Annotated in this window: 49 protein-coding genes (2 of these 49 cut by a window edge); 24 read left to right on the plus strand and 25 right to left on the minus strand. The window is 52.5% G+C overall.

What is annotated here, in order from left to right; all coding sequences use genetic code 11:
- On the plus strand, positions 1–780 hold the 3' portion of the coding sequence (locus ACMGDE_RS01525) for a cation:proton antiporter (RefSeq protein WP_436830984.1). The gene continues 465 nt to the left of window position 1, outside the view; 780 of the gene's 1,245 nt are visible here — the last part of the coding sequence; its start codon lies off the left edge, out of view; the stop codon is at positions 778–780.
- A 78-nt stretch (positions 781–858) separates the two neighbouring features.
- A complete protein-coding gene (locus ACMGDE_RS01530) occupies positions 859–1,473 on the plus strand; it encodes a hypothetical protein (protein ID WP_436830985.1) in 615 nt (204 codons plus the stop codon).
- A 3-nt stretch (positions 1,474–1,476) separates the two neighbouring features.
- Here ACMGDE_RS01530 and ACMGDE_RS01535 read toward each other — a convergent pair whose 3' ends face one another.
- Positions 1,477–1,797: an iron-sulfur cluster assembly protein gene (locus ACMGDE_RS01535; RefSeq protein ID WP_436830986.1), complete on the minus strand. Its 321-nt coding sequence runs from the start codon at positions 1,795–1,797 to the stop codon at positions 1,477–1,479.
- 159 nt (positions 1,798–1,956) lie between these two features.
- Here ACMGDE_RS01535 and ACMGDE_RS01540 point away from each other — a divergent pair, with 159 nt between their 5' ends.
- The 9 genes from ACMGDE_RS01540 (at position 1,957) to ACMGDE_RS01580 (ending at position 18,443) form a co-directional block, all read left to right on the plus strand.
- Entirely contained in the window at positions 1,957–3,435 is a 1,479-nt protein-coding gene (locus ACMGDE_RS01540; RefSeq protein WP_436830987.1) for an NAD(P)H-hydrate dehydratase, read from the plus strand.
- 13 nt (positions 3,436–3,448) lie between these two features.
- Positions 3,449–4,618: an acyltransferase family protein gene (locus ACMGDE_RS01545; protein WP_436830988.1), complete on the plus strand. Its 1,170-nt coding sequence runs from the start codon at positions 3,449–3,451 to the stop codon at positions 4,616–4,618.
- A gap of 168 nt (positions 4,619–4,786) precedes the next feature.
- A complete protein-coding gene (locus ACMGDE_RS01550; RefSeq protein ID WP_436830989.1) occupies positions 4,787–7,768 on the plus strand; it encodes a SusC/RagA family TonB-linked outer membrane protein in 2,982 nt (993 codons plus the stop codon).
- A 31-nt stretch (positions 7,769–7,799) separates the two neighbouring features.
- On the plus strand, positions 7,800–9,485 hold the full coding sequence (locus ACMGDE_RS01555) for a RagB/SusD family nutrient uptake outer membrane protein (RefSeq protein ID WP_436830990.1): 1,686 nt from the start codon (positions 7,800–7,802) through the stop codon (positions 9,483–9,485).
- A gap of 237 nt (positions 9,486–9,722) precedes the next feature.
- Positions 9,723–10,325, plus strand: a complete 603-nt coding sequence (locus ACMGDE_RS01560) for an RNA polymerase sigma factor (RefSeq protein WP_436830991.1) — start codon at positions 9,723–9,725, stop codon at positions 10,323–10,325.
- Positions 10,326–10,409: 84 nt separating this feature from the next.
- Entirely contained in the window at positions 10,410–11,546 is a 1,137-nt protein-coding gene (locus ACMGDE_RS01565; RefSeq protein ID WP_436830992.1) for a FecR family protein, read from the plus strand.
- A gap of 180 nt (positions 11,547–11,726) precedes the next feature.
- Positions 11,727–15,098: a TonB-dependent receptor gene (locus ACMGDE_RS01570; RefSeq protein WP_436830993.1), complete on the plus strand. Its 3,372-nt coding sequence runs from the start codon at positions 11,727–11,729 to the stop codon at positions 15,096–15,098.
- 24 nt (positions 15,099–15,122) lie between these two features.
- Positions 15,123–16,904 (plus strand): RagB/SusD family nutrient uptake outer membrane protein, encoded by a 1,782-nt coding sequence (locus ACMGDE_RS01575; protein ID WP_436830994.1) that lies wholly within the window; start codon positions 15,123–15,125, stop codon positions 16,902–16,904.
- Between the two features lie 36 nt (positions 16,905–16,940).
- Complete coding sequence (locus ACMGDE_RS01580; RefSeq protein ID WP_436830995.1) at positions 16,941–18,443, plus strand: alpha-L-fucosidase; 1,503 nt, start codon at positions 16,941–16,943, stop codon at positions 18,441–18,443.
- A gap of 74 nt (positions 18,444–18,517) precedes the next feature.
- On the opposite strand, the gene ACMGDE_RS01585 is transcribed toward ACMGDE_RS01580, so the two are convergent.
- From ACMGDE_RS01585 to porW, 5 genes are all read right to left on the minus strand, one after another.
- Positions 18,518–19,318, minus strand: a complete 801-nt coding sequence (locus tag ACMGDE_RS01585; protein ID WP_436830996.1) for a DUF4382 domain-containing protein — start codon at positions 19,316–19,318, stop codon at positions 18,518–18,520.
- A gap of 14 nt (positions 19,319–19,332) precedes the next feature.
- Positions 19,333–19,530 (minus strand): quinol oxidase subunit 4, encoded by a 198-nt coding sequence (locus ACMGDE_RS01590; RefSeq protein WP_436830997.1) that lies wholly within the window; start codon positions 19,528–19,530, stop codon positions 19,333–19,335.
- 117 nt (positions 19,531–19,647) lie between these two features.
- Complete coding sequence (gene uvrC, locus ACMGDE_RS01595) at positions 19,648–21,447, minus strand: excinuclease ABC subunit UvrC (protein ID WP_436830998.1); 1,800 nt, start codon at positions 21,445–21,447, stop codon at positions 19,648–19,650.
- A 6-nt stretch (positions 21,448–21,453) separates the two neighbouring features.
- Complete coding sequence (locus tag ACMGDE_RS01600) at positions 21,454–23,700, minus strand: transglycosylase domain-containing protein (RefSeq protein ID WP_436830999.1); 2,247 nt, start codon at positions 23,698–23,700, stop codon at positions 21,454–21,456.
- Between the two features lie 15 nt (positions 23,701–23,715).
- Entirely contained in the window at positions 23,716–26,580 is a 2,865-nt protein-coding gene (gene porW, locus ACMGDE_RS01605) for a type IX secretion system periplasmic lipoprotein PorW/SprE (RefSeq protein WP_436831000.1), read from the minus strand.
- Positions 26,581–26,671: 91 nt separating this feature from the next.
- Between porW and ACMGDE_RS01610 the strand changes: the two genes are divergently transcribed.
- Genes ACMGDE_RS01610 through ACMGDE_RS01620 form a run of 3 tightly spaced genes read left to right on the plus strand, consistent with a single transcriptional unit; the run spans position 26,672 to position 28,249 of the window.
- On the plus strand, positions 26,672–27,574 hold the full coding sequence (locus ACMGDE_RS01610) for a M23 family metallopeptidase (RefSeq protein ID WP_436831001.1): 903 nt from the start codon (positions 26,672–26,674) through the stop codon (positions 27,572–27,574).
- Between the two features lie 47 nt (positions 27,575–27,621).
- Entirely contained in the window at positions 27,622–28,053 is a 432-nt protein-coding gene (locus ACMGDE_RS01615; protein ID WP_436831002.1) for a bactofilin family protein, read from the plus strand.
- Positions 28,025–28,249: an AtpZ/AtpI family protein gene (locus ACMGDE_RS01620; RefSeq protein WP_436831003.1), complete on the plus strand. Its 225-nt coding sequence runs from the start codon at positions 28,025–28,027 to the stop codon at positions 28,247–28,249. The genes ACMGDE_RS01615 and ACMGDE_RS01620 overlap by 29 nt, the downstream gene beginning before the upstream one ends.
- Before the next feature lie 19 nt (positions 28,250–28,268).
- Here ACMGDE_RS01620 and ACMGDE_RS01625 read toward each other — a convergent pair whose 3' ends face one another.
- From ACMGDE_RS01625 to ACMGDE_RS01645, 5 genes are all read right to left on the minus strand, one after another.
- Positions 28,269–28,646, minus strand: coding sequence for a DUF2784 domain-containing protein (locus ACMGDE_RS01625; RefSeq protein WP_436831004.1), 378 nt, complete (start codon positions 28,644–28,646; stop codon positions 28,269–28,271).
- Between the two features lie 317 nt (positions 28,647–28,963).
- On the minus strand, positions 28,964–29,914 hold the full coding sequence (locus tag ACMGDE_RS01630) for a DUF5777 family beta-barrel protein (RefSeq protein ID WP_436831005.1): 951 nt from the start codon (positions 29,912–29,914) through the stop codon (positions 28,964–28,966).
- An 11-nt stretch (positions 29,915–29,925) separates the two neighbouring features.
- On the minus strand, positions 29,926–30,468 hold the full coding sequence (locus tag ACMGDE_RS01635) for a YceI family protein (RefSeq protein ID WP_436831006.1): 543 nt from the start codon (positions 30,466–30,468) through the stop codon (positions 29,926–29,928).
- Entirely contained in the window at positions 30,465–30,824 is a 360-nt protein-coding gene (locus tag ACMGDE_RS01640) for a c-type cytochrome (protein WP_436831007.1), read from the minus strand. Before ACMGDE_RS01640 ends, ACMGDE_RS01635 begins: the two co-directional genes overlap by 4 nt.
- A 51-nt stretch (positions 30,825–30,875) precedes the next feature.
- Positions 30,876–31,742 carry a COG4315 family predicted lipoprotein gene (locus ACMGDE_RS01645; protein WP_436831008.1) on the minus strand — a complete coding sequence of 289 codons (867 nt, stop codon included), beginning with the start codon at positions 31,740–31,742 and terminating at the stop codon, positions 30,876–30,878.
- 121 nt (positions 31,743–31,863) lie between these two features.
- Here ACMGDE_RS01645 and ACMGDE_RS01650 point away from each other — a divergent pair, with 121 nt between their 5' ends.
- Both ACMGDE_RS01650 and ACMGDE_RS01655 read left to right on the plus strand, forming a co-directional pair.
- Positions 31,864–32,481 carry an RNA polymerase sigma factor gene (locus ACMGDE_RS01650; protein WP_436831009.1) on the plus strand — a complete coding sequence of 206 codons (618 nt, stop codon included), beginning with the start codon at positions 31,864–31,866 and terminating at the stop codon, positions 32,479–32,481.
- A complete protein-coding gene (locus tag ACMGDE_RS01655; RefSeq protein WP_436831010.1) occupies positions 32,471–33,664 on the plus strand; it encodes a porin family protein in 1,194 nt (397 codons plus the stop codon). The genes ACMGDE_RS01650 and ACMGDE_RS01655 overlap by 11 nt, the downstream gene beginning before the upstream one ends.
- Before the next feature lie 5 nt (positions 33,665–33,669).
- On the opposite strand, the gene ACMGDE_RS01660 is transcribed toward ACMGDE_RS01655, so the two are convergent.
- Positions 33,670–36,093 carry a S9 family peptidase gene (locus tag ACMGDE_RS01660; RefSeq protein WP_436831011.1) on the minus strand — a complete coding sequence of 808 codons (2,424 nt, stop codon included), beginning with the start codon at positions 36,091–36,093 and terminating at the stop codon, positions 33,670–33,672.
- 93 nt (positions 36,094–36,186) lie between these two features.
- Positions 36,187–36,666: a 2-C-methyl-D-erythritol 2,4-cyclodiphosphate synthase gene (gene ispF / locus ACMGDE_RS01665; protein WP_436831012.1), complete on the minus strand. Its 480-nt coding sequence runs from the start codon at positions 36,664–36,666 to the stop codon at positions 36,187–36,189.
- Between the two features lie 188 nt (positions 36,667–36,854).
- Between ispF and ACMGDE_RS01670 the strand changes: the two genes are divergently transcribed.
- On the plus strand, positions 36,855–38,414 hold the full coding sequence (locus tag ACMGDE_RS01670; RefSeq protein ID WP_436831013.1) for an SUMF1/EgtB/PvdO family nonheme iron enzyme: 1,560 nt from the start codon (positions 36,855–36,857) through the stop codon (positions 38,412–38,414).
- Between the two features lie 189 nt (positions 38,415–38,603).
- Here the strand turns inward: ACMGDE_RS01670 and ACMGDE_RS01675 are convergent, their stop codons facing one another.
- Positions 38,604–40,073: a DUF4270 family protein gene (locus tag ACMGDE_RS01675; protein WP_436831014.1), complete on the minus strand. Its 1,470-nt coding sequence runs from the start codon at positions 40,071–40,073 to the stop codon at positions 38,604–38,606.
- A gap of 26 nt (positions 40,074–40,099) precedes the next feature.
- Positions 40,100–40,930 carry a glycogen/starch synthase gene (locus tag ACMGDE_RS01680; protein WP_436831015.1) on the minus strand — a complete coding sequence of 277 codons (831 nt, stop codon included), beginning with the start codon at positions 40,928–40,930 and terminating at the stop codon, positions 40,100–40,102.
- A 294-nt stretch (positions 40,931–41,224) separates the two neighbouring features.
- Between ACMGDE_RS01680 and ACMGDE_RS01685 the strand changes: the two genes are divergently transcribed.
- Together ACMGDE_RS01685 and panC are read left to right on the plus strand one after the other, a co-directional pair.
- Positions 41,225–41,431, plus strand: coding sequence for a hypothetical protein (locus ACMGDE_RS01685; protein WP_436831016.1), 207 nt, complete (start codon positions 41,225–41,227; stop codon positions 41,429–41,431).
- Positions 41,432–41,598: 167 nt separating this feature from the next.
- Positions 41,599–42,435: a pantoate--beta-alanine ligase gene (gene panC / locus ACMGDE_RS01690; protein ID WP_436831017.1), complete on the plus strand. Its 837-nt coding sequence runs from the start codon at positions 41,599–41,601 to the stop codon at positions 42,433–42,435.
- 10 nt (positions 42,436–42,445) lie between these two features.
- Here panC and ACMGDE_RS01695 read toward each other — a convergent pair whose 3' ends face one another.
- The gene (locus ACMGDE_RS01695; RefSeq protein WP_436831018.1) at positions 42,446–43,729 is read right to left on the minus strand and encodes a TlpA family protein disulfide reductase; all 1,284 of its coding nucleotides are present in this window, start codon (positions 43,727–43,729) and stop codon (positions 42,446–42,448) included.
- 1,135 nt (positions 43,730–44,864) lie between these two features.
- Between ACMGDE_RS01695 and panD the strand changes: the two genes are divergently transcribed.
- The 5 genes from panD (at position 44,865) to ACMGDE_RS01720 (ending at position 49,281) form a co-directional block, all read left to right on the plus strand.
- On the plus strand, positions 44,865–45,212 hold the full coding sequence (gene panD / locus ACMGDE_RS01700) for an aspartate 1-decarboxylase (RefSeq protein WP_436831019.1): 348 nt from the start codon (positions 44,865–44,867) through the stop codon (positions 45,210–45,212).
- Positions 45,213–45,355: 143 nt separating this feature from the next.
- Entirely contained in the window at positions 45,356–45,718 is a 363-nt protein-coding gene (locus ACMGDE_RS01705; RefSeq protein WP_436831020.1) for a DUF8478 family putative metalloprotein, read from the plus strand.
- A 136-nt stretch (positions 45,719–45,854) separates the two neighbouring features.
- Positions 45,855–48,155: a TonB-dependent receptor gene (locus ACMGDE_RS01710; protein WP_436831021.1), complete on the plus strand. Its 2,301-nt coding sequence runs from the start codon at positions 45,855–45,857 to the stop codon at positions 48,153–48,155.
- Between the two features lie 25 nt (positions 48,156–48,180).
- Positions 48,181–48,666 (plus strand): thioredoxin family protein, encoded by a 486-nt coding sequence (locus ACMGDE_RS01715; RefSeq protein WP_436831022.1) that lies wholly within the window; start codon positions 48,181–48,183, stop codon positions 48,664–48,666.
- Positions 48,667–48,708: 42 nt separating this feature from the next.
- Positions 48,709–49,281: a CAP domain-containing protein gene (locus tag ACMGDE_RS01720; RefSeq protein ID WP_436831023.1), complete on the plus strand. Its 573-nt coding sequence runs from the start codon at positions 48,709–48,711 to the stop codon at positions 49,279–49,281.
- A gap of 11 nt (positions 49,282–49,292) precedes the next feature.
- Here ACMGDE_RS01720 and ACMGDE_RS01725 read toward each other — a convergent pair whose 3' ends face one another.
- The 9 genes from ACMGDE_RS01725 to ACMGDE_RS01765 all read right to left on the minus strand — a co-directional run.
- Positions 49,293–50,573: a hypothetical protein gene (locus tag ACMGDE_RS01725; RefSeq protein ID WP_436831024.1), complete on the minus strand. Its 1,281-nt coding sequence runs from the start codon at positions 50,571–50,573 to the stop codon at positions 49,293–49,295.
- Positions 50,573–51,232, minus strand: coding sequence for a response regulator (locus ACMGDE_RS01730; RefSeq protein ID WP_436831025.1), 660 nt, complete (start codon positions 51,230–51,232; stop codon positions 50,573–50,575). The genes ACMGDE_RS01725 and ACMGDE_RS01730 overlap by 1 nt, the downstream gene beginning before the upstream one ends.
- Before the next feature lie 4 nt (positions 51,233–51,236).
- A complete protein-coding gene (locus ACMGDE_RS01735) occupies positions 51,237–53,039 on the minus strand; it encodes a sensor histidine kinase (protein WP_436831026.1) in 1,803 nt (600 codons plus the stop codon).
- Positions 53,036–53,605, minus strand: a complete 570-nt coding sequence (gene mobA / locus ACMGDE_RS01740; protein ID WP_436831027.1) for a molybdenum cofactor guanylyltransferase — start codon at positions 53,603–53,605, stop codon at positions 53,036–53,038. Before mobA ends, ACMGDE_RS01735 begins: the two co-directional genes overlap by 4 nt.
- A gap of 2 nt (positions 53,606–53,607) precedes the next feature.
- The gene (gene moaCB, locus ACMGDE_RS01745) at positions 53,608–54,525 is read right to left on the minus strand and encodes a bifunctional molybdenum cofactor biosynthesis protein MoaC/MoaB (RefSeq protein ID WP_436831028.1); all 918 of its coding nucleotides are present in this window, start codon (positions 54,523–54,525) and stop codon (positions 53,608–53,610) included.
- Between the two features lie 3 nt (positions 54,526–54,528).
- The gene (locus tag ACMGDE_RS01750; protein WP_436831029.1) at positions 54,529–54,969 is read right to left on the minus strand and encodes a molybdenum cofactor biosynthesis protein MoaE; all 441 of its coding nucleotides are present in this window, start codon (positions 54,967–54,969) and stop codon (positions 54,529–54,531) included.
- A 113-nt stretch (positions 54,970–55,082) separates the two neighbouring features.
- On the minus strand, positions 55,083–56,264 hold the full coding sequence (locus ACMGDE_RS01755; RefSeq protein WP_436831030.1) for a molybdopterin molybdotransferase MoeA: 1,182 nt from the start codon (positions 56,262–56,264) through the stop codon (positions 55,083–55,085).
- A 3-nt stretch (positions 56,265–56,267) separates the two neighbouring features.
- A complete protein-coding gene (locus ACMGDE_RS01760; protein ID WP_436831031.1) occupies positions 56,268–56,543 on the minus strand; it encodes an Rdx family protein in 276 nt (91 codons plus the stop codon).
- A gap of 419 nt (positions 56,544–56,962) precedes the next feature.
- On the minus strand, positions 56,963–57,671 hold the 3' portion of the coding sequence (locus tag ACMGDE_RS01765; RefSeq protein ID WP_436831032.1) for a rubredoxin. 782 nt of this gene lie beyond the right edge of the window; the window shows 709 of its 1,491 coding nt (coding positions 783–1,491); its start codon lies off the right edge, out of view — the gene reads right to left on this strand; its stop codon occupies positions 56,963–56,965.

Consider the following 57,671-nt stretch of genomic DNA (forward strand, 5'->3'; position numbering starts at 1 on the left):
ATCATGGGCATGATCATGTTTGACGACCTGTTTATTGCCATGCATATTTCGTTTCTGTCGGGTCTGATATTGACCGGCAGCAGCTCGTTCTGGACAGTGGCGGGCACTTCGCTGCTCGCATTGGGATTCATTCTGGCCTTCCTCATTTTGGGCCGGAAGCTCGTTCCCGCCATCGACAAAGTGCTTCAAGATAAGTCCTCCGAATTATTCATCCTCGTCGTATTCGCCCTCCTGTTTATCGTTGCCGGCTTTTCCGAAACCATCCATGTTGCCGAAGCCATCGGTGCGTTGATGGCCGGGTTGGTACTAGCGGACTCCCAATACATCAGGCGTATCGAGCAGCTCGTGTTGCCTTTCAAGGACTTTTTTGGCGCCATGTTTTTCTTTAGTTTCGGGCTTTCCATCGATCCCCTTTCGCTGGGCGGTGCGTTCGTCTGGGCAGCTATCGCTGCGGTGGTCACCATCATCGGCAATGTCGCCTCGGGTTATTTTGCATCGCGCTTTGCCGGATTGAAAAAACGAAATGCCGTGGATATCGGCTTTACCCTCGCGGCCAGGGGAGAGTTTTCCATTATCATGGCCAACATCGGCAAAGCGGGCAGTCTATTGCCCGTTATCCAATCATTCGTGGTCGTATATGTATTGATCCTGTCCATCGTGGCTCCGCTCCTAACCAAGGAATCGCGCAACATCTGGAATATGATATTCGGAAAGGATAAGATCGAAAAGAAACCCATAAAAACGCTCAGCGACCTGGAACGTCAGCAAGAGCAATCTTAAAGGGTGCCTTTTGTGAAACAAAGGATACGACCAGGTGTTATTTGAGTAGCCATTATATTCACCATAAAAACGACGATGATGAATCGCTCTATCCTTGCGCTACTGTGCGCGATTACCCTGATTTCCGCTTGTAACCGCGCTCATCAAGCCGATGCGGAAAAAAGAGGTGCGAGAGACCTGTTTCCCATCACCAAAGACCCCGAAAAACCCACTTCCATCGTGCTCCGGCTACTGGACATGAAGGAAAGCGGCGCGTCTGTCTCCTACGTCGCGAAGGGCATCTATCAAGAGGACACGGTAGGCTTTGTGATTGAGATCGATAAGATCATTCCCGCGGGCATCAATTCCGATGGATCGGTGAACGAGGAAATCGGATTTAAAAAAGGGACCATCAAATTTATAAAATCAGGTGTAGCGAGTGACCGGTTCGTATCGGCCTTGGGCGAACTCTGGCAGGTGGATGGCGTAGACAGCATGAAGACACAACCCGTCGAACCCTTGGTGTTTTCGTCGAATAACGACGCTGTCGACTATAGCAAACCGGCAACCGGCAACTTCAAGCTCTTCTTTGGCGAAGACGCACCCGTTCCTGGTGAACTGTTTTTCACCTTGGATAGCTATAAACGGATCATTGAATTTCGGGAGAAAGGTGCGCAATATCGATCTCAGATCGTCCACGCCTTTGCAGAATAACGATTACATAAAACCCAGTTCCAGCCGGGCCACTTCGCTCATCATGCTTTTATCCCATGGCGGGTCGAATGTGAGTTCGACCAATGCTTGGCCCACGCCTTCCACCTCCCCGACCTTACGCTGCACCTCGTCGATGATATCGCCCGCGACGGGGCATCCGGGCGCGGTGAGCGTCATCACTACCTTAGCCGTACCCCCTTCTTTGGTAATCAACTCATAGACCAGCCCCAACTCGAGGATATTTACCGGTATCTCAGGGTCGAATACCGTCTCCAGTACCTCCTTGATGGCGGGTGCAAGCTTCAATGGGTCATTGATAATCATGGTTTTTCTCCGATTCTTCTTACAAAGGTACTGCTTTGCGGCTGCAATGTCAAGGATGGGAGTGTGCCGGAGCCAAGCCGTCATGCGAGAAGCCTACTGGAATCTCTTTACAGTGTATTTCAAAAAAATAATTACCTTTAATTATACAAACCAAAAATAATGAATCTGATTACCTCCGCACAAATACGGGATGCCGATAACCACACGATCGAGACGGAGCCCATCGCCTCCATCGACCTGATGGAACGGGCGTCGGAGGCGTTTGTAGCCCGCTTCATTGCGTTATATCCAGATCCCAATGCCAGCATATTGGTCTGCTGCGGCACGGGCAACAATGGCGGCGACGGACTGGCCATCGCGCGCCTCCTGCAAACCCACCGTTACGATGCCATCGCTGTGTGGGTAGCACGGTTTGGGGGGCATGAAAGCAATGATTTTGCGGCGAACCTTGCCCGCTTATATAACACGCCTATCCCGATCACCGAGTTTTTTCCGGGCGATGAACTGCCAGACATCCATCAGGCCATCGTCATAGACGCCCTGTTGGGTTCGGGGTTAAGCAAGCCCTTGGAAGAAGATTGGTTACGACTGGCCCAGCACATCAACGAAGCGTCAAGCACAACGGTAGCGGTAGATATCCCTACCGGCCTTCGGGCAGACGGTATTATGCCCGAAACGGAATATGTGATTCACGTACACGACGTGGTGTCATTCCAACGGCCCAAACTCAGCTTTTTCTTCCCCGAGTCGGCCAAGGCCATTGATCGATTCCACGTGGTCGACATCGGGCTCGACGAGTCATATATCGAACACCTGCCCAGCGACTTCCGATTGGTCGGCGTTGCGGATATCCAACGGATCTACCGCAAACGGAAACCGTTCAGCCATAAGGGCACCTATGGCCATGCGCTGCTCATCGCTGGCAATATCCGTACCATGGGCGCTGCGCTCCTGAGCTGCGGTGCAAGCCTATACAGCGGGGCCGGCCTTACCTCGGCCTGCATCCCCCGGGAAGGACTTGAGGCGCTGAATATGCGCTACCCCGAAGTGATGTATTGCCCGCGGGAGGAACTGCCAAACGCATGGGAAAAGTTTGATGCTGTGGGCATCGGACCGGGCCTTGGCGACGCCAGCGATATCCTGCTCCGTGTATTGGACTACGCAATAAAACCGCTGGTGTTGGATGCGGATGCCCTCACGTTTCTCGCTGATCATCAATCCAGTATCAAAAAACTGCCCCAACAAAGTATCCTGACGCCCCACATGAAAGAATTTGACCGCCTGTTTGGTACGCATAGCACGTGGTGGGACCGCCTGCGTACCGCACGGGAACAGGCTAATGTGCATCACCTTATCATCGTACTGAAAAACCAATATACCTTCATCGTGATGCCCGATGGCCAGGTGCTGATCAATCCCACCGGCAACCCGGCCATGGCCAGCGGCGGTATGGGCGACGTGCTGACGGGCATGCTGACTTCCTTGCTAGCACAGGGTTACCCCGCGCAGGAAGCCGCGGTGCTGGCCTGTTACCTGCACGGCGCTGCCGGGGACCAGCTGTTTGCGGAGGGGATGGCGGTAGTGCCCGCAGGAAGGCTGATCGAACGAATACCTGAAGTAATCGCTACCTTATTATAAACAAGAATCTACTATGCAACGAATTGTCTCCGTTGATGTGTACAGGGGTTTGGTCATGCTGCTCATGATGGCAGAAGTGCTCAACCTCGCAGCTGTTTCTTCGGCACTGCCGACCAATGGGCTTTGGCAGTGCCTCGCCTTCCATCAAAGCCATGTACCCTGGACCGGGCTCAGCCTGCACGACATGATCCAACCCTCGTTCACCTTCCTTGTCGGTGTAGTACTCCCCTATTCCATCGCCGGCCGCCGGACCAGAGGCGCCAGCACGTCCGGCTTGCTGCTACATACGGCCAAGCGGTCGCTCATTCTCATCCTGCTGGGCATCTTCCTCCGATCCATTCATGCCGAGCAGACCAATTTTACCTTTGAAGATACCCTTACCCAGATTGGCTTGGGCTACACGTTCCTTGTATTGTTGGCATTATGCAGCCGCAGGACACAACTTGCGGCGCTCGTGTTTGTCTTAATTGGGTACTGGCTCGCCTTTGCGTTATATCCACTGCCCGGCGCGGACATTGACTATACCGCTGTGGGTGTGCCGAGCGACTGGACACATCATTTCCAGGGGTTTGCTGCCCATTGGAACAAAAACAGCAACCTGGCCTGGGCTTTTGACCGGTGGTTTTTGAACCTCTTTCCGCGCGAAAGCCCTTTTCTGTTCAACGGAGGCGGCTACGCCACCCTCAGCTTCATCCCTACCCTGGCGACCATGATATTGGGGTTATTCGCCGGAAATGTCCTCCGAAACTCCTCCAATGTACGTGTGATACTGACAAGCCTGTTGAAGTGGGGCGGCATACTGCTAGTATTGGGCATTGTATTCCATGTTTTGGGCGTAAACCCAGTGGTAAAACGCATCTGGACACCGGCATGGGTCTTGGTCAGTGGCGGACTGTGTTTTGGTGCGCTGGCGTTCTTTTACTGGCTGATTGATGTGAAAGGCGTGCACCGATGGGCGTTCCCGCTGACGGTCATCGGCATGAACTCCATCGCCGCCTATGTCATCGCCGATGGGGGCGTGAAAACATTCATCGGCCGGTCCCTATACATCCATTTGGGACCAACGTATGATCAATTCATGGGCACGGCATACAGCACGCTGGTCTCTGGAATATTGATCTTATTGCTTGAATGGCTCATCCTGTATTGGATGTATCGGCAGAAGGTTTTTATAAAAATATAACAAGCCTAACAAGTACTGCGCTATCGGGCCGTCGTGTAAACCATATGCCCGTTAATTATTTTATGCTAGATTTGGAAGTGTCCTACTTAAATCTCTAATATTGCCCCACCAAAAATAAATTTATAAGTGTCGAAGTAACTTATTATTTACAACTAAAAACAAACACAAATGCAAAACACACGGACATTTCCGAGGGGACGCTACGTCCTCCATCGAGCGTATAGGATGTACTATTCCTTGATCGCGCTTTGCTGCCTGTTGGTGTTCCCACCCTATGCGGAGGCAGCTCTGCCAATTTCCCATCAACAAACCGTCACCGGACGCATCAGCACCGCCGATAATACGCCTTTAGCTGGGGTAAGTGTAGTGGAAAAAGGGACTCAAAACACGACGGTGACCAATGATGATGGCCAATTTACACTTACCGTGGCTAATGTTCCCGCCACCTTAGTATTTACCTACATTGGTTATGCCAGCCAGGAAATCCAGGCCACGTCCGGCACACCACTATCGGTGACCCTACAGGCAGACCTCGCTAGTTTGGATGAGGTGGTCGTGGTGGGTTATGGTACGGTTGACAAACGTGACCTGACCACCGCTGTCACCACGATGCGGCCCAAAGATCTGATTCAGGGTAGTGTGTCGCCGTTGATGGCCATCCAAGGCAAAGTGCCGGGGCTCACTGTCGCTTCATCCAATGGCACTGATCCCAATGCCAATATCAGCGTTCAATTGCGTGGCATCAATTCCGTCAATGCGTCCCAAGGTCCGCTGATTGTCATCGATGGTGTGCCCGGGGGCAGTATGAGTACTGTGGTACGCGAAGATATCGAGTCGATCAACGTATTACGCGACGCTTCCGCCGCCGCCATCTATGGTACCCGTGCTTCTGGTGGCGTAATCTTGATCACCACCAAACGTGCGCGCGCTGGATCGGCCAATATCACCTATACCACAGAGGGATTTGTGGAGTCGGTACGCCGACGGCCAGAAGTGCTTTCTCCCGAAGAATACCTAGCACACGATCGCGGTGACGATCTAGGTCATCGCACCGATTGGTACAACGAAGTAACCAATGACAATGCCTTTAGCCATCGGCATGTGATTAATGCCAGTGGTGGAACTGAAAATGCGCAAGTATATGCGACGTTTAACTACCGTGATGCAACTGGAATCGCAATCGGATCAAAACGGAAAGAATACGGCGGACGGATCAATAGTTCATTCAAGCTATTGAACGGATTGGCTGAATTGACCAATAATATAAGTTATAATCACCGGAATTCGGATCTTACCGACAATGGCATCTTCAACATGGCATTAGTTTTAAACCCGACAGAAACACCTTATGACGCTTCCGATCCAACTGGCTACAATGTATGGACCGGCGGGTATGATTACTGGAATCCCGTAGCAGAAGTGATGTTACGGAAAAATCAAAATGAATACAGGAACTTGCTAGCCAATTCGACGTTGAAGGTAAACTTGACCGAAGACTTCAATACATCCGTCATGGTGGGTATCAATAACAGTTCCGAACATCCCACATTTTACCGCTCCTCTCAGCATCGGATCTCTAGGTTGGACAATGTAGACGGCTATGCTAGCCAAGAATATAAACGATGGAATGATCGCACCTTTGAATGGACAGCTAATTATAGTAAACAATTGGTCGATCACAATATCAATGCCGTCGTTGGATACAGCTACCAGGATTTCAACGGACAGGGCTTCAATGCGAACAACTCCGACTTTCCGGTAGATGGATTGGAAGAACACAGCATGGGCAACGGTACCTTCCTCCCCGATGGCCGGGCAGGGATGGGTTCGTGGAAAAACCCTTCGGTAAAGTTGGCAGCATTTTTTGGGCGATTGAACTATAGCTTTATGGATCGTTACCTCCTCACCGCAACTATCCGAAGAGAAGGGTCATCTAAATTTGCGCCGGAAAACCGTTGGGGGACATTCCCCGGTGTATCGCTTGGCTGGCGGGTTTCCGAAGAAGCATTCCTAAAAAACAGTCCTATCCTTAACGATTTAAAAATTAGGGGGGGATATGGCGAAACCGGCAATGAGGGATTCGGCTCGGAAGTAGCCTTCCGCATGTATAGTCCCGATACTTGGTGGCTCGCCAACGATCAGTGGATCCGTACATTCGGCGTACGGCATAATCAAAATGCCGATATCAAATGGGAAGTAAAAAAGGAATTTAACGTAGGATTTGATTTCGGGCTATTTAATAGTAGGCTTTCTGGCTGGTTTGATTACTACGTCCGCAAGGTTGATGACATGATCTACAGCATCAACGTATCCCAACCTCCCGCCATCCACGATCAGACCACGATGAACGTCGGCAATATGGAAAACCGCGGATTTGAAGGTGAGGTTACCGGAGTTATTGTCGACAATGAGAATTGGGAGTATTCGACGACCCTGGCTTTCTCCCACAACAAAAGTGTGCTTAAATCCCTGTGGGGCAACACCACATTCCAAGACCGTAAGGGTTTCCCGGCTCCGGGTTCACCGGGCAATGCCGTACGGTTGTACCCTGGAGAGGAAATCGGTCAGTTTTTCCTATGGCGCCACGCCGGATTTACCGAAGAGGGCAATTGGATGTTGTATGATGCAGAAGGTAATGCATTTGATGTCACTCAGCAAACCAAAACTTTGGCAGACAAGGCGTTTGTGGGCAATGCCATACCACGCGCGATTCTTTCTTGGAACCATTCGGTACGTTACAAGCAATTTGACGCCGGTGTATACATGCGGAGCTGGCTGGGGTATGACGTGTTCAATATGATCAATATGTATTACAGTGTGCCGAACGTGGCTGGCCAGAATGTGCTAAAAAAAGCATATGAAGACCACGCCAATGTCATCGGCGAAAAAGAACTTAGTGACTATTGGCTGGAAAAAGGCAACTTCGTGAAAGTAGATGCCATTAGCGTCGGATACACATTACCGCAGCGATGGTTAAATCCGCTAAAGAGCGTACGAGTTTATGCTACCGGGCGCGACTTACTCGTGTTTACAAAATATTCGGGTCTCGATCCTGAAGTGAACATCAACGGCCTCGACCCCGGTTTTGAAGAACGCGACGCCTACCCGAAGACACGCACATTTATGTTTGGCGTGCAGGTCAATTTCTAATCGATGCATTAACAGTAAATGAATGAATATTATGAAAACCAAAAAAATAAATATAGCGCTGTTGCTCATCTCCATGGTCTGCGCCACAAGCTGTACAAAATTGGAGCAGGAGTGGTACGATCAAGTGGTGCCAGAAACCTTCTTCAAAAGCGAAAAAGACATAATGGCGGCCTTATACCGACCATTTACACACGGACGCTGGTACCTAGGTGGAGATCGGTGGAAATTGCAGGAATATTCAGCTGACCAATTTGCCATCACTACTAAGGGAAGGCACTGGTATAATGGGGGGGAAAATGAACGGTATCACTACCACCGTTGGACCCCGGATGATAACTGGATATGGGAATCATGGCGAGGCACCCTGATGGGCGTAGCACTTGCACTCGACACTAAACAGGATTTGGAAAACGTTGATTATGAAGCGTTGGCACTCACCCAAGCGGACAAAGATGAACACCTCAATCAGTTGAATACACTTATCGCGTTCTTTTACATGCGAGGTCTTGACTACTTTGGCGGCATGCCTGTTTTTGAATCGTTGGATATTGAAGCGCCACCCCGGAATACGGATCAGGAGACATTCGATCATATCGAGCGTCTGTTGCTGGAGGCCATTGACAAATTGCCTGCAAAAGAAGCGGGACAACAAGAAGAAGGAGCGATGAAAAAAGCGGCGGCGGCAGCCATGCTGGCCCAACTGTATTTTAATGCCGAAGCCTATATTGGCCAAGACCGTTTTGCAGATGCCGCGACTATATGCGAAGCTATCATCAACCAGGAATATGGGGCATACAGCCTCGACCCTACTTGGTATGGGCCTCATTCGTTCAACAACGATTCCTCGCCGGAGATTATCTGGTCCATCCCTTCCGAGTTCAATTACCTGCAATACGATTGGTTCTACGCCGATTTTTACCACTACAATACGGCCCGATATTTTGATCTGGATGGGGGAGCTAATAATGGCGCACACCTGACACCCTCGTTGAAGCCCGATGGCACATCTTATGCCAGTGATTTCAAGTTGGGAAGGCCTTACGGAAAATTCCACGATGAAGATCTGCGCAAAAAACCCTATCGGTATTTAGGCGGCGGTCAGTATGAAGGTATGTTCATCGTCGGCGAACATCGTACCCCAACGGGCGAGCCGATAGTAGGCGGTGAGGAATATAATGGCCAGCTACTGGTCTTTGTAGACCAAGTGGCGCGTTTCAGTGAAGTCGGCCCGGGTGAAGAATATGCCTCCGTGGCTGAATTGCCTTCCAAAATGTCGGAAGGGGAAGAAAACACAGGAGTACGCCTGGTGAAAGTGCCCATGCCAAACAATGCGGAGATACGCCTGCGTTGGGGAGCTGATAATCCGGTGATCCGCCTCGCAGAGATCTATTACATGCTAGCCGAATGCAGGCTGCGAGCGGGAGATGCCGCAGGGGCCGCAACCCTCATCAATCAAGTAAGGGCCCGTAACTTCGAGAATGCCGATCCGGATCCTGTTACGGCTGCCAACCTCGATGAATACCGGATGCTGGACGAATGGGGAATTGAATTTCTGGGTGAAGGTCGCAGACGTACCGACCTGATACGTTGGAATAAATTTACGACAGATAGCTGGTGGGATCATGAGCCTTCAGACGACCACTTCAAACGGTTCCCAATTCCAACGCGGGCCATATCGGGCAACAACAACCTGGAGCAGAATCCTGGTTATGAATAGATAGCGCTAAAAACAAGAAAGGCGCTCCTGAATCGGGCGCCTTTCTTGTTAATGTCCGTTTTGCGTCGGTATCTACACAATCGTTTGCGCAAATTACACAACCGTTTGCGTTGCGGAATAAGTTGCAAAGCCGACGTGCTTTGGTTATCATTGGCCAGTACGCAACCCAATTATAAGCCATCCAACAAATTACGCTTAACAAATAAGGAGGGCCTAGTAGCGACGAAATGGTAAGACATGGAAAAGGACAAGCCGGAAGACCGCATGTTATGGCACCAAATTCAAAATGGAAGTGTGGCTGCGTTTACCCAATTGGTCAACAGGTATAGCAATCCGCTGTACGGATACGGTATGCGTTTTTCACCTGACGAAGAGCTCGTGAGGGATTGCATACAGGACGTTTTTCTGACCTTATGGAACCGAAAGGAACACCTGAGCGAGGTGTCCAATGCCAAGTTCTACTTGATGAAGGCGCTGCGGCAAAAAATCATTCGCGAACTGCCCAAATGGCAACGGACGGCTTCTCTGAATAACATACCAATAGAGGAACTTTCTTTTGCCGTCGATTTCGAGGAAGAGGCCACGCTGCCGGGAGCCATCCGCGATAAAGTAAAATCCTACTTAGACCAGCTTTCGCCCCGTCAGAAAGAACTCTTGTACCTACGGTTCTATGAAAACCTGAAACAAGATAAAATCGCCGAGTTGATGGGAATCAGTCGGCAATCCAGCTATAATTTGCAGCACAATGCGCTGCTTGCCCTCCGAAAATTAATTGATTACGATTCAATCGTAGCTTTAATTAGCCTCAGCTGCTTCTTTTTAGTCGCATTCTTTATTTAAAGTTAATATTTTTTTGCTTTTTCTTATGTGCTATGGGTAGATTTTGAATTTACTTGCCTCTATATTGAAAAACATAGAGCAGAAGTGAAAAAATACGCATCTTACCAAATTGATGACTTTCTTAAAGACGATTTCTTTGTCGATTGGGTATTGACACCTACTCCGGCATCTGAAAATCACTGGAACGAGGTATTCTATAGTTTCCCGACCGTCATTCCAGCCGCAGAAGAAGCAAAAAAAATCCTCCTTGCCGTACACATCAAGCCCAGTAACCAAATACCGAGCCGCCTGCAAGAAGCCATCGTCGCTCATGTCACAGCCCAACTCGATGATGCTCCGGAATCGCCAAGACGGAAAAAGTGGTTGTTCCAATACCACTGGTGGTGGATGACCGCAGCCTGTTTGGTGCTTGGGATCGTATGGTTCACGGATGTGGGTAATCACCTAACGATGGCTGAAAGTTCTGGCTTGGTATACCGGCAAGTGGGCAATAATACCAGCCAGCAAAAAATCGCCAACACCTCGGATAAACCGCTACTGCTGCTCTTGCCTGACAATTCAACTGTGGTGCTCGACCCCAAGTCACATATCATTTACAACGCCTATACGTTTGCGGCAAACCGGCAAGTTTTCCTCGATGGAGAAGCCTTTTTCGAAGTACAGGCACAGGAAAACAAGCCCTTTTTCGTTAAAACCAATCACCTCATTGCCCGAGTGGTGGGCACCAGCTTCCGCGTACGGGCATCTGATGAACCGACGGAATGCCGGGTCATCGTGAGCACGGGGTTGGTAGAGGTGCAAAAAGTAGGTGCCGCCGAACCGGAATTGACAAGATCTTTCGATCACATAAACGCCCCGTTGCCGGTCGCGGCTAACGAGGAAGCCCTGTTCGATGCATCGCAAAACCGCCTTATGCGTGAAACCCTATCCCAAGAGACGGATCTATCCAAAGAAGCGGTTGGCGAACTGTTCAATTTCCGGTCGACCCCATTGAAAACCGTACTGGCCACGCTTGGCCAACGGTACCGGGTGACCATCACCATCCAGGATGCAGTCCTGACCGAACGCACCATTACCGCCTCGCTAAGCGACCTCCACCTGTACGAAAAGCTCGACCTCATCAGCAAGGCCGCAGAAGCAAATTACCAAATCGTAGACGGGAAAATCCTGTTCTATGCGGATAATAACACGAATCTCCTAAATGATGACTATGATAAATGATGACTGAATGATGATCCCATAAACCGCCGGCAATGCCTGATGCATCACCGACGATTGAATTACTATCCTTTTCCGCTCGTGAAGAATTGGCCGTTCCGATGAGCGGAAAGGATGTTCCGTTAAATCTTGAAAAATCTAACAACCAAAAGTATGAAAAAAAGACCAACGCTACTAATCATCATGAGAATTAGCACGTTACAAATACTATTTCTAACCCTGTTGGTTGCCACAGGCTTGGCAAACGACACCCGTGCGCAAGGCGTATTGAAAAAGAGTGCCACGCTAGCGGGAAGCACGCAATCTATCAGCAGTTTGCTGGAGACCATGGAGAAGGCATATGGTGTCACGTTTGTGTACAGCCCTGAGCTGATCCATGCAGAGCAGTCCACCGGATTGCCTACCAGGGAATATACGCTTTCAGAAGCCTTGCAACACGTGTTGGGCCCGTTGCGCATCACCTACGAAGTGGTGGGCAAAAATATCGTCCTCAACCGGATGCGGCCCCTCGCCCAAACGCAAACGGAGGTGCGTGGCCGCGTGCTCGATGCCACCGGAACACCGCTTGCCGGTGTCTCCGTGACGGAAAAAGATACACGCAATGGTGCGGTGACCAACGAGGATGGGGAATTTGCCATGACGGTGAGCGAGGCCACAGCAATATTGCGGTTCAGTTACGTCGGCTATATCACGCAGGAAGTACCCGTCGGCACTGGCCAGCTGGACATTGTGCTCGACGAAGATCTGGCAAGCCTCGAAGAAGTGGTCGTGGTGGGTTTCGGTACGCAGAAAAAGACCCACCTTACCGGCGCTGTGAGCCAGATCACGGCCAAGGAGCTGGAAGCGCGGCCCGTGACCAACATGGGACAGGCCCTGCAAGGGTTGATTCCTAACCTGAACATAACCATCCCCACTGGGAATCCGAATTATACACCTGGGTTGAACGTGCGGGGCGGAACCACCTTTTCGGGTGGGGCCATGGTCAACGGCAGCCCCTTGGTGTTGGTGGACGGCATTGAGATGGACATCAACCAACTAAACCCCGAAGACATCGAGAACGTGTCTGTACTGAAAGACGCCGCATCGGCCGCCATATACGGTGCCCGCGCCGCCTTCGGCGTGATGCTGGTGACCACAAAAAAGGGCACAAAAAACAACCGGGCGCAGGTCACCTATAGCGGATCGGCCCAATGGAACAGGCCCTCGCATGTGCCCAATCAACTCGACGCCTTTACCATTCAGGATGCGGCCATCAAAGCTGTGGAGATGCGAAACGAAACGCCTTCGCAGGATATGTATGACAAACTGGAAGCCATCCGCCTGCACATGGAAAACCCGAGCCAATATCCCAGCTACTTCATGAACGGAGAAGAAATTGTTTGGGTGGGCAATACTCGCCCCTACGAAGAGTCGGTACGCGATGCCTCGCCGTTGCAAAAGCATAACATCAACCTATCCGGCGGTACAGAAAAGACGTCATACTACGCCTCCTTGGGTTACATGGGTCAGGAAGGGTTATACAAGATCAATACCGACAAATACCAGCGTTTCAACGCCCTGCTCAACCTGAACTCGCGGGTCACCGACTGGTTCGATATGGAATACCGCACCTCGTTCAACACCACCACTTATACCGAACCGGTAAACCCCGCGGGAAAAGGGGGATGGTGGGGGGCTATGTCGCAGGAACCTTACCGGAACATCAATATGCCGATCATGACGCCCGCCGACTCGCCTGTGGGCGAAATGTACACGGACAATATCCTGTCTTTCATGGACTACGGTTCCCGGAATGGCGAACGGGAAGAAACGATGATATTGGGTGCATCTCCCATCATCCGGCCGCTCAAGGGATGGAAAATCCAGGCGGACATTACCTATAAACGGTACAGCTTCAACCGTAAACAATCCGTGCCGGAGCTGCTCCGCATTGATAATCGTTGGAATGCACCCACCAATGCGCATACCAATCCGACCTATGTGCAACGTTGGAAGGAGGACTCAGATCATTACCTGATCAACGCGTATACCGACTATACATTTTCGCTGAAGGAGGCGCATAACTTTTACGGGCTGGCTGGCTTCAGCCAGGAGTGGTACGTATATGACTATCTTGGCGGACGGGGCGAGGGTATCCTGAGCCCGAGCATCCCCGTCATTCAGCAGACCCTGGGCAATGAATATGCCTATGATTCCGAATCCCATTGGGCTATCCGGAGCGGGTTCTATCGCTTCAACTATGACTATAAGGGCAAGTACCTGTTTGAGTCCAACGGGCGGTACGATGGCTCATCGCGTTTTCCCAAAGACCGTCGTTTCAAGCTCTTCCCGGGGGTATCGGCCGGTTGGCGCATTAGCGAAGAAAACTTCTTCGCTGGCATTAAGCATGTGGTCAACGATCTTAAATTCAGCGCCTCCTACGGTAGTCTGGGAAACCAGAATGTATCATACTATATTTACATTCCCACCTACGGATCGATCGCCCAGGTGCAGCATATTTTTAGCGATTTCCGGCCCTTGGGTATCACCCCTCCCGGACTGGTGGATGCCGACCTGACCTGGGAAACGGCCACCACGCTCAATTTCCGGACGGATATGACGCTGTTCAACCGGCTCGGCGTGACATTCGACTGGTATCACCGCAAGACCACGGATATTCTCATCGCTGGCGATAAATTGCCGGCCGTGCTGGGTGCCGCTGCGCCTACCAGAAACTCCGGCATTATGAGCACCAAGGGCTTCGAGATCGAGGCAAAGTGGCGTGACGCCCTTGATAACGGATTCCGGTATGATGTTGCGTTCAACGTGGGTGACGCCATGAGTGAAGTGGTCTCCTTTGACGGCAACCCCAATAACTTGTTGAATTCGCTGTATGTAGGACAAAAGGCAGGCGAGCTATGGGGGTATGAAACCTATGGCCTCTTCCAGAGTCAGGAAGAAATCGACGGCGCACCCAGTCAGAATAAGCTGAACTCGGGCGTTTGGTATCCAGGCGATGTCCGCTTTGTGGACCTGAATGGCGACGAGGAGATCAGCTCCGGAGCCAGTACCCTAGCCGATCCGGGTGATCGCCGCATCATCGGCAACTCCACGCCGCGTTTCCGGTTCGGTCTCAACATGAATGCTGCGTGGAAAAACTTCGACGTCAACGTGTTCTTCCAAGGGGTGGGCAAGCGCGATTACTGGATCGGCAGCAACCTACTCTGGGGTGCCACAAACGGCGGGGTCGGCACGTGGGAAATCTACGATCAATCGTGGACACCCGAGCGCACCAATGCTTTCTACCCGGCCTATGGCGGCAAATCGACCAACGTCACGACGCAAACCCGCTACTTACAGAACGCGGCCTACATCCGGATGAAAAACCTGTCCATCGGCTACACACTGCCCGAATCGTTGAGCCGCAAAGCGAGCATCAGCAGGGCCCGGCTGTATGCCGCGGGGTTGAATCTCTGGGAATATACCAAGGTACCCGAGGTATTCGATCCCGAGATGATGAGCGCCGATTATCCGATGCTCCGGTCACTGTCACTGGGATTGCATGTAACTTTTTAAGTGATAACCATCAAACATTCAGCAATGAAATCATTCAAGCTATTCATCATAAGTCTTTCGACGCTAATGGGCGTCTCGTGTAATAACGACTTCCTCGAACGTTACCCACTGGATCAGGTAAACGATCAGAATTTCTGGCGGTCTGAGCAAGACCTCGAATTATTCAACAACAACTTCTACGCCACATACATCCAAGGATTCGGCTATGACTGGCAGGATGGCCGTGTCCAACCTTATGACTATAATGTGGCTACTATTGTCTACGGTGATGTCATCACGGACAATGCGGCGCCGAACGCTTACTCGAGAGTGGCCGCCAATCAATATAACGGCCATATCTCGGGCGGCAGTGGCAGCGGGGGTTGGGGCTGGGGCAATGTTCGCTCCCTCAATTATTTCCTGGAAAACTACCGGCGCGGCGATGTTCCCGAAGACGTCCAAAACCTGTACGCCGGTGAGGTGCATTTTTTCAAAGCGTTTGAATATTTCGAGAAGGTCAAGCTGTTCGGCGATGTCCCCTGGATCAGCAAGGTGCTCCAAACGGATTCGCCGGAGCTGCTAGCGCCACGGACGCCGCGGGCCGAGGTGATCGATTCCATTCTGGTCTCCCTAGATAAGGCCATCGAGTGGCTCCCCGCCAAAGGAGCCGAAAAATCGGGCCGGATCAATAAAGACGTCGCCTACCACCTCAAGGCCAGGGTATGCCTGTATGAGGGTACCCGGCGCAAGTACCACCCCGAGATGGGTCTCGATGGCACCGAATTGCTCCGGCAGTGCGCGGCCAGCTGCGAATACCTCATGGGGCAAGGCTATGCCCTGTATTCCACAGGTGATACAGCTTCAGACTACAATAGCCTCTTTGCACAATACAGCTATGCGGGAAATCCAGAGGTCATCCTGTGGAAGGAATACTCAGCCGCGTTGAACCTCGGGGCTGCCTTCAGCCGGTACTATGCGCAAAACCTACGTCATCAACATGGTGCTACGCGGAGCCTGGTAGATGAGTACCTCTGCATCGACGGACTACCCATCTCCAGCAGCCCGTTGTATTTGGGTGATGATTCCATCCAGGTGGAATTGCAGAATCGCGACCCTCGCCTCCCGCAGACCATCTGCAATTTTGGGGAGTATGCGCTGGCATCGCATGTGTCAGGCTCGGGCAATGCGCCGAAACCCAATATCCCCGGGCTCAGCGGCAACAAATGCCCGACAGGCTATCGCGTAGCCAAGTGGTTCTTGGATGATCCGGCCGATTGGGATCGTGTCACCTTGGGTGAGCAGGCTGCTGTCGTCTACCGGTATGCTGAGGTGTTGCTCAACTATGCTGAAGCTAAATATGAGCTCGGCGAGGGTACGCAAGATGTGATTGACCGAACGATCAACTTGATCCGTGCCCGTACCGGCATGCCTGCCCTTGATATTGCCAATATCGCCGCCGACCCCACGCTCGACCAGCAGTATACACAGTATTGCGACTATGTGCCCTCGCCTCTCCTGCGCGAGATCCGTCGGGAGCGCAGGATCGAATTTGCATTCGAAAACTTCCGCTGGGATGACCTCATGCGCTGGAAAGCCGGGCGCTTCCTGGAAATTCCCGTTGAGGGCATCACATTTGTACAGGAGCAATTTCCCGCTGTACGGGTTGGGCAGGATGTCTTCCTCAGTGAAGATGGGCGCATCATGCCGTATTTTCAGACCTTGCCCGATGGGCGGATATTTGATGACCGTCAATATCTTTTCCCCATTCCAGTTGAAGATTTGGTGTTGAACACGAATCTTGTACAGAACCCGGGCTGGGAGCAATGAGTTGAACCCACAATGGACAATCAAAAAAAACGAATGATGAATACGATTTTAACATACACGCTGACGGGGGTCTTTGCCCTAGCCCTGCACCACGGTGCCGAGGCGCAATGGACCGGCCCCAAGCAGAAACCCACCGAGCTGAAGGAAATCGAATATGGCCCCCTCACGCCGCCGCACCGCACCGACCCACAGATGGAGGCCTTCCGCAGCTATGGCCTGGGGCAGTTTATCCACTGGGGGGTGTATGCGATCCCGGGCAACGAGTGGGAGGGCGTGAGCGCCCGCAGCGGGGCGGCGGCCTCCGAGTGGATACGGGCCTGGCGGGGACCCAATGCGCCGGAAAACTGGACCACCATCTACGATAACCTTTACAAGCAGTTCAACCCCAAGGATTTCGACGCCCAACGATGGGCCCGGCAGGCAAAAGAAATGGGTGCCCGGTACCTGATCTTCACCACGAAACACCACGATGGTTTTGCGCTTTGGCCCACGAAATATTCCGACTACAACGTCACGAAGTCGCCGTACCAAAAGGATATTGTAAAGGAGGTGGTCGATGCTTATACGGCAGCGGGGATAGACGTGTACCTATATTTCTCTGTGATGGAGTGGAACAACCCAGACTACATGGGTAAGGCTCCGGAGACGGACGCGGAGAAGAAGCGGTTCGACCGCTTCCTCCAGTATACGCGCAATCAACTGCTGGAACTGCTGGAAAACTATCCGAAGATCAAGGGATTCTGGTTTGATGGTACATGGGATCGATCCTGGATACAGGCTTATGAGTTTACCTACGCGCTGGAAAAAGAGCTGCGCGAGAAACATCCCGGATTGATCATCGGCTCGCGCTTCCGCAATGACGAATACGGGAAGCGCCACTTCGACAGCAACGGACGCCTGCTGGGCGACTACGAGCAGGGCTGGGAACGCAAGCTGCCGGGTGCCTTCGAATGGCTGGACGGCAACGACTGGGACGCGGTCATGACCATTCCGCCCAACGGGTGGGGCTACATGAAAGACTGGTCTGGTCTGTACACCAAGACCACTGATGACCTGCTCGACATGCTCATGCATACGGTATCGATGAATGGCAATTTTGTACTCAACTTCGGCCCCGATGGACAGGGCAACATGCACCCCGGCGAGGATAAACTGGCGACAGAAATCGGTCAATGGATGAAGGAAAACGGGGAAGCCGTCTACGGCGTACGGCATGCCGGCCTCGCCCCTTCCAAGCTGGGCTACTTCACCCGGAGGGCAGACACCCTTTACCTCACCGTGTTCAACCGGCCGGTAAACAACATCGTGCGCATAGCCGTACCCAAGAAATCGGCCGAGGTACCCCTCGCCGCCGAATTGCTGGCCGATGGACAACGTCTGGAAGTGACGCACTCGGACATCGGGCTGGACCTGGACAAGCATACTTACTACGATGTGCGCTTGCCGAGAGCGCTGCAGGCGGAGCGCGCATTTGTGATCCGGATGAAGCTGGGGGCGCCGCAGGCAGAGTCCGGAAACCTCATGGATGCCAAGATGTGAGCACGCCAGTACAACCTAAAATGGAAAGTCCCCGGAGCAATCCGGGGACTTTCCATCGCCTGACAATCAGATTATTATTCTCCCGTATTGGCTGTCAACGTAATGGTTCCGAGGTCTGAAATGATACCGAACCGAACCGGCACATCCGGAATCGTATCCGCCGCTAAACCCGCGGTAGAATCCGGCTCGGCGATCACGGTGTAGTCCCCTTCGGTCAAACCGGATAACAAAAAGAAGCCTTCCGCATTCGGGATCGCACTGGCCGTATCCGTTTCGCTGATGGCATAGATGACAGGATTGGCCGACATCGGCTCCACGATGCCCCGGATCCGGCCATTCGTCAGTTCTGTGAACACCCGCACCACCGGTTTCAGCATATACGAGCCGTTGCCGGTTTCCACAATGGATCGGGCCGCATCAACGTCTGCCCAAATCGTGTAAGACCCATCGGGTATGAGCTCTTGGTGCACGTTGAACTTCAGTCCGCTCTGCTCTCCGGATGGAACTTCCAATGGATACTCGGTTCCATCGACCACGATGGAATTGTCTTCGCCCAATACAAACCGCACCTGCGACAGGACTCCCGCGGGAAGCGTGGCGCGGGCAATCAAGGTATCCACGCCATTCCTAAGTGTCAGTAAATCATAAACGCCCGGAACAACTGCTTCAACGGTCGTCCATCCGACTTCATTGGTATGGAATTCCACCGCTTGGATATCCAGGTACAATGCGTCGAACGCGCCCGGTGCGTCCGTCAGCCGTAGGTCCAGTTTGGCGCTTCCATTATCAACAGATCCGCTTTTACTACATGCACCAAAGAATCCAATGGCACATGCCCATGCCAACAAGGGCAAAACATGTCGCTTTTTCATCATTTTACAGTTAATTATTATTTATTGTATTGGTTAAACAAAAACGCTTTCTTCTTCTTTTGCCCTGGCGCGTGTTCACGCGCAGATTTCTTTCCCGTGATCTTTTTGGCTTGCCCTGGAGGCACCTTGCCGCTTCGGCCAGCGGTATGCACGGCACAGGATCCCAACCAAAGCACCGTAAGGCTGAGCGTTAACATCGTCAGTAATCTTTTCATCGTCGTATAATAATAGGTCCATCCATTCTCAGATAGCTGGAATACCTATTCAAAAAGCCTGCCTTAATACTAATACCTTGAAAAACTGTAGGTTGGGTTGATTAAGAAGTGTATACTTTAGGAGACATGGAAATACTCCCTCACCGCCTTGACTTGCTTATCGCTGAGTACATGCCGTAGCTCGTCTTCAGACGCGTCTTGTATCTTTTTGACCGATTTAAAGGTCTTCAGCAGTTTCTCGGCGGAGGTCTTGCCGATACCGGGGATGTTCTCCAGTTCGGTACGGAATGTCTGTAGGCTGCGCTGCTTGCGGTGAAAGGTAATGCCGAACCGGTGAGCTTCATCGCGCAGGTGCTGGATGACCTTCAACGTCTCGGACTTCTTATCCAAGTACAATGGATACTGATCACCGGGATAAAACAATTCTTCCAGCCGCTTGGCAATGCCGATGACGGTCACCTGTTTATCGATACCCAATAGTTTCAGGCTTTTCAGGGCCGAAGAGAGTTGCCCTTTGCCCCCGTCGATGATGATGAGCTGCGGGAGGGTTTCCCCCTCATCCAGGAGCCGCCGGTATCGCCGGTGCACCGCCTCCTCCATGGTGGCGAAATCGTTGGGGCCTTCTACGGTCTTGACATTGAAATGCCGGTAGTCTTTCTTGGATGGCTTGGCATCCTTGAACACCACCACCGCCGACACGGGGTATTTGCCCTGGAAATTGGAATTATCGAAACATTCGATGTGCTGCGGCAGTACGTTCATCCGCAGGTCTTTTTGCATCTGGGTGAGGATGCGCTCGGCTTTGAGCTCAGGGTTTAGCTTTTCGTACTGGTTGAGCCGCTCTTTTTTGAAATACAAGGCGTTCTTGAGCGATAAGTCAAGCAGGTTTTTCTTTTCGCCCAGCTTGGGCACAGTGAATTTCAGGTTGTCTGCCTCGATGTTGATGGGAAACGGGACAATGATTTCCCCGGAGGTGCTGTTGAACCGGCTCCTGATCTCGGGAATGGCCAGGGTCAGCAGTTCGGCATCGGGCTCATCAAGGCGTTTCTTCAGCTCAACGGTCTGGGTCTGGATGATCACGCCATTCATCACCTTTAGGTAGTTGACGAAGGCATGACTTTGGTCGGCTGCAATGCTGAAGACATCGACGTTGGTGATGGAGGAATTGACTACGGTAGACTTGCTCTGGTAACGGTCCAGGAGGTCAAGCTTGTTCTTCAGGTGATGGGCATATTCAAAACTCAGGTCGGCCACCGCCCGCTCCAGTTGACCCTTCAGGCGCCGGATGACCACCCCAATCTTGCCATTGAGGATGTCGCGGATATCATCAAGGCTCTGCTCGTAGTCTTCCTCCGTCTGATAGCCCTCACAAGGGCCCTTGCAATTGCCGATCTGATATTCGAGGCAGACTTTGAATTTGCCCTTGCTGATGTTTTCCGGTGTGAGGGCGAGGTTGCAGGTGCGCAATGGATACAGTTCGCGGATGGTATCCATGATGGCGTGCATCATGCCCACGGAAGCATAAGGACCAAAATACCTCGAGCCATCCTTGATGTATCTGCGGGTCGGGAAGACCCGGGGGAAGCGTTCGTTTTTGATCACGATCCATGGGTAGGTCTTGTCATCCTTGAGCATGACGTTGTACCGGGGCTGATGCTTTTTGATCAGGCTATTCTCCAGCAGCCAGGCATCGATTTCCGTATCGACGAGGGTAAACGTGATGCGGTTGATCTTGCGCACCAGCACACGGGTTTTACCGTTGAGCAGGTTGGTTTTGACGAAATAGGAGCTTACCCGGTTCTTGAGGTCCTTGGCCTTGCCGATGTACATGAGCGTCCCTTCCGCGTCCCAGTACTGGTACACCCCCGGACGATGCGGTATCGCTTCAAGCGCCTTACGGTAGTCAAACTCGGTCATTTTCAATCAAAACCCAAGCCGATCATCAAGCTTTTCTTCTTCCTCCCCGTAGAACTGCTGATATTTACTGCAATCCAATTCGCGTGTAAGACCGCCCTCCGGCAAGGGAAAATCACCTTTCGAATATTTCAGGGACGCATCGGCATATACTTTCTGCATATACAATGCGAATACCGGCAAGGCTGCTTGCGCGCCTTGACCTTCGGCCATCGAATAGAAGCTGATACCGCGGTCTTCGGCGCCTGTCCATACGCCGCTGACCAGCTCGGGGGTAATGCCGATGAACCAAGCGTCCGCATTGTCGTTGGTGGTACCGGTTTTACCGCCGATGGGATTGGTGAGGTTATACCGGAACCGTATGCGTCCGCCGGATCCTCCATCCACTACACTCTTGAGCATATCCACCATGATGTAGGCGCTTTCGCTGTTCAATACCTTGGTCACCCGGGGTGCTTTCTCGTAGATGGGCATGCCGTTTTTATCCTCGATACGCAAGATGTAGGTCGGTTCTACCCATACGCCATGATTGACAAAGGCGGAATAGGCTCCCACCATGTCGTATACCGAGGCTTCGTAAGCCCCCAGCGCAATGGATGGATATTCCGGCACCTCGGAGGTAATACCCATCTTCTTGGTGAGTGTGGCCACGGGCCTCGCGCCTACTTCGTCGATCATATAGGCCGTGGCAAAGTTCTGTGAATTGGCCAGCGCCCGGCGCAGGGTGATCGGACTGCCGATCGATTCGCCGCGGGGTGACCAGGCATACTGGCCGCTGCCCACCGTCAGCGGCACGTTCGGCACCTGCAGGCATGGTGAGTAGCCATTGTCGATGGCGGCGGCATAGGTAAACGGCTTGGCCGTCGATCCGACCTGCCGGGTACCCATCTTGACCTGATCGTATTTGTAATGTTCGAAATTGATGCCCCCTACCCATGCGCGCACATAGCCTGTATGCGGCTCCATGGACATGAAGGAGTTCCGTAGGATCAGCTTGTTGTAGCGGATGGAATCCATCGGCGTCATGGTGGTATCCCGGTTTCCCTGCCAGGTAAAAATGGTCATCGGTACCGGCGTATTGAAGTCCTTCTGGATCTCTTCCGCCGTTTTGCCAGCCTGCTTGAGCACCCGGTAGCGGTCTGAGCGCTTCATGCCCGTCTCCAGCAACTTGGCCTTGTCGCCGCGGAATGGATCGCGGCTTTTCCATTGCTTGTCGAAGTTAGCTTGAATGGTTTTCATCCATTCTTTTTGCGCCTCTTCGGCATAGCGCTGCATCTTCGAGTTGATGGTCGTATAGATCCGCAGCCCGTCCCGGTCCAGGTCCCATGGCGTACCGTCGGCCTTGGTGATCGACAATTCGGCAAACTGCTGCTGGATTTCGCGCTTCAATACGGCCCGGAAATAAGGTGCAAGCCCCTCGCCGTAATCCGATATGAAGCGCATATCCTTCACCAACGGCGTCTTCATCAGTTTTTCCGATTCCTCACGGGTGATAAAGCCTTCCCTCCGCATGTTATCGATCACCTGATTGCGGCGCCGGATGGCATTCTGCGGATAACGCACGGGGGAGTAAATGCCCGGACCTTTGAGCATGCCCACCAGCAGGGCCGCCTGCTGTACATTCAGCTTATCCGGCGTGGTGTTGAAATACGTGCGCGCAGCCGATTTAATGCCATACGTATTATAAGCACCGAAATCGACCGTATTAAAATACATCGTGATAATCTCCTCTTTGGTGTAGTTGCGCTCTAAGCGCACGGCCGTGATCCATTCCTGGAATTTCTGGATAACTCGCTTGCCGGTATTGCGTGCGCGCCCTTCGGAAAACAGGTTGAGCGCCAGCTGCTGGGTGATGGTACTCGCCCCCTGACGGTTCCCGATCAAGTTATAGAAAATGATCGTGAACGTACGCCGGTAATCGATGCCCGAGTGCCGGTGGAAACGTTTATCTTCGGTCGCAATAAGCGCCTGCACCAAATGAGGCGACAATTCGTCATACCGCACATTGGAGCGATTTTGTACAAAATAGGTGCCCAATACCACGCCGTCATCAGCGATCACCTCCGATGCCAGGTTGCTTTTGGGGTTTTCCAGGTCGCGGAAGGTCGGTAGTTTTCCGAAAAGCCCCATTCCGACACTGAAAATGAATAAAAAGCCCAATAGGATCAGGCCAAGTAGAATCTTCCAAAATTTGCTGGTATATCGGTTGATTTCTTCTTTTGTTAATGTCGTATTCTTCGTTGTCTGTTTTTTCATTGTCGTCCTTATTCCCTACTCCCTGCTCCGGTCGCGCTGTTCCTGATAAATGGCATAGTAGTCGTCTACTTTATCAAAATCAGATAACGTGCCAAAATTAGTTTCGGTGATCACAAATGTGTTATAGAGGTCCGCCGGTATCTTCATAATGTCGGGTAACAGCGGCAATATGCCCTCCTCGTAGCGCCGGGCATCGTCATAATTATCGAACGGTCCGATGTATACCAATTGCGCCTCATCAGCCACCATCTTGAGCTGGTGACTAATACCGCTCCCCGTATACCGGGTGCGGTTGAACTGCCCGATGCCGAATCGGGAAGGCGCCAGGTTAACGCGCCCATTCATCACATTGACGACCACATAGTAAGTCGCCGAATCGGGAAGCAGTTCCAGGTCACGGTAGACATTGGGGCCGATTTCGCCAACTTCGGCGATCCCGGCGAGCTGCTGTCCTGCCAAATCCTGCACATTGCCCAGGGCACGCCCTCCCTGAATACCCGTCTGCCCGGCGGCGCCGACGGCCAATTGCCGGCGCGGCCGCGGTGGCTCCGCGCCGCGGTTGATGACCAGTTGCGGCCACAGCGTCATCGTCGGTTCATCGACAAAACGTGCTCTGTTTTCGTCCATCGCCTGCAGGGCATACATCCGGGTAGCCAGGGAATCCCGATTGGCGGCGATATAGGCCAGGTGCTGGTTCGCCAACGGCGTGATCAAGCTATCCTCGGGAAAGTCCTTCGTGATCTGCAACAGCGCCTGTTCGAAAGTGTCCAGCGTAGATGTCCTGCCCCATGCGAGCGCCCGCAGATAGGCCAGCTGGCTCAGTGTCTGCGCCCGGCCCTGCCCCTCGCTGAGGATGTGCGTCACGGCGGCGATCACCTCCGGATACTGCTGTCGCGTATATTGCATATACACCTTTTCGTAAGCCTGATCCAGCACCTGCTTCTGCTCCTCAAGCTTGGCTAAGTATGCCGGATCGAGGATGACCCGGCTATAAAGTGCATCCGGGTGTTCGCGCAGCAATAGCTCGCGGTAATGTGCCGCCCGCTCTTCATTCACATCGACGTACAGCCGATAGAGGTTGTAATACATCAGCGCGGCATCTTTCGTGTCGGGATACCGCGCCAACAACGCCTCATAGGTCTTGGCGGCCGCTGGATTATCGCGGAGCTCATCGCGGTACATATTCCCGATGCGGATCAGCGCCTCATGGATTTGGCTGTGCGAAGCCGCCAGTTCTGCTTCGGTATCCGGCAATTCGCTTAAATAGTGCTCCCGGAACTGCTGTGCCCATGATGCGCTATCCGGCGCGATGCTGTCTGGCTGTTGGGCAACCGATGCTCCGGCAACCGCCACGGTATCGGCAGTTGCCTGTGCACCCGCCATATCAGTAAACCGCCAATTGTCACGGAGCTGGCGGTTGCCCCACCGGCGCCTGAACTCGGCCTGCCCCATGCCCATGGCATCCGGATTGTTGAAATAAAATCGGTTGTCGGTAAGCGTCTCCGTAGGCTGCGGCAAAAAATCATCGAATGATGAACGCTGGGCAGATCTGCTGGCGGATTGCTGTTTTTTCTCCTTGGCTGCAAATACCTGGGCATACGTGCGGGCAACGATGCTGTCGACTTCCGTTTCACGCTGGGCCTCACCAAGTCCGGCCAGGTATTGCAAGCTATCCTGGTGCGCCACCACTTGCAGCTGTGCAATCAGGTCATCCAAATTGGCGATTTTGCGCTGTACGGCCCCCGCATCGGGAAAATCGGGCGGCAGCGTCATTCCCACGCTGTCATAGTAAAGCTTTGCCGTTTGATAGTCCGCTTCTCCGAAATAATGATCGGCTATTTTCAAGTAGGTCAGTGCCGTCTGGTACCGGTTGGCGCCTTGCTGCCGCAGGGCCAAATCGTAGTTGGCCAACGCTTCCGACAACTGACTGTCCGCATAAAACACCTCGGCGATATGGAAATAGATCTGGTCTTTAAAATCCTTATTTTTCCCATCGCGGAGCATGCGGCGGAGGAGGCCGATGCGGTCTGCCCCCGAGGGGTTCTCCGCCGTTGCCAAAAACACCCGGTTCAGCCCTGCGTGGAATGACATCTCATAGGGCGCATTGCTCCTCACCACACGGCTGTAGTGGTCATATGCCTCTTCCGTGCGCCCGTTTTTCTGAAGCAGCTGCCCCAGCAGGAAATGCCACCGCAACCGAGCGGGTCTATGCTTGGTATGGTCGATGGCTTGCAGCAGCATCGTAATCGCCGATTCCTCGTCATGCATCAGGAGGTAATGCTTCGCCTGCGCGGCAAAGGCCAGTCCGGCGGACTGCTTTTCCGACTCCAAACCCGTGAATGCCGTGTCCAATACCAGTCCCGCTTCGGTAAGATTGCCCAGCTGCATCAGCGAACGCGCCTTCCATACCAATGCCGCTTGCCGGTATGCAGGCATGTCGGCAAAGGTGTTGGCTAAGTAGGTGAAAAACTCCACCGCATTATAATAATTCCCTTTCAGGTAATTCGCTTTACCGGTCAATAGGTACGCTTCGTTAATGTATTTGCTCTTGGTTTTCTTATTGATGATGTCCAATGCCTTGCCGATCACCGAATCCATCAATGGGGTATTGGACGAAGCGCTGGTCTCCGTAGGCTCCACCAGCACGGGAAGCAGTTGCTGATAATTGTCTCGATGGGCCTCAAAATTCTCGCGCTCGGCATCCGCGATGATCTTGCGGCCATGATAAACGATATTGTAACGGGCCGTCAGGTTTTCCATCATATCGTAGTTCGCTTCACCTTCTTGCTTTTTGTTTGCCGCACAAGCGGCAATCGTGCCCGCCATCAATGCCAAAAGCATGAAGCGAAAGAACGGAGGGATATGAATGTCACGTTTCAATACCGCGATTTCTTAGTGAATGCCCAATATAAAATAAATATCTTTGCTGGGGAATACACCTGCAAAAATATCATTTATTTTGATACCTCGCATGGAAAGGAGGAACACGTTGGCTAAACAGCAAAACAAACTTTCAAAGGCGCTCAATGCCCGCTATAAGGTGATTATTCTTCACGAAGACACCTTCGAGGAGAAAGCCGCTTTCACCGGCAAGCTTTGGTATTGGATGACCGGAACGGTCTCCGCTGCGGTGGTGCTGGTAATGTTGACGGTCGTGCTTATCCGGTCTACCTCCTTGCGCGAGTACGTCATCGGCAACTCCCTAAGCCGGTACGACCGCATCCAGCTCGTCGAAGCCTACGCGCGGATCGACTCCATGGAGCAGGTAGCACAGGCCCACGAGGTCTACCTCAACAATCTCCGGCAGGTCATCACTGGACAGGCAGGGGAGACCCTGGAAGAAGCCGCCAGGCAACGGGCCGCCGAAGAAAACACGGCATCGGAATCCGCATCGGTTTCGGATACCGGACTCTCGGCGGATGAACTGGCCCTCCGCGAGTTGGTCGAATCCGGCGCACCGTATGACCTGTCCGAAAATCAGGGCAGTACCCGCACGGGCATTTCGTCTTACACGTTCTATAGCCCGATTGAAGGCATCATCAGTTCGCATTTCAGTGCCCGCGAAGAACATTATGCGGTAGACATCGCTGTGAAGCAAAACGAACCGGTGCGCGCCACGTTGAGCGGGCACGTGGTGTTTGCCTCCTATACACCTGAAACCGGGTATGTTGTGATCCTGCAACACGGCAATAATTTGTTATCGCTTTACAAACATTGCGCGTCAATTATCAAAAAAGTTGGTAGCTTTGTACGTGGTGGGGAAGTTGTCGCCTTCGCGGGCGACACAGGAGAGTTGAGTACCGGTCCGCACCTCCATTTCGAGCTGTGGTACAACGGCAGTCCTGTAAATCCCACAGATTACGTTGCTTTTTGAAAATACCTTTTGAAAAACACCCTACGTTATACCTAAGCAGTACCGACATGTTTGTAAACAAAAAAACCGAAAAACTACAGGAACAACGGGAAAACGGCTTCAATCTGATCGCCTATGGAACGGAAATCACAGGCGACATCAGCACCTCCGGCGACCTGCGCATCGATGGCCAAATCCTCGGCAATGTCAGTTGCACCGCCAAATTGGTCATCGGCGAAAGCGGCGACATCAAAGGCAACATCAACTGCTATTCCGGCGAGATCTCGGGAACCGTCCTCGGACAGATTGTTGCCAAAGAAATGCTGCAGCTCAACCGTTCGGCCTCGATCAAAGGCGACATCGAAGCCACCCGTTTCATCGTTGAAGACGGCGCCTCCATCAACGGCAGGTGCACCACCAACAAAAGCCTGAGTTTGCCCAGCCACCTGCCCGAAGTGAAGCTTATCACCTATGAAAAACCCCAAGCGCTCACCGAATAACGCGCTGGGTAAATATGCCTATTTGAGCGGCGTAGGATTCCAGATGATTGCCATTATCGGTGTATTCACGTACATTGGTCACCGCATCGATGAATCACGCCATGCGGCGACACCGCTGTGGACCGCACTGTTTGCCTTCTTTGGCGTATGCATCAGCATCTACACGGTGATACGGGCTGTAATCAAAAGGCAATAAGACGCGGGGCAAACGCCGGTTATTGCTGCTTTTTCCATCTTATTATGTTCAGATAGACAGAAAGCAGCGCAACGGCTGCAAAACTCACGGCTGTCACCATATCAATCGTGGACGCGCTGATGTCAGCGCCCGTCAGGTGATCTGCCTGGTACTTAATAAATGAATTGGGAAGGTTTTCTTCCCCTAATTCAGCTTTTACCTGCCATTGCCAGTCCGTGATGGGGCAATAACCGATCCCAAACCATATGCCGAGTAACAGCCACGAAGCCGCCGTAAGCAATACGCTGTATAGGTGTAACCTACGCGTGGACGGCCATATCCATCCCAGCAGGTTGAAGCCAATGATTACCAGATGCAACAGCGAAAAAAAGACGTCAAGCAACCTCAGTCCTATCATAATACTCAAAGATACGACATTATTGGTCGCTCGCCGCGACTAGGCTTGGTACTTTTGCGATCAAAAGTACCCAAAAATCGCCGCTGTACCCAGCTGCTACGGTCGGTAGTGCATCCCATTGCGTACCGCAGCTGGCTAAGGCGGCATTTTCAGCAATACGGGGATCTCTGCGAGCATTCAACAGCGGACAGCCCTATATTATCGCTGGAGCCGGCCAGGCCTGGGGGATACCGCTACCGTGATTCAGGCGGTTGCAGAGACAACCTAGGAATTGGGAGCAACGCGAACCGATTCCAGTTGTCGAGCAATCGCCTGAATCACAATGTAAACCGTCTCGAAATCGTAAACCCCCACCTGAACTGCCCCTTGCCCCATGATGAGGTAGTTTCCGGGATATACTGTATCTCCTGGATAGCGGTGGCGTTGGTAAAATTGAGGTTGAATACATGACCGCCCGTTTCGATCTCCAAGCCCACCCCCAAGGGATTGTATAACGCTGTGATGGCATCTGCATACCGCTCCTTGCTTGCCGTCGTGCGGAATGGCAGAAAATAATCCATCACTAGCGCCATACGCCTGCTCACCTTCAACCTTCCCCCTATCCCCACAGCAAACAGGTCTTCTTGATCATCGTAATAGGCCGTCGTATTCCGGCGAATGTATGTAGGATGCACCGCCACAGACAGTCGGTCGCCGAATTTACGGGCGAGGATGAGCTGCACAGCGGCATTGAACCGGTCCGAAAACTGCCGGTAGGATATCGCCTCATCATCATTCTCCTGGTCCGCCCCCACTCCGGGGATGACCACGCTGGTATATAGCGTCATCGACAGCGGAATCTTTCCGTCCACCGTCTGCCGCAGGAACCGATACTTCACATTGGCCTCATATAGCTGCGTCACCCGGGTAGTGCCCTTGGCCCGCGCGATCCCTACATTCAAATCGTCCGTAAGGCCATACTCAAAACCGATCCGGATGTCGGTGGAGTTGTCCAGCCCAAAGAAATTCTTGGCGCCGCCATTGGCCCCCGCGATGTCACCAAAGCGGTGGTCGACCTTGAAATCGAGCTCACGCTTGTGAATGGTTTCGGTGGATTGGCTGTTGATGATGCGCGTGGTTTTAAACGTCGCTTCCACGGCTTCGCGCTTGTGGGTACTATCGCCAGCCAAAGCGGCTTCTAAATCGGTCTGCGCCGATAGGGAACCGCATGCGGCCAATATCGCCGCAAACGTCAGGATCGGATATTTACTAATTATTGCTATACACATAAGATACTGGTTTACTGCCGCTGATAGGTTGAAGAAACTTCTACGTCCACCACCTCCGCAATATTCTTGATGACCACGCGCGGTATCTTGACATCATGATCGGCCAGTCGCACCTTGAATTTGGCATGGGCAGATACTGTTGTTCCGGCGATTTTAATAGTGGCCTGGGTGGTATAAGGCTTCTTCACACCGTGTATGGTCAACTGCCCGGCCACGGTCACCCGGTGGGTGCCGTCGGCGCCCCAGTCGACGGATTCGTTGATCTTGCCACTGTACACGGCCTCGGGAAATTTGTCGCTCTCCAGGTAGTTTTCGTTGAAGTGTTCCTGCATCAGCCGTTTCTCAAATACAAACGATTTGATGGGCACCTTAAAGGCGATTTCATTGGTTTTGGTCTGGAGAGCCGAACTGGCCTTTTGCGTGACGGCGGCGATGTTTTCCAGGGGTGCTTCCGAAAAAAAGGAGATGCGGCTCTGCCGATCGACCAAGATGTCCTGTGCCTCCGCACGGAAGCACAGGAACATCACGAAAAACCAAACCAGATGTCTTTTCATTGCGGCGCTCCCTTTTCAACCCATGCCGCCAGCAATTGCAGTTCGCGGGCAGATAAGCTTCCGTTCTGGGGCATGATCCGGCGGACCACCACCGCATCGTTGATGCGCGCCAGGTTGTCTCTCACGGAACCATACCCCGAAAAGACCCATTGCGACGTACCGGCTCCGGAGCCGGTATGGCAGCTGCTGCACCGAGTTTGGAACAGTCCGTCCACAAAATTGGTATAGGTCACATTGTCCACCGTTACTTCATCTCCGTCGGGTGGTTCCGGAGCCGGGTCGTCATCTTTTCCGCATCCGCCAAAAGCAAGCACCAGCGTGCCGAGCAACATTGTTTTCCATACGTGTCGTTTCATGTCGTTATTCGTTAATAGTTAGTAATTGTGCAAAAAATAGCCTTCCGCCGACTAAGGTGCGGGGGCTTCTGGTGCGTCCGGACCGAGCACGGGCCAAACGCCTACTGCCGGAAAATCGATCCCCTTGGTTTCGCCGCGAACGGCATCCTGCCCGAAATAGTAAAGCGGCCAGCCTTTGTAGGTCAATTGGGTGCGGCCATGCATCGTGATCTCGGCCAGGTCGTCCGCGTCGATTATTGAGGGCACGGATTGAGGACCAGACTCATATATCGGCCATACGCCGTTATTGCTGAAGTCGGGGTTCGTGAAATTGTTGATGTTATACCGATCGTTCCGGAATCCATATAACGTGCGCCCATACGCATCGACGAGGTATGGTGTCAGCTCTTCACCCGGCGTCAGATCGGCTTTATAGGCCGTTCCATCACCGCCCACCAGCTGGTGCCGCACGAGCATCACCGAATAATCCGGTTTGGCCACAAACCAGTTCCCTCCCACGCCGTCACCCGTGACTTCACCCGGTGTACCACCATCGCCCGAATAGTAATACAGGGGCCAACCTTTATAGGTGCTTTGCATCGTGCCATCCTCCCAAGTAATGGTACCCACATCTTCGCTGTCGATGCCTTCCGCAGGCGCATCGCTATGGTATACGGGCCACAGCGACAAGCAATTGCCGGTACATGCCGAATTGCCGTCGGCATCGCGCGCGAAGAAGTAAAGTGCGTGCCCTTCTCCGTCGGTCAGCACCTGCCCGTAGGTTGCATGGGTTTGTAAGCGGATACCGGCCGTTTCGGGTTCCGGTTGGGGCTCGTCATCGTTGCAAGCCAAGGTGAATAAGCAAACCGCTGCGGTTGCCCATCCTATTCGTCCAGTAGAAAGAATGCTCATCTTCGTTGTTTTTGGTAAGTCGTTCATGGGGATTACGTAAAAAAAAGGCGATGGGTTGCCTTGGTCGACCGGATAAAAAAAATATTTCTCAAAGGCAACCTTTGGTCGTATTTCTTCGTAATATTAGTTGTTATATAACAAGAAACGCTTGCCGACGCTTAATGAAGAAGAAGTACAAAAGTATATTGCCGGATGCCTGAAACACGATAAGGAAAGTCAATATGCTTTGTTCAAGCATTTCTATAGCTACGCTATGGGAATATGCAGGCGCTATGCACAAACGTCGGACGAAGCATCGGACATCCTGAGCGAAAGTTTCCTGAAAGTATTCAGCCATATCGAAAAGTATGACGCCTCAAAGCCGTTTAAATCGTGGGTAGGGAAAATCGCGACCAATACCGCCATCGACTATTACCGTGCAAACCTCAAATTTGGGCAGCAGGAAGATGTGGAAGACCATGAACAGATCAGTAATGAGGCAAGTGTCTATGGCAAATTGGCTTATGATGACTTATTGCTGCTCGTGCGGTCGCTCAGCCCGGCCTACCAAGCCGTATTCAACCTGTATGCCATAGACGGTTATAACCATCATGAGATAGCAGAACTGCTGGGCATTACAGTGAATACCTCCAAATCGAACCTGCATAAGGCGCGCAAAAGGCTTCAGGAGCTGCTTAATGAACGAGGTAAAAAAACATATGACCCGGCACCAAAAACAAACCAGGCGCAAATGATGGAATCAAAGAAAATCAATAATGGAAGATAAACACCCCATCGATAACCTTTTCAGCGACGGACTCGCCGACCCGCACATCCCCTTCGAGGAGCAGGATTGGAAGGCGCTGTCCCGGAAGTTGCACGGCCGCAAGAAGCGCCCGCTGCCGCTGCTGATCTGGATCGGAAGCGGGGCAGCTGCCGCGATCATTCTTGCCGCAATCTTGCTGTTCGATAACGGTCGGATGCCCGAGGATCGGCGGGTGGTAGATGCGGTAAACGAGGGTACGCAGCGTGGGGCGCCGGACGAAGGGCGCAGCGTTTCGATAACCGGCGGTGATCAGGCAAATGAAGGTGATCCGGTGAACGAAAGTGATCCGCCGAACGAGGATCATGAACCGAATGTCGCGGTCCGCACGCCGGATCGCAACTTTACGACCCCTGACAACGCGTGGAGAACGACGGTTTTCTCTCCCGTATCCGGCGTCAAACCTACACTGGGCACGCCGCCGCCTGCCCGCTATGGAGATATTCCCCGAAGCACCATCCGGATACCTCCGGATGCCTATACCGCTGCTCGTCCAGCCGTTACGGAAGAAGGGCCGGATAGCGATACCGTTACCCCTGGGCAGCAACGCGGCTGGGCGCTGAGTGTCGTCGCGGCTCCGGACCTTTCAGGCACGCAACCCCTGAGCGGCAAGCTCAGCAGCAACATTGGCCTAGTGGCGACCTACCATCTCACGAATCGGCTGAGCGTCACCAGCGGTGCCCTGTATGCCAAAAAGGTTTACCAAGCCCCCTTCAGCGCCTACCGCACAGCAGGCGGATGGTCTGCTTACGGGGATGTACCACAGTGGGTCGATGCCGATTGCCGGGTGATCGATATTCCCTTGACGGTCAATTACACATTAAGCCAGAGCAGCAACCATGCGTGGCTGGTATCCGGCGGGGTGTCCAGCTACATCATGCTCCGCGAAACGTACGACTTCCGGTATCCTGAAAACCAACACGGTTATCCCCAACAATACCGGATCAGCAATGAAAACCGCCACATCCTGGGTATCGGCAATCTGTCGATCGGCTATCAACGTAAAGTGACCCCTTCATTCTCGCTTACGGTGCAGCCCTTTGTAAAAGTACCGCTGACCGGCATTGGCAATGGCAACCTCAAACTTTATTCCACAGGCGTATCCGTATCGGCTGATATCGACCTCGCGCGGCGCAGCAAGCGGTAATAACGTTAATCCGCCTTATTCTTCACATACTTCTCCAGCCATTGATCCATCTCCCACAGGGTGTGATAAACAGATTCTTTGGCGCGGTAGCCGTGCAATTCTTTGGGAAGGAAAACCAACCGGATGGTCCCGCCATGCCCTTTGATAGCGGCATATAGGCGCTCGCTGTTGATCGGAAATGTTCCTGAATTGTCATCGTCCATGCCGTGGATAAGCAAGATCGGGGTTTTGATTTTATCGGCGAAGCTGAACGGCGACATCTGATAGTAAACCTCGGGCGCCTGCCAATACGTGCGCGGCTCGGCTTGGAAGCCAAAGGGTGTCAGCGTACGGTTGTAGGCCCCGCTTCTGGCGAGCCCCGCAGCAAACAGGTTGGTATGCGCAAGCAGGTTGGCGGTCATGAAGGCACCGTAGGAGTGTCCGCCTACGCCCACGCGCTTGGGATCTGCAACACCGAGACCGGCCACGTAGTTAATGGCCGCTTCCGCGTTGGCCTGTAATTGGGGCACGAACGTATCGTTGGGCTCTTCGTCGCCCTCGCCCACAATGGGCATGTCGGCATTGTCAAGCACTGCATATCCGCGGGTGACCCAATAGATGGGCGAACCCCAGGAGATCCGGGTGAAACGATAAGGCGACCCCTTGATTTGGCTGGCCGCCGCCGCCGTTTTAAATTCCCGGGGATAGGCCCACATCAGCATCGGAAGCGGTCCGTCCTCTTTCTTGTACCCCTTGGGCAGATAGAGGGTGCCCGTGAGTGTCAAGCCATCGTTCCGGGGATATGAGAGCTGTTGCTTCTGTACGCCCTTGAGCGAAGGATAAGGATCTGGGAAGGCTGTAATAGGGGTCATCGACCGATTTTTGAGGTTCACGCTGTAATAATTAGGCGCTTCCTCCAGCGACTCCCGGGAGATGATCAGCGTACCGGTATTGTCAAAAAACACCGGAGATTCGTAATACGGCGCCTGCGAGCGGAACAAGGTATCCGTCTTGCCGGATAACAGATTCCACCGCATCACAAAAGGCCTATCGCCCTCGGGCGAAGCCCCCGACGAAATGGTGAAAACTGTCGGCTGCTTGCCTTTATCCAACAACAATACCGAGTGATCATAGGCGTTTGGCGTGTACACAAAGCGACCGGGGTCGGTATAGGTATCTTCCGAAGAACGGTCGGCAATGGTTTTGATCGTATCCCCGCTATTGGAATCAAACAGGGTCATCTTTTCCGCCCGGGTCTGCCGCCACCGTTCGCTCAATATCGCATAGTCCTTGTCTGCCCAGGTAATCCCCCCATACCGCAGTGTGGTGCTGATCAGCTTGGTGGGCTCGGCTGCAAAGGGGGCGTCCAGCTGGTACACCGCATCGCGCTGGTCAACTTCTTTCCGTGCAATCCCCCCATCCAATGCTTCCGCCCAATACAAGGTCGCCGGTTTATCCGGGCGCCAGTCATATCCCCGGGGTCCGGGCGTCACGTTGTCAAAACCGATGGGCACATTGTCGGCCAGCGGCGCCTCATACAATTTTTTTACTTCGGTGCCCTTGCTGTCCCAAACCAATACATGGTAAGGGAAGGAGAATACCGGCACCAAGTAGGAATAAGGGTGCTCTACACGTTGTACCAGGAGGTAACTCCCGTCCGGGGAGTAGCGCAGGGAGCGGTAAATCCCCGGCGTGCCGATGGTAGTGATGCCGCCTTGAAGGTCTACCAAACCCAGCTGAGCCGTCATGAAGTAGTCAAACAACGTTTCGTCGTATGGGTTTTCGAGCAGATTCTGGTAGGTACGTGAAGGCGCTTCCTTGCCTAAGTTTTCCTGCACGACAGGGCCTGTAGGCACTTCATTGGCTTTGGGCAGTTCACCCCTTCCTTCTGGGACAAACTTGGCCAATATCCGTTCCCCGTCGGGTGTCCAGGAAAGCGTAGAGCCGAATGCATCGTTCAACGGTTTTTCGACCAGTTTTCTGGCGCTGAATTGCTGCATATCGGCCAGCCAGAGTTCCACCGTAGTGGAAGTGCTGTTGCTGAAGGCGATCCATTTCTCATCGGGACTCAGCGTCACGTTGCCGATGCGTGCCTCGGCAGGTAACCCCGCGATCGGATTCTCCCGACCGGTTTTTACATCCTTTACCACGATGGCGGTAAATCCACTGCCCTCACCGGCATTGTTGGCCGGATTGAGCCGCAAGCCCGCCAACCCCAACACCGGCTGGGAAATATCGGCTATCGTCGGATAGTCCGGACGATCGAGCAACAGCATCTTGTCCCTACTTTTGGTAAACACGACCGAAGGCGTCGTCGGTGCATCCACCAGTTCGCGGATACTCTCGGGTGGCGCTTGGTAGGTTAGGCTGTTTTGGGCAATCGCCGTCGATAAAAACAGCAATAAAAATAGCATCAGTGCGATGCCATGCGGTGTATACGTTCTTTTCATGACTTTTTTTAGTGTTAATCGTGTCAGTTCATCAAATATGAACCATTTTTACTAAAAAAATAGCCTAGTAACTATCAAGTTACGTTTTTTGAATCAGTTTCGCTCAATCAAACACACGGCATATGCCACTACACCCTCTTGCCTACCGATAAAACCCATTGTTTCATTGGTAGTAGCCTTTATGGAGATGTCTTCTGAAGTAATACCTGCTGCCGATGCGATGTTTTGTTTCATATCCGTGATGTACGGCTTAATTTTAGGCGCCTCCAGGCATAACATCGCATCGATGTTGCCTACCGTCCAGTTACCCTCAGCCAATAACCTGACGCATTCCTCCAGCAATAGTAGGCTGCTGATGCCTTTCCACCGTTCATCCGTATTCGGAAAGTGATGACCGATATCACCCAAATTGGCCGCCCCAAGCAGGGCATCACATATGGCATGAACCAACACATCGGCATCGGAATGCCCGAAAGCACCCGAATGGTGCGGAATCTGTACACCACCCAATAAAAACGGATGCCCCTCCTTGAGCTGATGGACATCAAACCCAAACCCTACTTTTATCTTCATATCGTTTCTTACTTTATTCAATCACCGATCACCCACCACCGATCACCCATCATCGACCACCCATCACCGACCGCCGATCACCAGTCACCAACCACCATCTCAAACATAAAGTTATTTTTTTGCAGAACACATCAATAATTTACTATTTTTGATTTCTAGAAAAGAAACGTGTCTTTCTGATGTACCGAATGAAAACAACACATACCTATCTTGCCCATTTCCTCTCGCTGCTTGTCTGCGGGACGTTATTGAGTTCCTGTAAGAACCGGAGCGGTGTATCGTCCAAAACCGGAGTGGCTTATAACGATCCGCATAATGGTGGACTTCAAATCAACCGGAAAGTAAAAGAAGGACCCGGGCCGGGCTTGGTGGTCATTGAAGGCGGCACCTTCGTGATGGGCGGCAGTCTGAATGAAGACATCACCTACGCCCATGATAACCTGAAACGCCGGGTGACCGTCGCATCTTTTTACATGGATGAAACGGAGGTATCCAACGCCGATTGGCTGGAATACCTGCATTGGCTCAACCAAAATTTTCCGGAGGATAAAGAACTTTATTACAATGCCCTGCCCGATACACTGGTATGGCGTCAGCCGCTCTCTTACAATGAGCCGTATGTAGACCTGTACCTCCGGCACCCTGCGTATCAGGATTACCCGGTGGTGGGTATCACCTGGGAGCAGGCCAATGGCTATTGCGTGTGGCGTACAGACCGCGTAAATGAGCATATCCTCCGGGAGAAAGGAGCATTGGTCGATTACCGCACGCTGGCAGAATCGCAAGCGCGACCTGCCGAACCGTTCAATACCGACATCTACCTCAACGGCCAATACCGTGGTGAAGGCATCGACGGCGAAAAGATGCCAAAGGACAATAAGCCCGGTGCCGAAGACGGTGCACGCCGTCCCGTACGGATGGAAGATGGGGTACTCAAGCAACCCTACCGGCTGCCAACCGAAGCAGAATGGGAGTATGCAGCATTGGGCCTCGTCGGCAATACAGAATTCGGAAACATTGAAAGCAGCCGGGTATACCCGTGGAATGGATTGGGCGTACGCTCACCTAAGCGCCGTACACAGGGCTTAATGATGGCCAATTTCAAGCCTACAGGCGGAGACAACATGGGGGTGGCCGGCTACCTCAACGACGGCGGGGACATCACCGTATCGGTCACCAGTTACCTTCCCAACGACTACGGATTGTATAACATGGGAGGCAATGTCAACGAGTGGGTGAGCGATGTCTACCGGCAGCTATCTTACGAGGATTTTGAGGATTTCAATCCGTTCCGCGGCAACGTGTATATGGACAAGGAGTATGAAGACCCAGAAAAAGGAATCATTGCCAAAGATAAATATGGCCGCCCCATTAAGGTACCGGCCAAAGCACCAAGAAAACAGACCTGGGAAGAGCTGCAAACCGCCGCTGCGGATTCCACACAAGCAGGCTTCGACCATGACGTGCGCGGTCACGCAGACGAAACGAACGAAGAGTTGTATGGCGTCACGTCATTGATCAATGATAAAGCCAGGGTATACAAAGGCGGATCATGGAACGACCGCGCATATTGGCTCAATCCGGCTACAAGACGCTACATGCAACAGGATGCATCCGATGCGATGACCGGATTCCGCTGTGCCATGACCTTGGTTGGCTCGCCGGTAGTCAATACGAAGACGGCACCCTCCTTCCCAGCAAACCGGACCCAAGGGCAGGGCAGCAAGAAAGTATTGGGGATTTTTTAGTTAGTTTGAGACATTAGATATCAGACAGGAGACGTTAGACGTTAGACATTAGACAAACACGGCCGCATCGCCTTCTTGGCACCATGCGGCCGTGTTTGCGTTCATAGCTGACCCCACTACGCAATACAACCAACTAAAAAGAGCATCCGCTTCACGAATGCTCCCTTTTATAGGTCGAAATCCGTACGATTAGTTGGCGGACTCGGTATAATAAATATTCAGTTTCATTTTCAGATTGGGGTCTGTGCCATGCTGGATGACTGCCCGATTGCCGGTATTCAACACGGGATAATAAGGCACCGAATTGTCAGAAGCGGCCGCAGGGGCTACAAAAAACTCGCTGCTATTTATTTTGCCTAAGAGCAGATCCTGAATATAGGAGGTCAGGTGAAAAACATAGCGCTTTTTACCGCTATCCAAATGGCCGCCAAAGGCCATCCATTGCCCGTTATATCGATACCAAAGGCTACGTCCATCACCCGAAAAACCATTGCTGCTTGAACGGGAGTCGCCGTCTGGAAGTGGCTGCCGTTGTCCGGCAATGTCTTCACGGTAGAGCGTAAGGCGCGGTGCCTGGAGTTCAAAATTACCTTCAGGTGTTTCCGAATCGACGTATAGCACCAATTCGGCTTTGTTTACCGCGATGTTGCGTCCTTTCAACGAATCGATGTACGGTATCCGCAATCGGGTCCGAAGCCCGGCAGGCGCTTGCAGGTAAAAGCGGTCATAACCTCCTGTCGGGTTTTCCAGTTGGGCCTGCACCTCGGCAGTATAGGTCCGCTTGATGCTTGAGGTAATCCGTTGATAGGTCGATCCGGTGTAGCTATCGCCTATGGTGGTAGGCAAAAACGTGCGCACGGTATCAATTCCAGCGGCATCACCCTCTTCCCCGTTGGGCTGCCGATAGACAAGCTCGATGCCCGTGATACCTGACGTGCCTCGTAAAGTCACCAATCCGCCAATGCCCGTCGTTGCCGCGTCGTCGACGCTCAAGTAGAGCCCCTTCACATGGTCATTAAAGCCCGCCTCTGTGGAAAGCTGGGCCGAATCGATCGACTCGCTGAACAACTCCTTGAAGAAAGCGGCAGAAAGCGCAATGCGTAGCTGCGGAATATCCTTCACGACGGAATCCTTGCCGTCGATGTATTTGGTTAAGCTCACGCTATCGGATAGCTTATATGCAAAACGGCTGATCGTCTTGGTGCCGACGACCTCATCACCCACCGCCCATTGTTTGGAAGAATAGGTGCCGTCGGTATAAGGCTCTCCCAATTGACGCACTTGCAAGGAAAAAGCAGTATTGAGCGTATCCCCGAAATATTCTGCCCCGTAGGGAAGCACCAATATCACAGAATCCATCTCAGCGTCCGGCCGGATACGGGGTACCGAAGCAGGCTTGCCGATGGCCAATGCAAGGTCGGCTACCGTCTCGCCGATCACCGGATCAGCAAACCAACCGAAAACCGTTTGATTGAATGTGGATGACCGTGCGCTGTCATCCCGTAGCGTGATCGCCTCCAGTGTAAGGGTGTCCGTCAGCACGCCCGTAATCTGATCTTCCGGGTCTACATCCAGTCCGATTCCCGATGGATTGGTACACGCCCCCAAAACAAAAAGACCTATCAACAGTGTCAATAAGTCCTTGATATGATAATTCATTCGTAAGTAATCTGTCTTTTTCAAAATTATGCTTCCACTTCCGTCTCCAGCTCCACGCTTGAAAACTGTTCGTAAAGGTTGCAATAATTTTCGAATTCTGCGCTGTCTTCTAGCTCATATGCTGGAATATCGCCCTTTTTAACAATATTTAACAATTGTTCATCCACTGCATCACCCGTCAAGACAACGGCATCGGAATAGGACAACGCGCCCTGATACAATCCGACATAATCACCGGCGCCATAGGCCGCTACATCCTCAGTGGTCATGTTGCCCGTTCGGGCAATTTCGGAAAAGTTCTCGCCCAGGGAAAAATCGACATCTTCCTTGTACAGCGAGTAAATCACTTTCGCGTCCTTAAACGTCGGATCATTCTTGTAAGCGGTCTTTACATACGCTGGTATCAACGCGCTCATCCAGCCATGGCAATGGATCACATCAGGCGCCCACCCCAACTTCTTCACCGTCTCCAAAGCACCCTTGCAGAAAAACACCGTACGCTCGTTGTTGTCTTCAAAAAACTTGCCGCAGTCATCACAGAACACGTGCTTCCGCTGGAAGTATTCCTCATTATCCAAGAAATACACCTGCATGCGCGCCGCCGGAATGGATGCGACCTTAATGATCAACGGATTGTCGTTGTTATCCACAACGATGTTCATCCCCGAAAGCCTGATGACTTCATGTAATCGGTTTCGGCGCTCGTTGATGTTCCCGAAGCGCGGCATCAGAATGCGGATTTCGTAACCTTTTTCCTGCATGGCCTGTGGCAGCTGGCGGGTGATTTCAGAAATTTTACTTAGTTCGAGGAAAGGCGACATCTCGTGGGTAACAAACAGAATCTTCGTTTTTGCCATCTCCAATTTATTGTTTTTAATTTGTATTAGAAAAGTAAAATCGGTTTGCAAAGATAATCAATTTTTATCAATATACCAATTAGTTACACCGATGCATGACGAGATAACATAAAAAATTATCATTTTTGCCAAACAAAAAACGGATCAACCTGTTGAAAACAGCTAAGACCAAAGCATTGTTGCAAGAATCTCCCCGGCATTTATTTTTTGCGTGAAGACACCATCTGTATTGTTGAATCCGAATGTTATTTTCCATGCTTGATTTAAGCTTTGTTTTCATAAATTTGTACCACTATGGTAATAGAACGCATTGAAGACAACCAGATCAAGATTACGCTATCATCGGCAATTGATAGCTTTGGCTTGCAGCGCTTGATTGATTACATCAATTATTTGGAATCCGTTGCCAAGAACAAAGCCACCCAGGCCGATGCAGACCAATTAGCTGACGAAGTCAATGCGTCTTGGTGGAATAAGAACAAAACCCGTTTCGTCAAGTGAACCTAATCGTTGACGCGGAGACAAAAAGTTGGTGGCAGGGTTGGCAAAAAAGGGATTTTCCGAATTTCTCGACACCGAGTCGGTATACCAATTGAGGAACCAATTGAAATCCGGCTGATATACCTTTCAAATCTAGGGTTTACCATTATTGTTGCAAATTCTATTCAGTGAAAACTTTTAAAACCAAAAACACACTGCATACGCACCTGCAGCGTTACCGGCACAACGGCCTACGCATTGCTTTCGTTCCGACCATGGGAGCACTGCACCAAGGCCATATTGCACTTGTCAACCACGCCAAGAAATTGGCCGACGTGGTGGTATGCAGCATCTTTGTAAACCCCACGCAGTTCAACGACCCCAAAGACCTGGAGAAATATCCCCGCCCCATTGAGCGGGACACCGCCCTGTTGCGAGACGCCCAATGCGATGTGCTTTTCCAACCGGAGGTGGAGGAACTATATGCCCCCGGTGAACAATGGCACCTCGACCTCGGCGGACTGGATGATGTGTTAGAGGGGCTGCATCGCCCGGGGCATTTCCAAGGCGTCACCCAAGTGGTGAAGAAGCTTTTCGATGCGGTGCAACCGGACGTGGCCTGCTTCGGCCAGAAAGACTTCCAGCAATACCGGGTGGTAGCATATATGGTGGACACGTTGCAGTTGCCCGTGACGCTGGAAATGTGCCCGACCATCCGCGAGCCGGATGGACTGGCCATGAGTTCACGCAATGTGCGGCTGACGGAACAGGGACGTAGACAGGCGCTGGCACTGTATCGCACGTTGCGCCAGGCGAAAGCCGATAGGGATAGCCACACCCTGCAAGCCCTACGGAAAAACGCGATCAAAACATTAGAAAACAGCCCCGGTGTCCAGCTGGAATATTTCGCGATCTACGATGCCGACACCTTTCAGGAAGTACAGGAGGGGTCTGGCCGGAACCTGGTGGCCTTGGTAGCCGCGTGGGTGGATGGCGTGCGGCTGATTGATAATGTGTTGCTGTGAAGCATGCTCATCAATCAAGCAATTTGCTGATGACCTCTTTAAGCCGTTTGTTTCCCATGTATCCAATAGTCATTTCTATTAATCCCCCATGCTTATCATATATCAGATAAGCCGGGATGGAAGAAAAGCCGAACTCATCATATAAAGCCAACATTTGCTTACGTGAAATATAATAATGCTCGCCGCCCAATACGGCAACAAATTCATGCCATTTCTGCACGTCGGATGTTTCATCTGTGACATAGACGAATGCCACCTCTTTGTCCGCAAACTCTTCCTTCACTGGCTTTGACTCACCGAATGCTTCGATACACGGCCCACACCATGTTGCCCAAAAATCAAGCACTACGACTTTATTTTTAATATCTTCTAAAATCGATTCCATAACTGTACTGTCTTGTTCGAAAGGAAGATAAAACCTACTACTGCTTTGTTCTCTCGCAACCAAGCTCCTTTTATGCTCGTGAAATATATAATTTGGAATTTCAGGGTTTTTAAAATAATCAATGATATCAAAGATTTGGCGATCCGAAAGCGATACACCCCGGCTGATTTGATCAATGAACGCATTTGCAATCATCATATCGAAAAAAAGGTTATCCTTAGCATCAAAAATGGGTTCAAAATTGTCAATCAATCTCGCTTTGTATTGATTAATATCGACATCACTTATATGCGGCAGGCCGAGAAGCGTATCTTTTGCCATCGCATTCAGAAATTCATAGTGTGCTCCGGAAAGGAGCGATGCAGTATCTGCTAAATGTGAATCAACTATTCCAGAATAGTAGTCTAAATTTCGGGAAGGAATTTGCTGATGAGCTTCTAAAGAGTCCATCCCAGCGTTTTGATTACTTAGAATGATGTGCCGTGGGTATTCGCATAAAGGCGTCAGCATGAACATCCGGAAAGAATTAGAGAAAAACGTCTTTGCTGTTGATGAATTGAGAATAGGATTAAACGCTGATAATACGCTGTTAACCCGCGTTAGCTGCGCGTCCCGATAATCCAGGGCCGACTCATATTTTTTTGCTTTGGGGATGTGTTTATAATAACCTTTGCCAGTCAAATTATAAATGGATTCAGACTCTTCAAATATTTCCTTAAAAGGCCCTGAATACAAAAAATCGATTGCGTTCCCATTCCCACTGATTTTTATCGTAGATGTATGGTTTGGCAATACTGCAAAGGGATAGTCTTTGTCCAGCACATGAAGCCTAACCGTCGTGGGACCAAACGTATAAAATGATGCAAAATATACAGAGTCGCTTACCGCTACCATTTTCTCGGGTCTCATACCCTGTAAGGGGTTTGCAAATAAAATAGATGGAGAGATTTTGGTGAATGAATGAATAATCAAGTTAGTGTACCCACTTTGGAGATACACTTCCTGAGCTTTTACTGAAAAACAGAATACTAGCGATAAGATTGAACTCAGGCATCTTAGATAGGGAGTACTTTTGCTGTTTATAGGAGAGATTTGAAAAAGCATTGGCACGAAATTAAGCTAGTATGTTGGTATCGCATAATGGCCCTTCAATCTGTCCAGCTGTCCGATCCTAACCTTGGCAACATATTTTTCACCCCGAAATCAGAAAACGCATCAAAGAGCGCACTGTCTGTCAGTGATTCGGGTGTGTTATGAGGGCGGCTTTAACAGTTGTTTTGTGACAGAGAAACATAAAGTTATACATTAGCCTTTATCCACTATCAAAGATAGAACGATATCGATGAACATCAACCGAACACCTTAAATTTAACCAAAAATTAATGCAAACGTATAACGGTGTAGGGCTGCTGATAATGACCGAGAGCTATACCGATATGCAGAAAATCTTCGATAAAAAATAGCGAACCCCCCTTGGCTTTTTTTATTTTATTAATTGTTTTATTATCAATATTTTATATGCATTTAGAGATATATTTTGTCGCAAAAAAAGTAAAAATTTGCGACGTGAAAAGGTATATTCGAACGTGCCGTTGTCGATAATATTACTACAGAAAGTATAAAAAATTGGAATCATCGTCCAAATACATTAGCTTTGGGTTGTCAACTGATTTCCACCATTCCCTGATGATTTGCACCGGATAGCCGGCGCCCCACTCGGAGCATCCCCATACATGCTACATATCACCTTGCTACCTTCTTCGTAGTGAGTCCAAGGTGAGTCCACCTTGAGTCCATAGTGAGTCCACCTTTTTGCGGAAAAACATGGACTCACCATGGATTTACCATTGGTTCATGATGGGTTCATAGCGGAGTAGGTACGAAGCAAGTATGGAGAAGGTACTGAGCGGGTGGAGTGTACATGTAACAGGAAACTGTCTGATGGATGGTAAAAGCCAGATTACCGCGTAGGAAACGCTAAATTAACACTAATCCGACAAAAACGCAAAGCAAACCTTATTTTTATTTTCCGTATCTTTGCACCATGGTTATCGAGGTATTGAAATCCAAGATCCATCGGGTACGCGTCACACAGGCGGAATTGAACTATGTGGGAAGCATCACGATTGATGAAGATTTGATGGATGCGGCAAATATCATTGCCAACGAGAAGGTGCAGGTCGTCAACAATAACAACGGCGCACGTTTCGAAACCTATGTGATTAAAGGCGAACGCGGGTCGGGCATCGTATGTCTCAACGGCGCGGCCGCCCGCTTGGTGCAGGTGGGTGATATTGTCATCATCATTTCCTATGCGCTCATGGACTTCGAGGAGGCCAAGAAATATCAGCCCGTATTGGTATTTCCGGACGAAAATAACCGGCTGATCTAAACTTAACAATTATTTATTGCTGATTCAGCCAAACCTTTGGCTATTTTTGTGCCATTGTATCCAACATAATACAACTTTGGGCGTGAGGATCATGCCATTTGGTGTAATTTTGTGAGTAACGGTCCATTTTTTATCAGATTCCGATGTGGAATAACAGCATCCGTCCGAAAATAGCCTTATTTCAAGCGATCTTGTTCTGCTTGATTGTCGCCAGCGGCACGGTGTTCATGCATAAGCATAAAACCGCTGACGGACGGATCGTCATCCACACCCACCCCTATAACCTCAATAAAGACCCGGATGCGACGAAGCATCACCATTCGGATACGGAGATCCATTTATTGGATGTCATCTTCCATGGCAATTTCATCCAACCGCAATTTACCCATTATGTACAGCCGGTCATTACGCCTATACACGTGGCGTATCTTCCTTATCGGGCACGCGGACTGGAAACAAAAGATCTTCATTATGCATATTTAAGGGGCCCGCCCCAAAGCGTCTAACGCCTTTTCCTTCGAGTTCAGTAGAATCGCCTCCACAGGTTTGCATCCCCACGGAGGCAACACATCACACATGGTCAGATATAGTTGATTATCAGCTATATGATCATGATCCGTTAGACGCTTTTACATTCATCCAATGCGCACCAAATTGACTATACTGTATTTTTCCCTGCTGACGCTTTTTACGGCCGCCGCTTATGGCCAGACATCGTCTATCAAGGGCACTGTTACCGATAAAAGCGGGACCGCCGTCCCTTATGCGACTGTTGCGCTTCCCGCCCTGAAGATTGGCACGACTGCCGATAGCCTGGGCACCTATGCGCTGACGGGTGTCCCCGCCGGCAACTGGGAATTGGAAGTAAAATATGTCGGCTACCAACCGCATAGTACGAAGATCCGGACCAACGGCACTACGCCGACCACAAAAGATATCGTGTTGACCGATGAAAGTGCCTCCCTCGATGAAGTGGTGGTATCCGGTACGATGAAAGAAGTATCCAAGCTGGACAGCCCGGTACCGGTGGAAGTGTACTCGGCTAAGTTTTTCAAGGCTAATCCCTCCCCTTCGGTGTTCGATGCCTTGCAGAACATCAATGGCGTCAGACCTCAGCTCAACTGCAACATCTGCAATACGGGGGATATCCACATCAATGGGCTGGAAGGCCCTTATACGATGGTGCTGATCGACGGCATGCCCATCGTGAGCGGCCTGTCTACCGTGTATGGGCTCAGCGGCATCCCGCAGTCGCTGATCGACCGGGTAGAGATCGTCAAGGGTCCGGCGTCGACGCTTTACGGCAGTGAAGCCGTCGGCGGACTGATCAATATCATCACCAAAAATCCGCGGACGACACCCTTACTGGCGGTGGATGCCTTCGGTACCGGCTGGGGCGAGATCAATGCGGATGTTGCCGTCAAAGTCAACGTCAGCGACAAGGTCCAGTCCCTCCTCGGGGCCAACTACTTTAACTACCAAAACACGATTGATAATAACAACGACAATTTTACGGATCTGACCTTGCAGCATCGCATATCCGTATTCAACAAGTGGAATTTTGAGCGACCCGAAAATCGTGTTTTTTCCTTTGCGGCGCGGTATATCTATGAAGACCGCTGGGGTGGTGAGATGAATTGGGGGCCGCAGTACCGGGGTACGGACGAGGTGTACGGCGAAAGCATATACACCAGCCGATGGGAATTGTTCGGCACCTACCAACTGCCCGTCAAGGAACACATCATGGTCATGTTCAGCGCGAATGGGCACGACCAAAACAGCGTGTACGGAAGTACGCCTTTTTTGGCTGACCAGTACATTGGCTTCGGACAGGTGACGTGGAATAAACCCGCAGGCAACCATGATCTGTTGGCTGGGATGACTTATCGGTATACGTATTATGACGACAGTACGCCCGTCACCGCTCAGCAGGATAACACGGACATCAACAAGCCGACGCATACGAAGCTTCCGGGCGTATTTCTCCAGGATGAGATCAGCCTCAACGAAAATCACAAATTATTGCTGGGCGCCCGTTATGACTACAATTCCATCCATGGCAGTATCCTAACCCCGCGTGCCAATTATAAATGGAGTTCTACCAATAAGAATAACATCTTGCGGCTGAGTTTCGGAAACGGTTATCGCGTAGCCAACGTGTTCACGGAGGACCACTCGGCGCTGACCGGCGCGCGGGAGGTGGTGTTTGAGGGCGACCTCAAGCCGGAAACATCGTGGAATGGCAACCTCAATTTTGTGAAGAAAGTGCCGCTGGGCAGCGGGGGGATCATCGGTTTTGATGCTACGGTGTTTTACACCTATTTCAACAATAAAATCATCGCGGACTATGATACCGACGCTACCAGGATATCCTTTGGCAACTTGGATGGCCACGCCATCTCACAGGGGGTGTCGCTGAATGTTGACCTTGCGTTGATGAACGGACTCAAGCTGACAGCGGGTGCCACGGCCATGGATGTGTACAGCGAAGAGGCAGGCCAGAAGGTACAGCAGCTGTTTACCGAGAAATTTACCGGCGTTTGGAGCGCCAGCTATACGCTGAAGCGCCTGGGGCTTACCTTGGACTACACCGGAAACCTGTATGGCCCGATGCGCTTGCCGCTGCTCAGTGCTGCGGATCCGCGCTCGGAATTTTCGCCCTGGTGGAGCATCCAGAACATCCAGCTGAGCAAATCCTTCGGCAATGGGATCGAAGTCTACGGCGGGATAAAGAACCTGCTGAACTGGACACCGAACAAGGGGAACCCGTTTATCATCGCCCGTGCAAATGATCCGTTTGACAAGCAGGTTGAATTTGACGGAAACGGACAGGCCATGGTGACGGCCGAAAATCCTTACGGGCTTACCTTCGATCCTTCATATGTCTTTGGGCCAAACCAAGGGGCAAGGGGATTTGTTGGTATCCGGTATAGCTTTTACTAAGGTTATCTTAACGATAAGGAGGCATATGCTATCCGTCAAAAGATTGATGTTGCTCGTGTTGATGATCTCCTTGACCGGTGGTGCCAGGAGTCAGGTCGCTGCGACACCCATCGGCGACCTGACGGATAGCATACGCATCCATCCTAAACCCGCGCTGATCCTGATCACAACCGGTTGGTGCACGTATTGCCACCTGCAAAAAGCGCAATTGAAGAAAAACAAGAGCTTCCAACAAGCCGCTTCGCAATTTTACTTCACGGAAGTTGATGCCGAATCAAAAGCACCCATCGCGTTTAATGGCAGCACGTATCAATTTAACGCCACCGGGGTTTCCACCGGGCTCCATGAGCTGTCCTATGCGCTGGGCAACGTGGATGGCCGATTGGCCTTCCCGACCTGGGTGCTGATCAATGAACATTTTGAAATCCTCTTTAAATACCCGGGTGTACTCCGGCCGAAGGACGTCAATGCATTGCTCGACGCAATGAATAACAGAAAAACCTTGCATTAATTAGAAATATTGCTTTTATTGCAAGAAATTTAACAGCTACCTATGTTAAAGCGCGTGGTTCAGGCAATTATCTGCTTGTTTGTAGTGCTGTCTTCCTGTGAGCCACGGGCCGATGAGGTGCTGGAACCCCTCATGCCGACGTCGCCGGGTGCCACTGAACAACCTGATGGATACCTTCCGCAGGACACGATAGCGACCGACTCCATCGCCGTGCTGGCACTGGCCGAGATCAATGCCTGGCGGCAAAAAGGCTGTGATTGCGGCGATCAGCACATGCCGCCTACAGCCAGCAAGGTCACCTGGAATGCCCGGCTTTACGATGCTGCGCTGGCTCATGCGCGGGACATGCAAGCAAACAATTACTTCAGCCATACGAGTCCATCGGGCGAAAACGTCTACCATCGCCTGGTCACCGCAGCGTATATATCCGATGCTTCGGAGGTGCTTTCTTATGGCGAAAATATTGCTTTCGGCAAGTTTGACCTGAAGACCGTCATCCAAAAATGGTTGGCAAGTCCGAGCCACTGTGTCAACATCATGCGCGATTCGTACCGCGAAATGGCCATCGCCCACGAGGGTAACTATTGGGTGCAGGTGTTCGGTGGACGCCGATAGGCGCTGGGGCGTTATTGATGAGATTGCGTATAATATGCTTTGCTGAGCTCTACCAGCAACGCCGGAATAACCTCCTTCGTTACACCTTTGGCATATTCGGTATACTGCAGCGTATTGGGGTTGAATTCCCGCGCAAAGTACAAGTCAAATACTGGCGTTTGACTATTGCTAAGCGATTGGTTTTTCTGGATGACGATGCTGGTAAACCAACGCGTATCATTGCCGGTAATGACACTGAATGTCAGTCCGTGCGTGCAAATATCCTGCTGGTCCAGTTCACTCACCAAGAACTGCTTGAGCTTGAGGGCGTCTTCGTCCAGCACCGGGATGTGCCAGTTGAGTTCAAGGCTTGAGTGGCGCATGTTGATGCCCATGCCGCCCATCATCTTATTCCACAGCAAGCGATCATGCTCCCGGATGGGTTTCACCACGAACGACTTCCAGGGGGTCAGGTAGAAATACGGGATGTGCTGGTCGATGCACAGCTGGCATGCCTGCTCGAGGAAGGGGATGCTGAACCGGTTGTTTCTCCAATATAAACCAAGCCACCATTCGTCATGCTCCAGCGGTTCGAGCCCCTCATAATAGGGGAAATACGGCGATGGCAGCACCAGCGGATCCCGTGTCACCACCGTATCCAGCTTGATTTGCTCTGCAAGTCCTACTACCAGATCGGGTATAGTTGCTTTGGGGTCGCGCAGCAGCCGCTGATCCAAAAAATCACAGAGTCTGGCGATATCCCGACTGTTGACCAGGGTGGGCCACTTCTCGAGGCGGTCACCCGTATGGTCGTTCCGAAGATAAAGGTACCAGTAATGCGGCCGTGCAGACGCCACGAAGTTCAAATCGCCTGTAAACAGCGGAATCAGTGCTTGTTTCGGATCGGTGATGTTGATCTTGAGCCTCGGCGGCACCCGAAACGAATCCAATACCGAGCGGTACGTGGCGAGGTCCAGCCAGGGGGTCGTTTCCGTGATACCGATGGTAACGGCACTGCTGGCGATGTTTTGGAACAGCTCACGATGCCCCTGCCGGAAATCGATATGCTGGCCCTCCAATTGCTTGGCCACCAGATCCAGTCCGCCGAATGACACCGGAAACAGGATATCCTGCCTCGACCCGAATAGGACAAATTCATTCCCCAGCGATGCCGATGCCTGTAAGATCACCCGCAGGTCCCAGGGGGATACCATACCCCCCTTTACGAACACCCGCACCAAGTTGTCCTTGTCGATACGGGTGATCATCGATATCCGTTGCGGCATTATCCGATCATTCGCAAAGGCGTCCATTATACGATGTTTTCCTTCATGGCTTTATTGATCATGTCCACGGCATTGTTGACGGCCAGTTTCTTCATGATATTGAACCGGTGGGTCTCCACGGTCCGTACACTTTTGCCGAGCAACTCGGCGATATCCTTATTGTGCTTACCATTGACCACCATGGTCAGGATCTGTTTCTCACGCTTAGACAGGCCATAGGCATCTTTCTTCTCCGCTTTGCTGATGATGGACGGACTCGCAGCATTGAGCAACTGATTCGCCAGTACATTGGATACGGCACCGCTGTAGTAGCGGCTACCGTGGTGGATCTGTTTGATGGCCTTGATAAACTCGCTCTTGTCGGTATCTTTGAGCAAATAGCCCCATGCGCCGGCAGAAAGCGATTGCAAAACATACTCTTCGGTATCATGCATGGAGAGGATAACCACCTTGGTTGGCAGCTGGCTTTCCGCTAGGGTGGCGCACGCGTCCAACCCATTCATCTCGGGCATCCGGATGTCCATGATGGCCAGATCGGGCTGGCGTTCCCTGACCAATTCAACGGCCTGCAAGCCGTTATTCGCCTCGCCCACCACCGTAATCTCGCCATCGGCTTCCAGCATGGCTTTGAGGCCATCCCGCACCAGCACATGGTCATCCACTAATACAACGCTAATTCTTTCCATGTTATCAACCTATCGGGTTCTGCGTCAAAGGTACAAAAAGCCGCACAATGGTTCCTTTGCCTTTCGTTGATTGGATGTCTAAGTCGCCATTGATATACGCTGCGCGTTCGTGCATATTGAGAAAGCCGTGCCCGATGTCCGCATTGAGGGTATGCGTATCGCGCTTCTCGAACCCAACGCCAAAGTCCTGCACCGTCACGGCCAATTGGGCTTCATCGTGTTTCAACACCACGTCGATCTGCGCCGACGCCGCGTATTTTACGGCATTGTTCAGCGCCTCCTGCACAATGCGGAACACGTTGTTCTCCACCTTGGAAGCCATCCGTTCGTTGAAGCCCGTTTCATTGGCAAAGGTGATCCTCGCCCCGCTTATGCGATCGATTTCCTGCACCAATGTTTTCAGTCCGGCAGCCAGTCCGTAGTCGCTGAGTACCGGCGGATTGAGGTTGAATGTCACCCGCCGGACCTCTTGGATCACCTCCTTCACCACCTGATCGATTTCGGCAAGCTTCTGTTCCGCTTCTTGCGGCCGGGCGATGTTGATGGCGGCCAGCTGGAATTTGAGCGAGGTCAGCAGCTGCCCGATGCCGTCATGGATGTTCATCGCGATGCGCTTGCGCTCTTCCTCTTGCCCTTCGAGCACCAATACCGACCGAAACTTCTGCTCGTTGATCTTCCGTTCGATCTCGGCCCGGTCTTTCCGGTAAATCCCCTGCTCGGCTTGTCTTTTCATGGTCAGGTCTGCCATCATGATGTCCAAGTGGGCGACCTGCCCGTCTTCCGCGTAGATGGGGATGATGTGGGTATCCACGTATCGGTTTGTTCCTTCACCGTCTTTGATCACCAATTCGCGAGACCAGTTTTTCCCGTCGGATACGGTTTCGATCAGCTCGTCCATGAAATCCTCCCCGGCCTCCCCCTCGATGCCCACCCAAGCCGCGATGGTGCTGCCCTGCATGCCCAGCACAGTCGGCCCCAACACCTTTCCCAATACGGGCAATACGTCGGTCACGCTGCCGCCACGGTCAGCCCGGGCGACCAGTTTTGGCGTGGAAACGGGGATCGAAATGGCCGATATTCGCTTGTAGGAGGCTTCGAGTGAACCGTACAGGGCGCCGATCTCCTTGCTCATCTGTTGGGCATCTCGCTCCGATTTGATCAGCCGGACCAGTGTTTCGCTGATGCGCCGGGTGGTGGGAATGAAGATCAGCGCGATTTCCAGTGCGATAATGGTCAGCGCGATGGCCAGCAACCAATATTCAATGCGTCTCAGGCGGGTCACCTTGCCTGCGGCCTGGGTTTCGAAGCGCTGCACGGTGCGCTCCATGGCGGCGAGGAATGGGCCCTCATGCTGCAAGATTTCCGTCACGGATGGTTCCAACACCGCATAATCGACCGTCAGCTGCCGCTCCAGCTCGGCGCAAAGCATTCCGCTGGCCTGCATGATGGTCGTGAAATGGGGCGCGCTCTCGGTCAATACACCGCCCGCCCGCGAGAGTGCTTCCTGCGCCGACTGCCATTCGGCGCGCGCGCTGTGCAGTTGATCCAAGACCTCCCCCCGGCCAGCGCGGTCCCTGCGTACTTGCAGTTCAAGTGCCAGTTTGGCGATCTGCTGGCCCAGCATGCGCTGCCTGCCGGCCATGTTGATGAGACGGGCGTCATCTTCCTGCTGATGCAGGTGATGCTGCACGAGCAGCTGACCTGCCACCATGCTCATCGCAATCGCGCTCAGGGCCAATAGGTAATATAGCCGCAGCCTGCCAAACGGACTCCGCTGCTGCGGAAGAGGTGTATCGTGCTCGGTCATGGGCTGTTATAATTGTTGAAACAATGCTCGAATCCCACGGGGCAGGGCAAGGTCGCCGCGCCGACGAATTCCAATACGTGCATCATGCTATTACGGACCAATCCAGCGGCCATCACACGATCGGCGACAGCTGCCAGCGCAGGCGCGGCATATACGCCGCACAACGGCTGGGGCACCCCATCGTGTACAAACACGAGGGCCGTGCTGGGCTCCTGGGTGAACCGATCCATCAACCGCTGCAATACCGATGTCTCCATATCGACCAGGTCACAGGCCAGCACCAGCACGTTGGCTGTCGGGAACCGCCGATGGACGCTCAGCAACCCGCGCAGTGGTCCGCCTATCGGCAGCTCCCCATCGTCTTCCACACAGGCCGCTGCCGTAAAAATCGCGCCGTAGGCGGTCCGTTGCTGCGCATTGACCGACAGCACCCCCCGGGGCACCACTGCCTGCAGCACCTCATATGCTCGCCCAGCCCAGTGCTGCCCATCGTGGAGCAGCAGGCCTTTGTCCGTCCCCATCCGCGAGCTCCTCCCGCCACAAAGCACTGCGCCGATCGTTTCCATTGTTATACATGATCATGCCGCATGCCACCCGCCACCCTGAAAATGTGGATGATGTACGGAAAGAGTGCATCCATGGTCTCCGCGGCACCACGTGTAGATCCGGGTAACGTGAGCACCAGCGTATGGCCCATGAAACCGGCCACTCCCCGCGAGAGCATCGCATAAGGCGTCCGCTGCTGCCCGTAGGCACGGGCAGCCTCCATGATGCCCGGTATCTCCCGGTCCAGCAGGGGAGCGATCGCTTCGGGCGTGACATCCCGCGGCGAGAGCCCTGTACCGCCGGTGAATATCACCAGCTGGTAACCGGCATCGCTCAGCTCCCGGGCCGTGCCTTGGATGGCCTCCAGCTCGTCGGGAATGACGGCATAGTGCGCCACTTCCAGTCCGTATTGCCCCAGTTTCTGCACCACCGTTTTGCCGGCAGCATCCTGTTTCTTTCCGGCAGACACGCTGTCCGAGCAAACCACCACGGCGCAGCGCAGTCCATCCGTAGCCTGATCGGCATAGGCGGATTTACCGCCCGATTTGGCGTCCAGCCGGATCTGGGTGATCTCCACCGCCGGATCGATCGGCTTCAGCATGTCATACATGGTGAGCGCCGTGATGGCCGCGCCATGCATGGCTTCCACTTCCACGCCGGTCTTGTAAATGGTGCGCACCGTTACGCGGATGACGATGGTCATAGCCATCACCTCATAAGTGATCGTCGCAAACTCGATGGGCAGGGGATGGCAATCCGGGATCACGTCGCTCGTCTTCTTGATGGCCAGCAGTCCCGCCGCGCGGGAATATTCCAGTACATCGCCCTTGGGGACGGTCCGGTTGTTTACCGCCTCCATGGTCTCCGGTTTCGACACGCTAACCGTCGCCACCGCCACCGCACTGCGCAAGCTGCTGATCTTATGGGTAATGTCTACCATACCTTACGTATTTACCTTCCATTGATAGGTGTCATCCACCAATACCTCCCTGCCCCAGATGGGCAGCTCACGCTTGATGCGCTCCACCAATTCATCGCATGCATCAAGCGCCGCGCGGCGGTGTACCGCCGAAGTGAAGACAAACAAACATTGCTGCCCCACATCCACCCGCCCCAGGCTGTGATACACATGCATGCAAGTGAGCGGAAAGCGGCCAAAGAGGTCCTCGCGGATGCGGTGCATCTGCTGACAGGCCATGTCTTCATAGGCCGTGTATTCGATGGCAGCCACCGTTTTATCCCCGATGGCATCCGCCCGTACTTGGCCCAGGAAGATGCTGTGTGCGCCGATATCGACCTTGCTGCTGTGTGCAGCGATGCGCTCGGCGATGAAGGCCGGAGAGATCGGTCCGGCTACAAAAATATTCTTGATCGCGTGTGTCATTCGTACTTGTTTGTTTTCAGTGGCCTCATGGAACCTGCATGTCTATTTTTTTTGCTCATGCAGGTTTCATTCGTATTTGTTTGTTTTCAGCGGCCTCATGGAACGTGCGTATGTCACGGCAACGGATGTACCTCCACCAGCTCACCCTTATTGACCACCTCCATCTCTTCGGGCAACCGGACCAAGCAATTCGATACCGCGAATGAGCGAAGCCGGTACGACTCCTGCGCGGAGAGAATCTGTACCGCCCCCTCCTCGTAATGGCCCTTGAGAAAGTACGTCAGTCCCTGTTTTTTCACTACGTCACCGCCAAGAGGCAGGCGAACGGGCGCGGGCATCAGTTGCCGATTGGTCAGTTCCGCTAAGGCAGGCACCACATACTCGTAAAAACACACCAGCACGGAGGCCGGATTTCCGGGCAGGCCGAAGACCGGCATACGGTCTTTCATGCCAAAAAACAGCGGCTTGCCCGGCTTCTGGCGCACCTTATAAAACTGCTCCTCCACGCCGCACCGCTGCAGTGCATGCTTCACATAGTCGTGGTCGCCCACGCTGATGCCTCCCGCAACCAGCACCAGGTCCGCTTCACGTAATGCCGCTGCAAGTCGCCCGCTAATCAGCTCCAAATCATCTTCCACCTGTGTGACCACGATATCGGCCATGTGAAATTGATGCAATGCCGCGCACAGCGTAAGGGAATTAGACTCGTATACCTGTCCGTGTTGCAACGGCGTACCGGGCGCCTGCAACTCGTCGCCCGTGACCACGATGGCTATCCTCGGCTTGGGGACTACGGCGACCTCCGTTATCCCGATGCCCGCTAAGAAACCGATGGCTGCGGGGGTCAGCACTGTCCCGTTGCGCATCGCCAGCTGTCCGTTCTTGATATCAGACCCCTGCGGCCTCATGTTGGTTCCCGGTGTTAGCCGATCGTCTTCAATGACCAGCATGCCATCCTGTTCCCGGGCGTACTCCTGCATCACCACCGTATCCGCACGATCCGGCAACGGTGCCCCAGTGAAGATCCGCATGGCCTCCCCAGCGGCCAACGTATGGGCGGTCCGGCTCCCTGCAGCCACCTCGCCCACCACACGCAATGGGCCATGCGCGGCACGATCCGCAAAATGGAAGGCATAGCCATCCATTGCCGATTGGCGGAACGGCGGGAAATCTCCTTTGGCATGACAATCTTCGGCGAGCGCACATCCAAGCGCCTGCACCAGTGTCATCTTTCGGGCTTCCAGGGGGGTGACCCGCTGTCGTATAATCGCTTTTGCCTCGTCTACCCCGATCATGGTCTACTTCTTGTCCGTATGCCCCAAATCCTTATCCGGCGCCACGCGGTCGCGGACCAGCCGTTTCAGCGCAGCGATTTCGGGGAAGCCATCCACCTTGCGATCGAGGATCAGCACCCCGTCGACATACATGCAGAATTTACCGCCTGTCTCCGATGGACAGAGGCTTACCCCCTGCAGCTCGTCGGTAAACGTGGTGAGCAGCTCCGATGCCATGTAGGCCGCTCGCAGCAACCATCCGCACTTGGGGCAGTATTCAATCGTGATGGTGGGTTTCATTCGATAATCATCTGTTCTTAATGGCCTCATGGAACCTGCATGTTCATCGCCTGTTATGCAAGGCGCTGACATGACAGGTTTCATTCTTCGAAAATACACAAATTTTGGGTTCACGCAAAGCGCTACCGTCTGGACATACTCCAGAATTTAGTGCCTCTTCCAGCCCGTCAAAACGAATCCGGCTGGGCTGCTCCCTTGCCATCTATTGCCGCGGGCTTTCCGCCTCAAGCCGGCGGAAAGCCCGCGGCCTGCCAGCAGCAGACCAAGCGGATCACGAAGTAAAGCGCAGCGGAACGTCTTGATCCGCGCATAAAAAAGGCTTTGCAAACAAATGCAACGACGGCCTCCCGCCTGAACGCTTGGCTCCCGCGTGCCGAAATCCGATATCTTTCGGTATGTCCAGACTACCGTATACCCCCTCAAACATGCGGTATTTCATCAAACAACGTTTCGGCGGCGACTTCCTTCAGGGCTTGTTTGTCTGCCTCGCAGACGGGGCAGCGATACTGTTGGGGCAGCGCTGCAAACGCCGTATCGGGGGCAATCCCCTGCGCCTCATCGCCCGCCGTTGGGTCATATACCGTCAGGCATGCCTGGCATTGGTAAACGCGCCTCGACTCGGCCACCACTGAAGCGGGCTTCGCATGATCTTCCGATGCCAGGTCCAACGGATGCTCGTTGTGGAAATAGAACAAATTGCAGAGGGACACCAGGTTCTTGCCGATGGCTTCCTTCGGTATGCCTTTTTTGAAAGACAGCAGTTCATTCGCATTGGGGTTGAAGTCTTTCGTATACAGGATATCGAACCGTTCGGATGAACCGAATGCTTTCAGGCGGTCGGGAAGCTTCCGGATCACAATGGAGCCGAACATACTGGAACGCGGCCGCGTCTGGATGGCGAAGCAAAGCCCATAGGTGCGCACATCTCCCCGGTCGAAATAGTGGATGATGGCCTGCTTCAATGCCGCCACATCGTCCTTGTTGTCTTCGATCTGCCAATTCAGCTCATTGGCTGCATGCCGCACATTGATGCGGTGTTTGCTCAGCACATGCCCCCACAGCGCTCGCTGCCCGGCGGCAATGTCTTTGATCACGATGCTTTTCCAGGGTGTGGTGTACAGCTGGGCC

Origin of the sequence: Parapedobacter brassicae (assembly GCF_051400755.1) — a bacterium.
Taxonomy (GTDB): domain Bacteria; phylum Bacteroidota; class Bacteroidia; order Sphingobacteriales; family Sphingobacteriaceae; genus Parapedobacter.

Coding starts and splice junctions, on each gene's coding strand:
- ACMGDE_RS01750 (WP_436831029.1), bottom strand. CDS start 54,969: ATGACACACGCGATCAAGAATATTTTTGTAGCCGGACCGATCTCTCCG.
- ACMGDE_RS01555 (WP_436830990.1), top strand. CDS start 7,800: ATGAAAACCAAAAAAATAAATATAGCGCTGTTGCTCATCTCCATGGTC.
- ACMGDE_RS01760 (WP_436831031.1), bottom strand. CDS start 56,543: ATGAAACCCACCATCACGATTGAATACTGCCCCAAGTGCGGATGGTTG.
- ACMGDE_RS01705 (WP_436831020.1), top strand. CDS start 45,356: ATGTGGAATAACAGCATCCGTCCGAAAATAGCCTTATTTCAAGCGATC.
- ACMGDE_RS01715 (WP_436831022.1), top strand. CDS start 48,181: ATGCTATCCGTCAAAAGATTGATGTTGCTCGTGTTGATGATCTCCTTG.
- uvrC (WP_436830998.1), bottom strand. CDS start 21,447: ATGACCGAGTTTGACTACCGTAAGGCGCTTGAAGCGATACCGCATCGT.
- ACMGDE_RS01635 (WP_436831006.1), bottom strand. CDS start 30,468: ATGAAAAGACATCTGGTTTGGTTTTTCGTGATGTTCCTGTGCTTCCGT.
- ACMGDE_RS01560 (WP_436830991.1), top strand. CDS start 9,723: ATGGAAAAGGACAAGCCGGAAGACCGCATGTTATGGCACCAAATTCAA.
- ACMGDE_RS01755 (WP_436831030.1), bottom strand. CDS start 56,264: ATGATCGGGGTAGACGAGGCAAAAGCGATTATACGACAGCGGGTCACC.
- ACMGDE_RS01540 (WP_436830987.1), top strand. CDS start 1,957: ATGAATCTGATTACCTCCGCACAAATACGGGATGCCGATAACCACACG.
- ACMGDE_RS01600 (WP_436830999.1), bottom strand. CDS start 23,700: ATGAAAAAACAGACAACGAAGAATACGACATTAACAAAAGAAGAAATC.
- ACMGDE_RS01685 (WP_436831016.1), top strand. CDS start 41,225: ATGGTAATAGAACGCATTGAAGACAACCAGATCAAGATTACGCTATCA.
- ACMGDE_RS01645 (WP_436831008.1), bottom strand. CDS start 31,742: ATGAACGACTTACCAAAAACAACGAAGATGAGCATTCTTTCTACTGGA.
- ACMGDE_RS01575 (WP_436830994.1), top strand. CDS start 15,123: ATGAAATCATTCAAGCTATTCATCATAAGTCTTTCGACGCTAATGGGC.
- ACMGDE_RS01655 (WP_436831010.1), top strand. CDS start 32,471: ATGGAAGATAAACACCCCATCGATAACCTTTTCAGCGACGGACTCGCC.
- ACMGDE_RS01735 (WP_436831026.1), bottom strand. CDS start 53,039: ATGACCGAGCACGATACACCTCTTCCGCAGCAGCGGAGTCCGTTTGGC.
- ACMGDE_RS01670 (WP_436831013.1), top strand. CDS start 36,855: ATGAAAACAACACATACCTATCTTGCCCATTTCCTCTCGCTGCTTGTC.
- ACMGDE_RS01530 (WP_436830985.1), top strand. CDS start 859: ATGAATCGCTCTATCCTTGCGCTACTGTGCGCGATTACCCTGATTTCC.
- ACMGDE_RS01710 (WP_436831021.1), top strand. CDS start 45,855: ATGCGCACCAAATTGACTATACTGTATTTTTCCCTGCTGACGCTTTTT.
- ACMGDE_RS01660 (WP_436831011.1), bottom strand. CDS start 36,093: ATGAAAAGAACGTATACACCGCATGGCATCGCACTGATGCTATTTTTA.
- ACMGDE_RS01680 (WP_436831015.1), bottom strand. CDS start 40,930: ATGGCAAAAACGAAGATTCTGTTTGTTACCCACGAGATGTCGCCTTTC.
- ACMGDE_RS01610 (WP_436831001.1), top strand. CDS start 26,672: ATGGAAAGGAGGAACACGTTGGCTAAACAGCAAAACAAACTTTCAAAG.
- ACMGDE_RS01590 (WP_436830997.1), bottom strand. CDS start 19,530: ATGAAAAGATTACTGACGATGTTAACGCTCAGCCTTACGGTGCTTTGG.
- ACMGDE_RS01620 (WP_436831003.1), top strand. CDS start 28,025: ATGAAAAACCCCAAGCGCTCACCGAATAACGCGCTGGGTAAATATGCC.
- ACMGDE_RS01730 (WP_436831025.1), bottom strand. CDS start 51,232: ATGGAAAGAATTAGCGTTGTATTAGTGGATGACCATGTGCTGGTGCGG.
- ACMGDE_RS01585 (WP_436830996.1), bottom strand. CDS start 19,318: ATGATGAAAAAGCGACATGTTTTGCCCTTGTTGGCATGGGCATGTGCC.
- mobA (WP_436831027.1), bottom strand. CDS start 53,605: ATGGAAACGATCGGCGCAGTGCTTTGTGGCGGGAGGAGCTCGCGGATG.
- ACMGDE_RS01570 (WP_436830993.1), top strand. CDS start 11,727: ATGAGAATTAGCACGTTACAAATACTATTTCTAACCCTGTTGGTTGCC.
- ACMGDE_RS01580 (WP_436830995.1), top strand. CDS start 16,941: ATGAATACGATTTTAACATACACGCTGACGGGGGTCTTTGCCCTAGCC.
- ispF (WP_436831012.1), bottom strand. CDS start 36,666: ATGAAGATAAAAGTAGGGTTTGGGTTTGATGTCCATCAGCTCAAGGAG.
- panD (WP_436831019.1), top strand. CDS start 44,865: ATGGTTATCGAGGTATTGAAATCCAAGATCCATCGGGTACGCGTCACA.
- ACMGDE_RS01725 (WP_436831024.1), bottom strand. CDS start 50,573: ATGGACGCCTTTGCGAATGATCGGATAATGCCGCAACGGATATCGATG.
- ACMGDE_RS01550 (WP_436830989.1), top strand. CDS start 4,787: ATGCAAAACACACGGACATTTCCGAGGGGACGCTACGTCCTCCATCGA.
- ACMGDE_RS01535 (WP_436830986.1), bottom strand. CDS start 1,797: ATGATTATCAATGACCCATTGAAGCTTGCACCCGCCATCAAGGAGGTA.
- ACMGDE_RS01545 (WP_436830988.1), top strand. CDS start 3,449: ATGCAACGAATTGTCTCCGTTGATGTGTACAGGGGTTTGGTCATGCTG.
- ACMGDE_RS01675 (WP_436831014.1), bottom strand. CDS start 40,073: ATGAATTATCATATCAAGGACTTATTGACACTGTTGATAGGTCTTTTT.
- ACMGDE_RS01615 (WP_436831002.1), top strand. CDS start 27,622: ATGTTTGTAAACAAAAAAACCGAAAAACTACAGGAACAACGGGAAAAC.
- moaCB (WP_436831028.1), bottom strand. CDS start 54,525: ATGGTAGACATTACCCATAAGATCAGCAGCTTGCGCAGTGCGGTGGCG.
- ACMGDE_RS01695 (WP_436831018.1), bottom strand. CDS start 43,729: ATGAGACCCGAGAAAATGGTAGCGGTAAGCGACTCTGTATATTTTGCA.
- ACMGDE_RS01640 (WP_436831007.1), bottom strand. CDS start 30,824: ATGAAACGACACGTATGGAAAACAATGTTGCTCGGCACGCTGGTGCTT.
- ACMGDE_RS01625 (WP_436831004.1), bottom strand. CDS start 28,646: ATGATAGGACTGAGGTTGCTTGACGTCTTTTTTTCGCTGTTGCATCTG.
- ACMGDE_RS01720 (WP_436831023.1), top strand. CDS start 48,709: ATGTTAAAGCGCGTGGTTCAGGCAATTATCTGCTTGTTTGTAGTGCTG.
- ACMGDE_RS01630 (WP_436831005.1), bottom strand. CDS start 29,914: ATGTGTATAGCAATAATTAGTAAATATCCGATCCTGACGTTTGCGGCG.